The sequence below is a fragment of the Cupriavidus sp. SHE genome (assembly GCF_000812445.1).
Taxonomy (GTDB): Bacteria; Pseudomonadota; Gammaproteobacteria; order Burkholderiales; family Burkholderiaceae; genus Cupriavidus; species Cupriavidus metallidurans.
Genome location: NZ_JWMB01000008.1, coordinates 1 through 57671, shown reverse-complemented (window position 1 = coordinate 57671; position 57671 = coordinate 1). Strand labels below are relative to the sequence as shown.

At 65.0% G+C, this 57671-nt stretch carries 45 protein-coding genes and 1 tRNA gene (1 of these 46 running past the window's edge); 26 read left to right on the top strand and 20 right to left on the bottom strand.

The genetic code is table 11. The annotated features are described in order from the left end of the window. Positions 1–2248 carry the 5' portion of a heavy metal translocating P-type ATPase gene (locus tag RN01_RS03695; protein ID WP_024569225.1) on the bottom strand. The gene continues 194 nt to the left of window position 1, outside the view, so only the first 2248 of its 2442 coding nucleotides appear in the window; the start codon lies at positions 2246–2248; its stop codon lies beyond the left edge, outside the window. Between the two features lie 182 nt (positions 2249–2430). Between RN01_RS03695 and RN01_RS03690 the strand changes: the two genes are divergently transcribed. Continuing rightward, entirely contained in the window at positions 2431–2631 is a 201-nt protein-coding gene (locus RN01_RS03690) for a heavy-metal-associated domain-containing protein (protein WP_008640966.1), read from the top strand. A 64-nt stretch (positions 2632–2695) separates the two neighbouring features. On the opposite strand, the gene RN01_RS03685 is transcribed toward RN01_RS03690, so the two are convergent. The 7 genes from RN01_RS03685 to RN01_RS03655 form a co-directional block, all read right to left on the bottom strand. Next, positions 2696–3421, bottom strand: coding sequence for an OmpW family protein (locus tag RN01_RS03685; protein WP_008640969.1), 726 nt, complete (start codon positions 3419–3421; stop codon positions 2696–2698). 288 nt (positions 3422–3709) lie between these two features. Next, positions 3710–4678, bottom strand: coding sequence for a delta(1)-pyrroline-2-carboxylate reductase family protein (locus tag RN01_RS03680; RefSeq protein ID WP_017511489.1), 969 nt, complete (start codon positions 4676–4678; stop codon positions 3710–3712). Positions 4679–4762: 84 nt separating this feature from the next. After that, on the bottom strand, positions 4763–5761 hold the full coding sequence (locus RN01_RS03675; protein WP_017511490.1) for an aldo/keto reductase: 999 nt from the start codon (positions 5759–5761) through the stop codon (positions 4763–4765). 60 nt (positions 5762–5821) lie between these two features. After that, positions 5822–8029 carry a penicillin-binding protein 1C gene (pbpC, locus tag RN01_RS03670; protein ID WP_017511491.1) on the bottom strand — a complete coding sequence of 736 codons (2208 nt, stop codon included), beginning with the start codon at positions 8027–8029 and terminating at the stop codon, positions 5822–5824. Positions 8030–8045: 16 nt separating this feature from the next. Next, positions 8046–8747: a lysoplasmalogenase gene (locus RN01_RS03665; RefSeq protein ID WP_008640976.1), complete on the bottom strand. Its 702-nt coding sequence runs from the start codon at positions 8745–8747 to the stop codon at positions 8046–8048. Beyond that, positions 8744–14722 (bottom strand): alpha-2-macroglobulin, encoded by a 5979-nt coding sequence (locus tag RN01_RS03660; protein WP_017511492.1) that lies wholly within the window; start codon positions 14720–14722, stop codon positions 8744–8746. Before RN01_RS03660 ends, RN01_RS03665 begins: the two co-directional genes overlap by 4 nt. Positions 14723–14815: 93 nt before the next feature. Further along, positions 14816–15295, bottom strand: coding sequence for an Lrp/AsnC family transcriptional regulator (locus RN01_RS03655; RefSeq protein ID WP_011517951.1), 480 nt, complete (start codon positions 15293–15295; stop codon positions 14816–14818). A gap of 138 nt (positions 15296–15433) precedes the next feature. Here RN01_RS03655 and phhA point away from each other — a divergent pair, with 138 nt between their 5' ends. The 4 genes from phhA (at position 15434) to RN01_RS03635 (ending at position 19300) form a co-directional block, all read left to right on the top strand. After that, positions 15434–16366: a phenylalanine 4-monooxygenase gene (gene phhA, locus RN01_RS03650; protein ID WP_017511493.1), complete on the top strand. Its 933-nt coding sequence runs from the start codon at positions 15434–15436 to the stop codon at positions 16364–16366. 112 nt (positions 16367–16478) lie between these two features. After that, positions 16479–16778 (top strand): 4a-hydroxytetrahydrobiopterin dehydratase, encoded by a 300-nt coding sequence (locus RN01_RS03645; RefSeq protein ID WP_017514891.1) that lies wholly within the window; start codon positions 16479–16481, stop codon positions 16776–16778. A gap of 100 nt (positions 16779–16878) precedes the next feature. After that, positions 16879–17583, top strand: coding sequence for a response regulator transcription factor (locus RN01_RS03640; protein ID WP_008640981.1), 705 nt, complete (start codon positions 16879–16881; stop codon positions 17581–17583). Positions 17584–17617: 34 nt separating this feature from the next. After that, entirely contained in the window at positions 17618–19300 is a 1683-nt protein-coding gene (locus RN01_RS03635; protein ID WP_017514890.1) for a sensor histidine kinase, read from the top strand. Between the two features lie 33 nt (positions 19301–19333). Here the strand turns inward: RN01_RS03635 and RN01_RS03630 are convergent, their stop codons facing one another. Then, on the bottom strand, positions 19334–19846 hold the full coding sequence (locus RN01_RS03630) for an SET domain-containing protein (protein ID WP_008640983.1): 513 nt from the start codon (positions 19844–19846) through the stop codon (positions 19334–19336). A gap of 833 nt (positions 19847–20679) precedes the next feature. Here RN01_RS03630 and RN01_RS03625 point away from each other — a divergent pair. The 3 genes from RN01_RS03625 to RN01_RS03615 all read left to right on the top strand — a co-directional run bounded on the left by RN01_RS03625 (position 20680) and on the right by RN01_RS03615 (position 23237). Continuing rightward, positions 20680–20958: an HU family DNA-binding protein gene (locus RN01_RS03625; protein WP_008640984.1), complete on the top strand. Its 279-nt coding sequence runs from the start codon at positions 20680–20682 to the stop codon at positions 20956–20958. A gap of 238 nt (positions 20959–21196) precedes the next feature. After that, the gene (locus tag RN01_RS03620) at positions 21197–22177 is read left to right on the top strand and encodes a DUF2272 domain-containing protein (protein WP_024569227.1); all 981 of its coding nucleotides are present in this window, start codon (positions 21197–21199) and stop codon (positions 22175–22177) included. Positions 22178–22484: 307 nt separating this feature from the next. After that, positions 22485–23237 (top strand): MIP/aquaporin family protein, encoded by a 753-nt coding sequence (locus RN01_RS03615; RefSeq protein WP_017514116.1) that lies wholly within the window; start codon positions 22485–22487, stop codon positions 23235–23237. On the opposite strand, the gene RN01_RS03610 is transcribed toward RN01_RS03615, so the two are convergent. Further along, the gene (locus RN01_RS03610) at positions 23221–24951 is read right to left on the bottom strand and encodes a carbohydrate porin (RefSeq protein WP_024569229.1); all 1731 of its coding nucleotides are present in this window, start codon (positions 24949–24951) and stop codon (positions 23221–23223) included. The two genes, RN01_RS03615 and RN01_RS03610, sit on opposite strands and share 17 nt — an antisense overlap. Positions 24952–25287: 336 nt before the next feature. On the opposite strand from RN01_RS03610, the gene dctP reads away from it, so the two are divergent. From dctP to RN01_RS03585, 5 genes are all read left to right on the top strand, one after another. After that, on the top strand, positions 25288–26427 hold the full coding sequence (gene dctP, locus RN01_RS03605; protein WP_008640993.1) for a TRAP transporter substrate-binding protein DctP: 1140 nt from the start codon (positions 25288–25290) through the stop codon (positions 26425–26427). A gap of 150 nt (positions 26428–26577) precedes the next feature. Beyond that, complete coding sequence (rarD, locus tag RN01_RS03600) at positions 26578–27492, top strand: EamA family transporter RarD (RefSeq protein WP_017513102.1); 915 nt, start codon at positions 26578–26580, stop codon at positions 27490–27492. Positions 27493–27607: 115 nt separating this feature from the next. Further along, positions 27608–28789, top strand: coding sequence for a DNA polymerase IV (gene dinB / locus RN01_RS03595; RefSeq protein WP_024569230.1), 1182 nt, complete (start codon positions 27608–27610; stop codon positions 28787–28789). Positions 28790–28849: 60 nt separating this feature from the next. Continuing rightward, on the top strand, positions 28850–30046 hold the full coding sequence (locus RN01_RS03590; RefSeq protein ID WP_017513100.1) for an MFS transporter: 1197 nt from the start codon (positions 28850–28852) through the stop codon (positions 30044–30046). A 144-nt stretch (positions 30047–30190) separates the two neighbouring features. Beyond that, entirely contained in the window at positions 30191–31963 is a 1773-nt protein-coding gene (locus tag RN01_RS03585; RefSeq protein ID WP_017513099.1) for a cellulose biosynthesis regulator YedQ, read from the top strand. 61 nt (positions 31964–32024) lie between these two features. Here the strand turns inward: RN01_RS03585 and RN01_RS03580 are convergent, their stop codons facing one another. Continuing rightward, positions 32025–32519 carry a hypothetical protein gene (locus RN01_RS03580; protein WP_024569231.1) on the bottom strand — a complete coding sequence of 165 codons (495 nt, stop codon included), beginning with the start codon at positions 32517–32519 and terminating at the stop codon, positions 32025–32027. Between the two features lie 412 nt (positions 32520–32931). Here RN01_RS03580 and RN01_RS03575 point away from each other — a divergent pair, with 412 nt between their 5' ends. The 6 genes from RN01_RS03575 (at position 32932) to RN01_RS03550 (ending at position 39150) form a co-directional block, all read left to right on the top strand. After that, positions 32932–33900 (top strand): tripartite tricarboxylate transporter substrate binding protein, encoded by a 969-nt coding sequence (locus tag RN01_RS03575; RefSeq protein WP_008641004.1) that lies wholly within the window; start codon positions 32932–32934, stop codon positions 33898–33900. A 228-nt stretch (positions 33901–34128) separates the two neighbouring features. Further along, a complete protein-coding gene (locus RN01_RS03570; RefSeq protein ID WP_008641005.1) occupies positions 34129–34602 on the top strand; it encodes a tripartite tricarboxylate transporter TctB family protein in 474 nt (157 codons plus the stop codon). A gap of 28 nt (positions 34603–34630) precedes the next feature. Then, positions 34631–36145 (top strand): tripartite tricarboxylate transporter permease, encoded by a 1515-nt coding sequence (locus RN01_RS03565; protein WP_008641007.1) that lies wholly within the window; start codon positions 34631–34633, stop codon positions 36143–36145. Between the two features lie 105 nt (positions 36146–36250). Beyond that, positions 36251–36667 carry a PaaI family thioesterase gene (locus RN01_RS03560; protein WP_008641008.1) on the top strand — a complete coding sequence of 139 codons (417 nt, stop codon included), beginning with the start codon at positions 36251–36253 and terminating at the stop codon, positions 36665–36667. Between the two features lie 8 nt (positions 36668–36675). Next, positions 36676–37587, top strand: a complete 912-nt coding sequence (locus RN01_RS03555) for a patatin-like phospholipase family protein (protein WP_017512817.1) — start codon at positions 36676–36678, stop codon at positions 37585–37587. Between the two features lie 81 nt (positions 37588–37668). Further along, entirely contained in the window at positions 37669–39150 is a 1482-nt protein-coding gene (locus RN01_RS03550) for an NAD(P)/FAD-dependent oxidoreductase (protein ID WP_017512816.1), read from the top strand. 9 nt (positions 39151–39159) lie between these two features. Here the strand turns inward: RN01_RS03550 and RN01_RS03545 are convergent, their stop codons facing one another. Continuing rightward, the gene (locus tag RN01_RS03545; protein ID WP_017512815.1) at positions 39160–40068 is read right to left on the bottom strand and encodes a LysR substrate-binding domain-containing protein; all 909 of its coding nucleotides are present in this window, start codon (positions 40066–40068) and stop codon (positions 39160–39162) included. Between the two features lie 193 nt (positions 40069–40261). Between RN01_RS03545 and RN01_RS03540 the strand changes: the two genes are divergently transcribed. Genes RN01_RS03540 through RN01_RS03530 form a run of 3 tightly spaced genes read left to right on the top strand, consistent with a single transcriptional unit; the run spans position 40262 to position 43310 of the window. Further along, on the top strand, positions 40262–41683 hold the full coding sequence (locus RN01_RS03540) for an amidase family protein (RefSeq protein ID WP_024569232.1): 1422 nt from the start codon (positions 40262–40264) through the stop codon (positions 41681–41683). Between the two features lie 13 nt (positions 41684–41696). Beyond that, a complete protein-coding gene (locus RN01_RS03535; RefSeq protein WP_008641015.1) occupies positions 41697–41906 on the top strand; it encodes a DUF3311 domain-containing protein in 210 nt (69 codons plus the stop codon). Between the two features lie 18 nt (positions 41907–41924). Beyond that, complete coding sequence (locus RN01_RS03530) at positions 41925–43310, top strand: sodium:solute symporter (RefSeq protein WP_011517974.1); 1386 nt, start codon at positions 41925–41927, stop codon at positions 43308–43310. A gap of 117 nt (positions 43311–43427) precedes the next feature. Here RN01_RS03530 and RN01_RS03525 read toward each other — a convergent pair. From RN01_RS03525 to def, 8 genes are all read right to left on the bottom strand, one after another. Further along, positions 43428–43503, bottom strand: a tRNA-Phe gene (locus RN01_RS03525). Positions 43504–43560: 57 nt separating this feature from the next. Beyond that, entirely contained in the window at positions 43561–44277 is a 717-nt protein-coding gene (locus RN01_RS03520) for a response regulator (RefSeq protein WP_017512813.1), read from the bottom strand. 56 nt (positions 44278–44333) lie between these two features. Then, positions 44334–46817 (bottom strand): PAS domain-containing sensor histidine kinase, encoded by a 2484-nt coding sequence (locus tag RN01_RS03515; protein ID WP_024569233.1) that lies wholly within the window; start codon positions 46815–46817, stop codon positions 44334–44336. After that, the gene (locus tag RN01_RS03510; RefSeq protein ID WP_017511099.1) at positions 46814–47644 is read right to left on the bottom strand and encodes a DUF4390 domain-containing protein; all 831 of its coding nucleotides are present in this window, start codon (positions 47642–47644) and stop codon (positions 46814–46816) included. Before RN01_RS03510 ends, RN01_RS03515 begins: the two co-directional genes overlap by 4 nt. Before the next feature lie 9 nt (positions 47645–47653). Continuing rightward, the gene (gene rsmB / locus RN01_RS03505) at positions 47654–49027 is read right to left on the bottom strand and encodes a 16S rRNA (cytosine(967)-C(5))-methyltransferase RsmB (protein ID WP_017511100.1); all 1374 of its coding nucleotides are present in this window, start codon (positions 49025–49027) and stop codon (positions 47654–47656) included. A 145-nt stretch (positions 49028–49172) separates the two neighbouring features. Further along, positions 49173–50033: a zinc metalloprotease HtpX gene (gene htpX, locus RN01_RS03500; RefSeq protein WP_008641022.1), complete on the bottom strand. Its 861-nt coding sequence runs from the start codon at positions 50031–50033 to the stop codon at positions 49173–49175. A 164-nt stretch (positions 50034–50197) separates the two neighbouring features. After that, positions 50198–51196: a methionyl-tRNA formyltransferase gene (gene fmt, locus RN01_RS03495; RefSeq protein ID WP_017511101.1), complete on the bottom strand. Its 999-nt coding sequence runs from the start codon at positions 51194–51196 to the stop codon at positions 50198–50200. A gap of 115 nt (positions 51197–51311) precedes the next feature. Next, positions 51312–51818 carry a peptide deformylase gene (gene def, locus RN01_RS03490; RefSeq protein ID WP_011517980.1) on the bottom strand — a complete coding sequence of 169 codons (507 nt, stop codon included), beginning with the start codon at positions 51816–51818 and terminating at the stop codon, positions 51312–51314. Between the two features lie 164 nt (positions 51819–51982). On the opposite strand from def, the gene RN01_RS03485 reads away from it, so the two are divergent. The 4 genes from RN01_RS03485 (at position 51983) to RN01_RS03470 (ending at position 57586) form a co-directional block, all read left to right on the top strand. After that, entirely contained in the window at positions 51983–53158 is a 1176-nt protein-coding gene (locus RN01_RS03485) for a LysM peptidoglycan-binding domain-containing protein (RefSeq protein ID WP_024569234.1), read from the top strand. Between the two features lie 38 nt (positions 53159–53196). Further along, positions 53197–54312 carry a DNA-processing protein DprA gene (gene dprA / locus RN01_RS03480; RefSeq protein WP_024569235.1) on the top strand — a complete coding sequence of 372 codons (1116 nt, stop codon included), beginning with the start codon at positions 53197–53199 and terminating at the stop codon, positions 54310–54312. Between the two features lie 36 nt (positions 54313–54348). Beyond that, the gene (locus RN01_RS03475; protein ID WP_017511103.1) at positions 54349–54738 is read left to right on the top strand and encodes a thioredoxin family protein; all 390 of its coding nucleotides are present in this window, start codon (positions 54349–54351) and stop codon (positions 54736–54738) included. Between the two features lie 175 nt (positions 54739–54913). Then, the gene (locus RN01_RS03470) at positions 54914–57586 is read left to right on the top strand and encodes a DNA topoisomerase III (RefSeq protein ID WP_017511104.1); all 2673 of its coding nucleotides are present in this window, start codon (positions 54914–54916) and stop codon (positions 57584–57586) included. Positions 57587–57671 lie beyond the last annotated feature (85 nt).

Here is a 57671-nt window from a genome sequence, read left to right as displayed (position 1 = left end):
TGCGCACCGTGCGATGCGACACGGCCAGCGCATCGGCAACCAGCGCCGGGTCGCCCCGCATCAGCGTGATGCCGGCCGCGTGCATCGCCACGTCCGTGCCGGTGGACATGGCGATGCCAACATCGGCCGCCGCCAGCGCGGGGGCATCGTTGATGCCGTCGCCCACCATCGCCACCACGGCTTCGCCACCGCGCTTGAGCGCGACGACACGCGCGGCCTTGTCTTCCGGCATCACCTCGGCCTGCACTTCGTCGAGCCCCAGTTGCTTGCCCACACGCGCCGCGGCGCCTGCGTTGTCGCCCGTCAGCATCACCGTGTGGATGCCGGCCTCACGCAGGCGTGCGATCGCGGCAGCGGCGCCCGGCTTGATCGCGTCGCCGAATGCCACCAGCCCCAGCACGCGGCGCTGGTCTGTATCGATCAGCCAGGAGACGGTGCGGCCTTCGCCACGCAGCCGCTCGGCATCGTTCTGCAGCGACCCCGCATCGGCCTGCAACGAGGCACGCAGGCCATCGCTGCCGAGTTGCAGTGCCTGCCATGCAACGATGCCAGCGATACCGCGTCCTGGCAACGCGCGCACGTCAGTGGCCGCTGGCACGGTGATGCCACGTTCCGTGGCAAGCGTCGTCACCGCGCGCGCCAGCGGATGCTCGCTGCCGGCCTGGAGTGCAGCCAGCTTCGCCAGCAATGCGGGCTCGTCGCCATCGGCGGCGTGCAGCGCCACCACCTCGGGCTTGCCCACGGTCAGCGTCCCGGTCTTGTCGAAAGCTACTACCGATACGCGATGCGCCACCTCGAGCGCCTCCGCGTCCTTGATCAGGATGCCCGCGCGGGCGCCCGCGCCAGTGCCCGCCATGATCGCGGTCGGCGTGGCCAGACCCAGCGCGCACGGGCAGGCGATCACGAGCACCGCCACGGCGTTGAGCAATGCGGTGGTCCAATCGCCCATGACCAGGCCCCAGCCAAGCAGTGTCGCCAGCGCGATGACCAGCACGATTGGTACGAATACCGCGCTGACCTGGTCAACCATGCGCTGAATCGGCGCCTTCGCGGCCTGGGCATGTTCGACCATGCGGATGATCTTCGCCAGTACGGTCTCGGCGCCGACGGCCGCCGTGCGTGCCACGAGCAACCCGTCATAGTTGATCGAGCCACCGGTCAACCTGTCGCCGGGCTGCTTGGGCACGGGTACCGATTCCCCGGTCAACATCGATTCGTCGGCATGGCTGCTGCCTTCCACGACATCGGCGTCTACCGGAATCCGCTCGCCGGGACGCACCACGATCTCATCGCCAACACGCACGCTGGCCAGCGGCACGGTCTGCTCCACGCCGTTGCGGCGTACCTGTGCGGTATCGGGGCGCAAGGCAGCCAGCGCGCGGATCGCGTCGGCCGTCTGGCGCTTGGCCCGTGTCTCGAGCCATTTGCCCAGCCGCACCAGCGTGATCACCACGGCCGCGCTTTCGAAGTAGAGATGTGGCATGGCATCGCCAGCCTCGGCCATCTGCCAGATCGACAGAAAGTACGCCGCCGAGGTGCCGAGCGCGACCAGCAGGTCCATATTGCCGGCACCGGCGCGCACCGCCTTCCAGCCCGCCTTGTAGAAGCGCCAGCCGAACACGAACTGCACCGGCGTGGCCAGCGCCCATTGCACCCAGCCCGGCAGCATCGCGTGGATGCCGAACCATTCGAGCACCATCGGCATCACCAGCGGCAACGACAGCGCTGCCGAGATCACCACCGGCCACGGGCCGGCCCAGAAACCGGGACCGGCCTCGGCCGTACCCACCGCTGCGGCAGCGGCTTCGACCACCGGCGTGGCACCGTACCCGGCGCGCTCCACGGCGGCGGCCAGCGTCTCCACATCGGCCGCGCCGCGCAGCACGGTGACCGTGGCACGCTCAGTGGCCAGGTTCACCTGCGCGTCCACCACGCCCGGCACGGCGCGCAACGCACGCTCGACACGGCCCACGCATGACGCGCAGGTCATATCGGCGATATTGAGTTCGATCTCGGCACGCGGCACGTCATAGCCGGCATCGGCCACGGCCTTGGCAGCCGCGTTCAGCACTTCGGGGCTATCGGCCTGCAGCGTGGCCTGCTCGGTGGCCAGATTGACCGCGACGTCATGCACGCCAGGCACCTTGGCCAGCGCCGTTTCCACGCGGCGCACGCACGAAGCACACGTCATACCCTCAACAGGTAGACGCCATTCGGATGGTTGGAGAGATGCGGCAGGATGGGTCATCGGAGTCGTGGAATCTGAGCGACGGAGCGCGACAACTGCACTGTGAACCTTACCACCATTGGAAGGTCAAGGATTTGTTGAGCCGCACGCGACACTTGCGCTTCCCATGGTGGGAAGGTTCACACTTCAACCTGTCGTCGAGATTCATTGCTCACCGATCCAACCCAACAGGAGTCATCACCATGATCCAGTTCCAAGTCGAAGGCATGTCCTGCAACCACTGTGTCGGTTCCATCACCCGCGCCGTGCAGGCCGTGGACCCGGCTGCTCGCGTATCGGCCGATGTGCCAACCCAATCGGTCAAGGTCGAGTCGGCTGCGGACCGCCAGGCGCTGCAGCAGGCCATCGAAGGCGCCGGATACCCGGTCAAGTCGGCAAGCTGATCGTCGCCGCCAAACAAGAAAGGGCACCCGAGGGTGCCCTTTTTCACGTCCGCGCCGGAAAGGCTCAGAAGCGGTAGCCGACGTTCAGGTACGTCACAACCGGATCGATCTTGATCTTCGTGTGCGACTGGACCTGCGCGCCGTTGGCCAGCGTCGTCGTGAAATTGGCCGTGGTGGTGACCGGCACGTACGACACCGAGAAGCCGACGAACCAGTTGTCGGTCACGGCGTAGCTGGCGCCGACGTTGAACACCGGGTTCCACGACGACTTGGCGCTTGCGGTCATATGCGAACCCGGACCGAATTCACCTTGCACGAACGACTGGTTGGTCACGGATTCGCCCGTGAACCAGGTGTAGTTCACACCAAGACCGACGTACGGGCGGAACTTGGTCTTGGCGTCGAAGAAGTGCCACTTGGCCACGATGGCCGGGCTCCACTGGCGCACTTCGCCCAGCTTGCCGTACTTCTCGTAGCCGCGGTCGCCGCTCACGTTGTGCTTCGGCGGCACGCCGAGCACGAATTCCGCCGAGATATTGTCGGTAAAGAAGTGGGCGAAGGTCAGGCCGAGCGTATCGGCCGAATCGATCGTCGCGCCCGTGTTCGGCTTCTGCGCACCGACCGGGAAGCCACCAATCGAATCAATGGTCAGAAATTCCGAGTGGCCCGTCGGCATGATTCGCATCCAGCCAAAACTGACCATATTGCTGCCTGCCGATTGAGCCTGTGCAACACCAGCCAGTGCCATGGCGGCGCCTGCCACCAGCATCTTCTTATAGATCGTCTTCATTGTTCCTCTTACTCCGTCCTTTGGTTACAACGCACTGCTAGGGGCGCATTATCCTGCGCGCCGGGCCCCGACTGTTTCAAACCGGTTACCCAACGGTAGAAGATTTGCCCTAAAGACAGGGTTAACCCAAAGTCTGAGTAGGAATTTTCGGGTTTTTGCCTACGCACCGACGCTTCCGCGCAACGGTTCTGTTTCAAGCATGAAAGACCATTTCGGAAAAATGGCCCTTCTGGCGTCAGCTGACCGTGCTCAAACACCCGTTCGGGTATTGTGCGAAGGCATTTTGTGTCACTTTTTGCTGGCCAGCACGCATGCTGCGAGATCCCAGAGCGCGTAGCCCACGCTCTTGAACACGAGAGGACTCCCGGTCCGCGCACGCAATGCGTCAGCCTCCAGGATCGCTGTCTCGAACGGCTGCACGGTCTGCCAGTCGATACCGGCCTGCAGCAGGTCTCCCGCTTCATCCTCGATACCGAAAAGCGTGTCCGCCAGCAGACGTCCACTGGCCGCCGCCGCATGGCAAAGCCGCGGAGGCAGTTCGCACATTTCCGGTCGGAATGCGCCCACTGCTGCGATGAAATGGCGGTCGGTCCACAGGCCGCTGTCGAGATCGGGCAGGACCGGCGTGCGGCTCGATGTCACCGTCACCACCATCGACACACGCGGCAGCACCTCCGCCACATCCTCGATCACCGTGGCCGAGACGCCGAGGCGCCCGGCGTGCTCGGCCAGCGCCTCGGCCTTGTCTCGCGTGCGCGAATGCAGCCAGACCTTGCGAACGGGCAAGCCAGCCACGAACGCCTCGAGATGCGTCTGCGCCTGCACGCCTGCGCCGACGATCAGAAGCTCGCCATCCGACACCGGCGCGAACGACTGGGCCGCGAGCAGCGACACGGCAGCTGTGCGGCGGCCCGTGACGGTCGGGCCATCGAGCAATGCGATCCGTTCACCAGTGTGTGCGTTGGCGACGACCACCTCGCCGAGGATATTGGGCAGCCCGCGCTGCGGGTTGTCGGGATGCACCGTGATGTTCTTGGTCATCACGATGTCGCGGTTGCGTGCCGGCATGACCAGCAGCGTGCCATGCCCGCGCTCCGCGTCACCGACCGGCAGCGCGATACGCGGTGGCGCCATGGCGGTCCCGTCGCGTAGCTCGGCCAGCATGGCCGCGATGGCTTGGGCGAGTTCCGGATAAGGCAGGCGTGCCGCCGTGGCGGCGGCATCCAGGGGGACGAACGAAGCGGCGGGAGCGGTCATCGGCAACAAGGCGGTTTGGCAAACGAGACCGCCATTGTCGCCGAGAGTCGCCGGAAGTACGCCGCGCCGATGACTCGGTTCCGCTCAGCGCGACAGGAACTGCATCATCGCTGCCGCATAGCGCGTATCCGCCGCTGCGCCCAGCGGGAAGATCGCGTCGATGCGGGCCAGATCCTGCGCGCTCAACGTCACGCCGAGCGCGCCCAGGTTGTCGTCGAGATTGGCCACGCGCCGCGTGCCGGGAATCGGCACCACGTGTTCACCGCGCGTCAGCACCCAGGCCAGCGCCAGTTGCGCCGGCGAGCATCCCTTCTCGCTCGCCAACGCTCGCACGGCATCGACCAGTTGCAGGTTGCGCGCGAAGTTCTCGCCCATGAAGCGCGGATTGGTACGTCGATAGTCGTCCGCTTCGAAATCGTCGGGCGTGCGGATCGCGCCGGTCAGGAACCCACGGCCCAGCGGGCTATACGGCACGAAGCCGATGCCAAGCCGCTCGCAGGTAGCCATGATGCCGTTCTCGTCGACGTCACGCGTCCAGAGCGAATACTCGGTCTGCAGCGCCGTGACCGGATGCACCGCGTGCGCCCGCTCGATTGTCTCGACACCGGCTTCAGAAAGGCCGATCCACCGCACCTTGCCCGCCTTGACCAGTTCGGCCATTGCGCCAACGGTGTCCTCGATCGGCGTATCGGGATCGATGCGGTGCTGGTAGTACAGATCGATATGGTCGACACCGAGCCGCTTCAAACTCGCATCGCAGGCGGCGCGCACATATTCGGGACGACCATTGACGCCGCGCGCCGTCGGATTCGACGGATCGCGCACGATGCCGAACTTGGTCGCCAGCACCACCTTGTCGCGCCGGCCACCGGCAAGCGCGCGCCCCACGAGTTGCTCGTTCGTGTGTGGACCATAGATGTCGGCGGTGTCGAGCAGATTCACGCCGTGGTCGAGCGCATGGTGAATCGTGCGGATGGATTCGGCATCGTCATGCGCGCCATAGAACTCGCTCATGCCCATGCAGCCCAGACCGATGGGAAATACCTCGGGGCCGTTACGGCCCAGCTTGCGTGGTGTGGTCATCTGGAAGCTCCTCAGGATAGGTACTTCAGCGAACCCCGCGATGATACGCGCGTCGTGCGGCTATTGCCGGACCGGCCCCGCAGGCGTCTTCCGTGGCGCCGCCGTCTCACGAACGCCCGCGCCGCGCACCTCGATGCCGATCTCGTGCACGACCTTCCCCGCCGCATCGACCAGTTGCACGCGATGCCGGCCCGGCCATGGCAACCAGGCAACCTGCCCGCCCTTACCGAGCGGCTTGCCGTCCATGCGCCAGCTCACCGCGCGCGCGGTCTGACCCGTCAGCCCATCGGCATGAAACCAGATCCGCTGCGCGGCCGGAGGAATATCGGGATCGAGCGCGAAGATCGTGCCGTCGGCCGGGCTGGCGATAGCCGGCATCGTGTTGCCCTGCTCCGTCGTGCCCACACTGACGCGCCGCATCGCGGTGCCGCTCAGGAATACCTCCTGCCGTGCTGGCTCGAGTTCGTCATCGAACGTCAATGCCACACGCTCAACGCCTGATGGCATCGCCGGCGCGCGGCTCGGCGTGCGCTGATGCAGCGCTTCCATGACCTCATGCCATACGGGCGCTGCGCCAGACACTCCCGACACGTCGTGCATGCTCGCGCCGCTGGCATTGCCGACCCACACGCCCACTGTGTAGCGCTCCGACCAGCCGACGCACCAGTTGTCGCGCATGTCCTTGCTCGTGCCGGTTTTCACGGCCGTCCAGAAACGCGTGGTCAGCGGACTGTCGAGCCCGAACGTGCGCGCCCGCGCGTGGCGATCAGACAGCACATCCCCGATCACGAACGTCGCCGCCGGCATCATCACGTTCTGCTTCGACGGTACGGCCGCATTCTGCGTCATCCGCGATGGCGCATACGCGCCTTGGTTGGCGAAGCTGCGATAGGCATTGGTCAGCGACAGCAGCGACACATCCGCACTGCCCAGCGCAAGGCTATAGCCGTAGTAGTCGCCTGATTGCGTCAGCGGCAGGCCGAGCGCCACCAGCCGTTGATGAAAGCGGTGCGGCGTCACCATCACCAGCGTGCGCACGGCCGGCACGTTCAGCGACGAACCCAGCGCGGCGCGCAGACTGACCCAGCCTGCGTAGCGATGGTCATAGTTCTGCGGAATATAGAGGCCACCGCCGGTAGGCAGATTCACGGGACGATCGTCAAGCAGCGAAGCCGCGGTCAGCCTGCGTTCCTCGATAGCCTGTTCATAGAGGAATGGCTTCAACGTCGAACCGGCCTGCCGCAGCGCCGCCGCGTGATCGACCTGTGACGCCGCGGACAGGATGCCTGAAGAGCCGACATAGGCCAGCACGTCGCCGCTGGCATTGTCGATCACCACCACGGCGCCGTCCTCGACATTGCGCCCCGCCAGCTCGCGCAGATGGCGATCGAGGCTGGTCACCGCCACGCGTTGCAGCCCGGCATCGAGGGTGGAGGTGATGCGCGGCGGCACCGGCTTGCCGGACTCTCGTGCCTGCGCGATAACGGCACGCGCCAGATGCGGCGCGAGATTGGCGTTGCGGGCCTGCGGGCCGGTCTGCGCACTGGCTGACTTCACCAGCACCAGCGCGGTGAAACCGTCGAGCCCCTCGCATTCGCGCGGCTGGCCCATGTCGCGCAGAATGCCGCACGCACGCTTGGACACCTGCGCGGCCGAGGCATTGGGCGCGCGCACGAGCGCGACGGCCACTGCCGACTCACGCGCGTCGAGCCCGCTCGGCACCTTGCCGAACAGCGTCTGCGACATCGCGGAGAGCCCCACCAGTTCGCCACGGAACGGCACCAGATTCAGGTATGCCTCGAGGATCTGGTCCTTGCTCCAGCCACGCTCAAGTGACGCCGCGCTGACCGCCTGCTCGACTTTCTGTCCGATGCTGCGACCACGGCCCGCGCGCAGATCCTCGTCGAGCAACCCGGCGAGCTGCATCGTCAGCGTCGAAGCGCCACGTGTGCGCGTGTTCCACAGATTGGCCCATGCGGCAGCCGCCACGCCCTGCCAGTCGACGCCGCTATGCACGTAGAAGCGCTTGTCCTCGGATAGCACGATGGCGGTGCGCAAGGCCGGCGACGTATCGGTCAGCGTCACCCAGTCGCCACGCCGCGCGCGGAAGTCGTCACGCACGCGGGCCACGGTTTCGCCGTGGCGATCCACCACCACGATATCGGCGCTGCGCCAGTTGGCGCGAACCTCTCGAAACGTGGGCACGGCCTGCGCGGCGCCCGCGAATAACAGCAGCGCCACAGCAACATGAATCCCACCACGCTTCATCACGAACCCCAACCTCTCACGCGTCCCGCTCGGCCACCACGCCCGCCACCAGCAGCACCTGTGCGATGGCGTAGGTCCACCAGATGCCGAGTTGGTACGTGTCGAACAACGACAGGAATTTCGCGATGCCGATCATCGCGTCCGACGCCACGAAAAACAGGGCGCCGATTGCCGCCAGCGCCGTCGGCAGCGATGCCAGCATCGTCGTGCAGGCCATCGCCGCCAGCACGCAGATGTAGACCGTGACCGGCCACATCAGATCGCCGAGATTCGGCCAGAAGCGCCCAAGCAATGCGCCCGCCGCGCCGATGATCAGACCACAGCCGATCAGCCGATGCGGCCGCAGGTCTCCCATCATCGGCACGAACAGGCGCAGATAGGCCAGGTGCGCCATCAGGAACGCCCCGAGCCCGCCGATGAACGAGATCTTCAGACCAGGCAGCGCCAGCAACAAATCTCCCAGCGCGGAGAAGAGCAGCGCGGTCACGAGCCAGCGCCGCTCTCCTAGCGGGCGATGGAACCACGCCGCGCGCGCGAGCATGACCGCCATCGCGGTTTTCCAGATCGGCTGATAGGCGATCTGGCCCGTCAACGGCGTGCCGGGAGGCAAGTACGCGGACACCTGGATCAGCATCACGCCGTATGTCACGCCGGCCAGCACGCCGGCAATCCACCATTCGCGCACGCGTGGGGGCATCCGCATGGCGATCCAGCTCACGGTTTGGCCCCCACCGTCATCTTGGCGTTCGGCGTCTCACCGAACACATCGGGCGCATACAGCGCTTCAACGCGCGTGGGTGGCAGCGTGAACTCACCGGCGTTGTTCAGGCGCACCGTGTACTCGACCGACAACGCCCCCTTCGGCACATAGCCGAAGTACTCGCGATAGACCGCAGGTGTGCGTTCCGTGAAGGCAGACCACGACTTCTTCTCGTCACGCGTTGCGATTTCCGAATCGCGGCCCAGGCCGCTGCCGAGAATCGTCGCGCCGGTTGGTACCGGATCGCTGACCACCACCCACGTCATGTCGGCCTGCGCGTCGATGTCGAGCTTCACCCGATACGTATCGCCACGCGACCACTTGCCTGCCACCGCCTGATCCACCGGCGTCACGGTACGGCGCACGCGATAGCCCGCCGACACCGGCTCGGTCAGCGGTACGGCCGCCAGCGCGCGCACAGTGGCCCACGGACGCCCCGAGCCCTGCTGTTCGACCTGCAGCGTGGCCGGTGCCGTCGATGTCTTGGCCGGCCACGGCAATTCGACCATGCCGCTGGCCACGCCATCCTTCTGCGTGGCCTTCGACCATTCGAACGTGCGTGAGGCATCGCCCAGCGCGACGCGCGCTGCGCCTGCCACCGGCGTCTTCTCGTACACCTGCGCATAGCGCTGGATCGCCAGCACGCCCCAGGCGTTGGCCGTGGTCGTCATCCACGCGCCGCGCGTCTGCCGGCCGAGCAGCCCCGTCACCAGTTCGGGCACATCGCCCTTCCAGTCCGGCAACTGTGTCGCCAGCGCAAGCAGCTTCGCGGCGTTCACATCGCCACCAGACATCAGCCACCACCAGTTGTCGGTGCGCTCGGTGGAGAACACCAGTCGCGTGCCCTGCACCGTCAGCCGGCTGCGCAGCAACTGCGTGGCTTCGGCCATGCGCTTGTCACGCTGCGGGATATCCTGCACGCGCGACAGGATGCCGAGCCAGTCGATCAGCGCCGACGTCGGCCACTGCTCGGGCAGGATCTGGATCGACCCGAGCATCCGCGCCTGCGCATGGCCGGTGCGCGACAACGCATCCAGCGCGGCAAGCTTGCGCACGTCGAGATCCATCGTCGCCGAAGACGGCGCCCAGCGCGGCGGCGTGATGCGGCCTTCGACAAAGGCAGTCAGTCCGCGCTCCATCTGATCGCGCAGCGCGTCCGGCACGCGCATCGGCAGGCCAGCACGCGCAGCCTCGTCGGAGATCGAGAGCAGATAGGCCGTCAGCACTTCGCTGCCGTAGCTTCCATCGCTACGCAGCGGGAAGTACGCGGCCAACCCGTTACTGTCCAGGTAAGACGGCAACTGCACCATCAATGCATCCCACGCGGTGGCATCGCCAAGGCCGAGCGCCTTCGACGAGCGTTGCTCGAGGCACGTGAACGGATAGTTGCGGAACCATTCGCGCACCCCGGGCATGCCGCCAGCCAGCGACGACTGCAACGACACCTGCATCCCGCCGCGCACCTGGCCCTTTGGATCCGCCAGCGCGCCAGCCGGCGCCTGCACTGGCATCGACGCGTTCGGCGTCAATTGCGCCAGCACTGCCTGCTGCACCGTCACCGGGATGGCAGGAACGATCTGTTGCGAGACCTTGAGCTTGTCGCTGGCGGTGCCGGTGCCCTTCTCGGTCGCGCCCACTTCCCAAAGGATCGACCCGCCGCGGCTGAACGCCAGCAGTGCCGGCGCGGTGATGTCCCAGCCGATTTCGCGCGCTTCACCGGCAGGAATCTGCACGGTCTGCGTGGGCAGCGTCTGCGCGTCGACCAGCGTCGCGCGCGCGGTCGCTTCCACGGTCATCGCACGCTGCGTGGTATTGCGCAGCGTGAACATCGCGCGGTACTTGTCATCCTCGCGCACCAGCAGCGGCAGGCCGGCGATCATCTGCAGGTCTTGCGTCGCTGCGATCGACGCGCTGCCGCTGCCAAAGCGGCCCGCGCCAAGATCGGCCACGGCGACGATGCGGAAGCTGGTCAGCGAATCGTTGAGCGGCACGTCGAGCGCGGCCTTGCCTTCCGCATCGAGCTGCACGCGCGGATTCCACAGCAACAGCGTGTCGAAAAGCTCGCGCGTCGGGCTCTTGCCGCCACCACCGCCCGCGGCCACGGCCTTGCGGCCATAGTGGCGGCGACCAATGATCTCCATCTGCGCCGTCGAGGTCTCCACCCCATAGCTGCGCCGCTGCAGCATCGCATCGAGCAGGTTCCAGCTTGTGTTCGGCATCAGTTCGAGCAGCGACTGATCGACCGCCGCCAGCGCGACCTCGCCATTCGCCGCCGGCTTGCCGTCGGGCAGCTTCACCTGCACCACCACATGCGCCTTGCCGCGCACCGGATACGTGGCCTTGTCAGGCGTGACGGTCACGTCGAGCCGGTGCGCTTCGTTGCCGACGCGGATCTCCGCCAGACCGAGCCGGAACGCCGGCTTCGACAGATCGACCAGCGGAGACGGCGCCACGTATTCCTTGCCCTCGCTGCGGAACGCGTGCCACCAGTCCAGCGGCTGACGCCATCCCCATGTGAAGAACGAGTACCAGGGCACTTCGCGCAGACGCCCGCGAATGCTGAGCACCGAGACATACACGTTCGGGCCCCACTCCGGCTTGACCTTGAGCTTGATGGTCGGATCGGTGCCGTTCAGCTCGACCACTTCGGTGTCCAGGATGCCTTCGCGCTCGATGGCGACCAGCGCCGTCGCGCGGCGGAACGGCATCCGTACCTGGAACACCGCGGTGTCGCCCGGCGCGTAGGCTTTCTTCTCCGGCAGCACGTCCATGCGGTCGTGGTTCTCGCCGCCGAACCAGAGTTCGCCCTGGCGCGTGACCCAGACGGTCGTCGCGGCCTGTGTCACGCGTCCATCGCCATCGCGCGCGTTGGCTACCAGTTCCACTTCACCCGCCTGCGACAACGCTACCTCGCAACGCGCGCGGCCCTGTGCGTCGGTACGCGTCTCGCACACCACGCCGAGGTCTTTCGTTTCGCTGCGGTTGTCGTAGCGATAGAAGCCACCCACCACGCGCTTGCGCGCCGACGTGGTGATCCGCGCGCTCGCCTTGACCTGTACCGGCGTATCGGCAACCGGCTTGCCCTGCGTGTCGAGCACCACGCCGTACACGGCCAGCTTCTGTGACACCGATACCCAGTTCGCGGCGCGAATGCCTGCCACCACCGCCGACGGCCACACCGGCACGGTCTGCCGCAGCGTCTGGATCTCTCCATTCGGATCGGCAAAACCCGCTTCGAGCACGAGGTCGCCCGGCACGTTCACCTTCGGCAGCTTCTTGATCGTGACCTTGCCATTGCCGTCCTTGTCGAGCGTCAACGGCAGCTTGTCGGCAACGAGCTTCTCCGCTTCGTCGCGCGAGCTCTCGCCTTCCTGGTCTTCCTCCTCGTCACCGCTGGCGCTCTGCTGCTGCGGTCGTGGCGGGTTGAACGAGAAATCGTCGTAGTCGGCAAAGTTCACGTACTTGTTGCGCATCAGCGCCGACACGCTCACCGGCAGCCCGGCTGCGCCACCACCGTTCGTGTAGTGGATCTCCACGCCAACCGGTACCTCGGCGGGCGCCACAAGGGCATTGCCCTTCGCCTTCGGATCCTTGGTCACCGACAGCGTGCCAGCCAGCACCGGCAGTCGGAACGCTTCCACGCGGAAGCTGCCGCTGCTCAGCGTGCGCCCATCGCCATAGACCAGCGCCACATCGTAGACGCCAAGCTTGGCCGCCTGAGGCACCTGGAAGGTGTTCTCGGCGCTGCGGCCACCCGTAGCCGTGTTGCGCCACGCCAGCGGCAGTTCATAGGTCTGGCCACTACCTTCGTGCGTGATGACCACCTTGTCCGGCATCGCGGCAGGCAGCGCGAATCCCTGCGCGGTCTCCGTGCGGATCAGGTGCTTCATCGACACCGTTTCGCCCACGCGCAGCAGTGTGCGATCGAAGATCGTATGCGCGCGCACGGTCTGGTTCGGGCTCAGGTCGGTCGGCACATTGAAGCGCCACGTTTCGATGCCACGATTCCAGTCGGACATCACGAACGCCATATCGGCCTTGCCGCGCGCTTGTGGATGGTCCGCCGCAATGCGCGCCGAGACGAAGTAGCCGTCCATGCCGTTCGCGCAATCCTTGTAGCGGCGATCGGGCAGCTTTGCGAAGCGGGCGACGCCGCTGGCATCGGTCGCGCCTTCGCCCAGCAACTCGCCATCGCAGCTACGCACGGCCACCTTCGCATTGGCCACGGGCTTGCCGTCATCCAGCGACGTGACCCACGCCAGACCGCTCATGTCGCCATCGGCCAGGCCACGCGCCAACTTGAAATGCACACCGAGGTTGGTCACCAGTACCGCCGTGCGCACATACATCGGCGCCTTCCGGCCAAGCAGTGCTTCGCCCAGCATCGGCGAAGCGATCTCAACCACATGGAAGCCAGGTTCCGGCAGCGGAATACCGACCACTTCGAACGGCCGAGGCGAGGTGTCGTTCGATTTCGGAATCGCCAGCGTCTTCGCGCCGGATACGCCTTCGAGCAACGATACCGAGCGGGTCTCGATAGATGGCGCGTTGCGCGGGCTGCGTGCTTCCGACGGCGATTTGCCCGCGCGGATCGCATCCAGCTCCTGACGCGTCCACGAGTTCTCGTGCATACGCTTGACCATGCCGAACCAGCGCAGGATCGCGCCATCGTCATCGACCTTGAGTCGTGCAACCGTGCCGGCTTCGGCCCGCGCCGACAGCGCCGGCAGATCAGCCTCGACGTTGCGCAGCGTGACTGGCAGCAGCGGCGGATAGTCAGCCGGCGACTTGCCGCGCGGCACATCGGCAAAACGTTCGACCACGCCAAACGGCGCGGCGGCGAACTTGGCCAGCGGCGGCAGCGCGGCGGTGGTCAGCTTGATGGGAAACAGGTCGGCATTGGACAGCGAGCGACCGCTCTCGTCCTTCAGATCCTTCGGCGCCTCGATAGTGAGGCTGGCCTTCTCCGGGAAGGGGCCGGGGAACGTGACCGACGACACCGGAGCGTCCCTGGCATCGTCGCTATCGAACTTCGGCGCACGCGGGCCGGACGGCGTCTTGAGCACGATGTGCTCGGCCAGCTTGCGCGGTACCGGTGCGGTGAAGGTGACGACCAGCGGCCGCAGCGGTGTGCATGGGGCTTCGGCACGCTCGCGCTCGCAGGTGAAGCCCGCGGCAAACGGTTCGCGTACCTGATAGTCGAAGCGGCGCGGCGCGGTAGTGGCCAGCCCGGACGGGGTGGAGATGCCGGCATCGAGCACGAGCTGCATGCGCGCGCCGGCGGGCAGGCGTTGCTGGCAGGCCAGCAGGTGCACGGCTTCGGGGTTTTGCTTGACGATGTCGTTCCAGCGCACCGCTTCGATGACGCCATCCCGCTCCTTGCCCGTCAGCAGCCTGACCGGGATCCGCTCGCCGAGGCCTTCAGCCTGGCACCACGCATGTTCACGGATCGATCCCGCCGTGGCCGCGCCGTTGAAGCGCAGCACGAACACCTGGTCTTCCTCGATCTGTCCACCCGACGGGCGCGCCGAGATCACGAATGGGCCGCCGGTCTCGAACCTGTATTCCGGTTTGCCGGCGTAGGTCTTGCCAGCCACGCTCTTGAGGCCTGCCGACATCCGCACCGAGCATCGCACGCCCGGGGGCAAGTCACGCTCGAAGTCGTAGACCCAGTTGGTAGCGTTGACCCATCGCCCGCTGCCGCCAACGCTGCCACCGGTACAGGACACAGCCGCTGGCGGTGCAGCCTTGAGATCGCCCATCGGCACCATCGCCTCGTCGAAGCGGATCGCCACCTGCCGTACCTGCGGGACCACCCCTTCGGGTGAAAAGCGCGTGATCTGCGCGGCCGACGCCATCGGCGCCCACAGCACTGCCCCCAGCACAAGACCTGCGGCGGCGGTTCCAACCGCCGTGACGATCTTCGACATCATCTTGCCCTTTCCGGATTTGCCACCGGGCGAGGGTGACATGCGCGGATGGCAAGCGCAAGCCTCTGCACATTTTGTTCAGATCGCGTGACCGTTTCAGCGCAAATGTGAAAGTGGCAGCGGTCCTTCGCGCTTGAGCGCGGTCAGCACAATGTTCGACCGGATACTCTCCACACCGGGTACGCGCATCAGGCGTTTCATCGTGAATTCGGCCAGCGTGGGCAGATCCGCCACCACCACGCGGATCAGGTAATCGGCTTCGCCCGCCACCGAGTAGCACTCCTGCACTTCCTCCAGCAGCAGGATTTCCTCGGCGAAGCGCTCGATGATCGTGTCGCCATGGTGCGCCAGCTTGACGCTGATGAAGACCAGCACCCCCAGGCCCAGGGCTTGTGGCGACAGGTTTACGCGATAGCCGGTAATCACGCCGTCGGCCTCGAGCCGCGCCAGACGCCGGCCGACCTGGCTCGGCGACAGGTGCACGCGCTCCGCCAGTTGCTGATGGGTGGATCTGCCATCGGCTTGCAGCGCCGCCAGCAAGGCCAGGTCGAAGGGGTCCAGGTCGGCGTGGTTCATGGCTCGCACTAATCCCGCATTGAATGTTAGATATGCGCAGATTATATGCATTCACAACCCGAATCTGGCCGATTTTGCGGCCTGAATGCAGCGTCCGATCGCTAGACTATGCAGAAATTCCGCATACAGGAGACATAGATGATCGCCACGGCCGCCCCGCAGGAAAGCGCCACCGCCTTTGCTGGCACGATGACCGCCAAGCTCAAGGAACAGTTCGACGAGGGTCTGCTATCGGGCCAGGAACTGCGCCCGGACTTCACCATCGCCCAGCCGGTGCACCGCTATACGGATACCGACCATGCGATCTGGCGCAAGCTGTACGACCGCCAGGCTTCGATGCTCCAGGGCCGCGTGTGCGACGAATTTCTCCAGGGACTGGCCACGTTGGGCATGGAACGCGACCGCGTGCCCGAATTCGACCAGCTCAACGAAACGCTGATGCGCGCCACCGGCTGGCAGGTCGTGGCCGTGCCGGGCCTGGTGCCGGACGAGGTGTTCTTCGACCACCTGGCCAACCGCCGCTTCCCGGCAAGCTGGTGGATGCGCAAGCCCGAGCAGCTTGATTACCTGCAGGAACCGGACTGCTTCCACGACGTGTTCGGCCACGTGCCGCTGCTGATCAACCCGATCTTCGCCGACTACATGGAGGCGTACGGCAAGGGCGGCCTCAAGGCGGCCAAGCTCGGCGCGCTCGACATGCTGGCGCGCCTGTACTGGTACACCGTGGAATTTGGGCTGATCCGCACGCCCGCGGGCCTGCGCATCTTCGGCGCCGGCATCCTGTCCAGCCAGGGCGAGTCGATCTACAGCCTGGATTCGGCCAGCCCGAACCGCATCGGCTTCGACCTGCACCGGATCATGCGCACGCGCTACCGCATCGACACGTTCCAGAAGACCTACTTCGTGATCGACAGCTTTGAACAGCTGTTCGACGCCACCCGCCCCGATTTCACCGCGCTGTACCCGGAACTGCGCACCCTGCCGACGCTGGGCGCCGGCGATATTGTCGAGGGCGATCGCGTGATCAACGTTGGCACCCGCGAAGGCTGGGCCGACAGCGACGACATCTGAGCGGCGCGCATCCCGCCAGCCGCTTTGTGAAACAATGCCGGCAAGCCCGGCCGCTCGCGGCCCGGGCGGGCCGGCCTTCGTCTTACCCTACTATTCAGATCGAGCCCCCATCATGACTCCTCTCTCCCAAGAGGCCCGCGCGAGCCTGCTCGCCGGCCTGCCTGGCTGGACCCCGGTCCAGGACCGTGACGCCATCCAGAAATCGTTCCGCTTCGCCGATTTCAACGCGGCGTTCGGTTTCATGACACGCGTCGCGCTGCAAGCCGACAAGGTCGACCACCACCCCGAGTGGTTCAACGTGTACAACCGCGTGGACATCACCCTGTCTACCCACGATGCCAACGGACTGACCCAGCGCGACATCGACCTGGCTACGTTCATCGAGAAAGCCGCCGCCGGTCTGGCGCGCTAACACGCCAGGGAAGGCGCTGTAGGGCAACTGAAAGGCAGACAACGGGGCGTCCCTGTACAATCAGCGGCATCCCTCCTACGAGTCTCGTTGTCTTGCTCCCATGCGTATCCTGCTGATCGAGGACGACCGTCAAATCGCCAGCGGCGTGGAGGCCGGTTTGTCCCGCGCCGGCCATCAGGTGCGCGTGGTGCACGACGGTGTCTACGCCACCGACCATCTGCTGCGCGAGCAGCACGATCTCGTCATCCTCGACCTGGGCCTCCCCGGCATCGACGGCATGACGCTGCTGGCCCGCTACCGCGCCCGTAACCGCACCACCCCCGTCATCATCCTGACCGCCCGGGATGAACTCGAGGACAAGCTTTCCGGCCTGAACGCCGGCGCCGACGACTATCTGGTCAAGCCCTTCGCGCTGCCCGAGCTGGAGGCACGCGTGCGTGTGCTGCTGCGCCGCAGCCAGCACGGCGAAGCCGCGCCGGAGCGCGATGTGCGCCTGGGCAGGCTCCGCCTGTCCGGCAACGACCGCCGCATGTTCGTCGATGGCCGCCCGCTGGAACTGTCACCCCGCGAATTCGCCGTGCTCGAACTGCTGCTGCAGCGGCAGGGCCGCGTGGTCAGCAAGGCACAATTGCAGGACCATCTGGCCACGTTCGCGCACCCGGCCGGTGAAGGCGGCGACACCGTGGGCGACACCGCCATCGAGGTCTACGTGCACCGCGTCCGCAAGAAGCTCGAAGATGGCGACGTCGAGATCGTCACCGTGCGCGGCTTCGGATACCTGCTCCAGATTCGTGCCGGCCACTGAGGGAAGCAGATTCCCCGGGATGCCCTGAATCGCCATGTGGCCGCGCTCGTCTTCCTCCTCGGCGCAAGCCGGTGACACGCCCGCAACGACCGCGACCGGCAAGCGCCTGCGCGGCGGCGGCAATCCCAAACCGACGTCGAACCCGAGCCTGCGCGTCCACCTGCTGCGCGCGCTGGCCACGCCGCTGTTCGCCCTCGTTCTGACCAGCGGTTCGCTGTCGTACTGGCTGGCGGCGCACTACACCACCCAGGTATTCGACCGCGCGCTGTATGGCGTGGCGAACAACATCGCCCAGCAGATCCGCATCGCCGGCCCACGCCTGGAGCAGGACATCCCGATGATCGCCCAGACCCTGGTGGAAGCCGAAGGCTCCGACCGGATCTACTGGCGCATCCACGGGCCCGACGGTCTGATCGGTGGGATGGATACCTGGCTCGGCTACGGCACGGGCCAGACCACGCTGCATGACGCCCGGCTGTTCTATGCCTGGTTCAGCGGTCGGCAGGTGCGCGCGGTACGGCTGCCGGTCAACCTGCCACCGCCCAGCCCCGATGAAGCGGGTACGGGCGGTGAGACCAGCACGATGCGCGGGCCGATCGTCATCGAAGTGGCCGAACTCCTCGACCGGCGGGAAACTGCTGCCAACGAGATCCTGCTGTCGGTGTCGGTGCCGCTGATCCTGCTGCTGTTGGTAGGTAGCCTGATCCTGTCGCACGTGCTCAAGGAAGAGCTCGTGCCGCTGCAGATCCTGACCGACAGGCTCAACCGCCAGACCGCGCGCTCGCTGGCGGCGCTGGACGAATCCCAGATGCCCGCCGAAGTCGAGCCGCTGATTCGCGCCCTGAACGCGTTGCTCTCCCGGCTGCGCGACGCGCTCGACGCCCAGCGCAAGTTCATCGCCGATGCCGCCCACCAGCTCCGTACCCCGCTGACCGCCGTCAAGCTCCATGCCGACCGCGCGGTTGATGCTGATTCGCTCGAAGTGGCCCGTCAGGCCCTGCGGGAGGTACAGACCGCCGCGGATCGCGCCGTGCGCCTGTCTAACCAGTTGCTGTCGCTGGCCCGAGCCGAACCGGGGTTGTCGCTCGAACGGCTAGGACCGGTCGAGCATTTCGATCTGGCCGAGATGGCCTTCGAGATCGGTGCCGAATGGGTGCCGCAGGCGCTGGCAAGGCGTGTGGATCTTGGATTCGAGGTGCTGCCTGGCCCCACCTTCACCGGTGGCGCGCCGGCCGTGGTGCGTGGCAACCGTCTGCTGATGCGCGAGGCGCTGTCTAACCTGATCGACAACGCGGTGAAGTATGTGCCTGCCGGCGGGCGGATCACGGTGCGCGCCGGCGGCGAGACCTTGGGTCATCGCGGCATGGCCGTGGTGATGATCGAAGACAACGGGCCCGGCATTCCTGCGACACGCCGCGAGGAAGTGTTCAAGCGCTTCTTCCGTGGCGATCACACGCCGGGCGCGCAGCCGGCCCAGGCCGCGCCGAGCGGCGCTGGCCTTGGGCTGGCCATCGTGCATGAAATCGTGACCCTGCACCAGGGCACGATCCGCATCGAGGATGTGCCGGCGCCTGCTGGCTCACGGGCGGCACTGTCAGTCGGATCCGAAAAGATCGACGAGGAGAGCGACGAGGCGACCGGCGAGCAACCGGGGCGCCCGCCGACCATGCGTTTCGTGATCCGGATTCCGTGCGAAGCCCCCGGCACCGCAGCCTGATGTGTCGCGCGGGGCCCTTGCGCCCCGATCGCCTTACTTCTTGTCCTTCGGCGCCAGCATCGTGCCACGGCACTTGGGGCTGCCGCAGCGGCACTCGTATTCCTGCTTGAGCTTCTTTGTGTAGCGCGCGTCGATCACCAGACCGTAGTCGTAGAACAGTTCCTCGCCCGGCTCGATATCGCGCAGCGCGTGGATGAACACGCGCCCCTTCTTCTCGCGCGCCTCGCAGTTCGGATCGCAGGCGTGATTGATCCAGCGCGCGCGGTTTCCGCCGAACTTGGCGTCGATCACGTCGCCGTCGTCAAGACTGAAATAGAAGGTGTGATTCGGGTCGTTCGGATCGTGCGGATGGCGCTTGAGCGCTTCCTTCCAGGAGATGTGCTCGCCCTTGTACTCGATCACGCGCTCACCCTCGGCGATCTGGCCGATCGCGTAAACGCCCTTGCCATGCACGCCCGACTGGCGCACCTCGATGCGATCACTGGCGGTCTTCTTCTTTCCCGCCTTCTTCTCTTTATCTTTGGTGTCCGTGCCCTTGTCCGACATGTGCTGATTCCCGTGGCGATGGCGGCCGGCCCAGTCCGGCGCGAACCGGATGATACCCGTGCTGCCCACTCAGGTATACGCACGACGGACGTATACCTCGCCGCCACCAATGTGGATAACCAAGGCTATTTCTGTGGATAAGCGCGCGCGTTTGGTGTGGGTTTACTGGGGCTGACATGGGGACGGCGCAGGAACAAGTCGACACGTATACGCGCACTGCCTCATGCGAATGGCTGAGTCATCCACGCCGCCCAGCCGTTCATCCCTGTGGTTTTGGTATACGTAAACGCTTGATTCACTTGACGTATACGCGGTTATCCACAGAAACGGGCGCCGTTTACCTACTACTACTATCTGTATACATGAAAAGAAGATGTAAACCATACGCATGAGAGGCGCCGTCGAGGCGTATACCTCCGGGCATCGCAACCCATCGACTCGAATCCGGAATTCAGAAGGCCGATCAAAAAACAGGCAGGGGTGCCCAGCAAGCGCCTGAGCCTCTACCCGCTCCGCTACGCCTCCCAGGCAACGTATACGCCCCAGGACGCGCTCACAGGGCCGTATACGTCCCTGACAGCCTCCAGGAGGGGCCAGGAGCCTCTGTGGCCGTATTCGCCGTATACGCGCTCACAGGGCTTCCAGAACGTCTCCAATCCCCGCCATCCCTTTGCTGACGCGGCCGTGCAAACGTAACCGGTAACAATCTTGTTTCCGGTGCACTTTGCCCGACACGGTATGATGTGGCCCGCGGCGTCTTTGCCAGAGCAGCTTCCAGGGTGAAGTCTCCGGGCTGGACGCTGGTGTTTTTTCAACTCGATACGGAGTGAAGCATGACGAAAACTGAACTGATCGACGCAATTGCAGCAGGCGTGGACGGTCTGACCAAGGCGAAGGCCGAGCAAGCCCTTAACGTGACCCTGGGCGCCATCATGGACGCCGTGGCCAAGGGTGAGACCCTGAGCCTGATCGGCTTCGGCACCTTCAGCAAGGGCGAACGTGGCGAGCGCATGGCGCGTAACCCGCGTACCGGTGAAGAGATCAAGGTGGAAGCTGCAAAGACCGTGAAGTTCAAGGCCGGTCAGAAGTTCAAGGACGCAGTCAACCAGTAATGCCTGCGGGCGTCTCCAGCCCGTATCGCATGACCCCGCCGTGCCGCCGCCAGACGCCAGAACTGGCGCAGGTGCGCGCCAGGCGGGGGACGTTATCCACAAAGGATTTCCCGCGACGCCGCGGGTAGAATCTCACAGTCGGCATCGCCACTTTCGTGATGGCCGAAAATCCCTGAAAAATGCCATCCAGCCTTGTCTGATCAAGGCATTGCGGGATGTCGCGACGCATGGACCCGACATGCTGCCCCGCTTGCTGCCGCGCAGATTTCCACAGCGTTATTCACAGCGCTTTCCACATAAGGCTCCACAGTCTTCTCCACAGGCGCTGGCGCAGAGACTGACGGCGGCAATTGCCCTCGCCGTGCTTTGCGGCTGTACCACGACGCCCCCGAAAACGGCTCGCCCGCAGGCCGTGCCGCTCCCCGACTATCAGCAGGTGACCACGCCGCCTGGCGCAACGCCGCGCGAGCGCATTGTCGATATCGCCATGCAGGAATGGCGCAAATGGGGGCAACAGGTGGTGCATATCGGGCGTGACGACAGCGCCTGCGTCACACAGAGTCCGCTGCCTGCTCCGGTGATTGCCGGACCTGAAAAGGCATCGGACGGCGGTGACGTCAGCAGCCAGGCGTCGGCGGATACCGAAAATGACGAGAACGGCCGGGAAGCGGACTGCGTGCGCTTTCCGGATGGCACCGGCATGGAAGCCACGCCCCGGGGCTGCCAGATGGCACAGGGGTACTGGGGCATCGTCGGTGAGGCGCCGAATTGCCGTCAGATCACCCAGGGCGCCTGGGCGTGGTCGGCCGTGTTCATTTCGTGGGTGATGCGCAAGGCGGGACTCGACAATGACCAGTTCCTGACCGGCCAGTCACATTCGATGTATGTAGTGGACGCACGCGACGGCATCCTGCCCCGTCCGGCCTTCCATATCGAGCCGATGCCGGCGGTACCGAGGCCGGGCGACGTCATTTGCGCCGCCCGCGGACGCGACAAGTACATCTCCAGCGCGGCGGAGATCGGTTTTGGCACCACGCCGATGCATTGCGACATCGTGGTCGAAGTGGATCCCGCCGCGCGCGTGGTCAAGGCGATTGGCGGCAACGTCCAGCAGTCGGTGTCGATGGACGTGATCGACATGAACGATGCTGGCCAGCTCGATGGCTTCACGAACTCACACATGCCGTGGCTGCTCCTGATGCGCAACAACCTGCAGTAGTGGTCTTCAATAATTCAGATGGATGGATGCCGATGAATTTAATCATCGATCATTCTTACCGAAGATAGTTATACGGCTAACACTTGCGATCCATTAGCCCGTATGGCTTTTGTTTATAAATGTGATGGATGTGTTTTGCTGTTGATTGCGTGATCTCATTTCTTATGGGAATAGTTTGAGGCCTGCGATTCAGGTCTGCCATTCGATACCGGCAGTTCGTTCACTACATCCCGGCGCGGCATTGACGGGGTTTGCTCCCGCGCGGAACACTGCGCGGTCGCAGTTCCCCCACGATTCAGCCCGCGCCATGCCAGACACCACCCCCACGATGCGTACCCCAACGACCGCGCGCCGGCTCGTTGCCGAAGGGCTGGGTACGGCCTTGCTGATTGCGATCGTAGTGGGCTCCGGCATTCGTGCCGAGCGGCTCGCCGCTGGAGATACCGCGCTCGCCCTGCTCTGCAACGCCCTGGCCACTGGTGCCGGGCTCGTAGCGCTGCTGGTGTCGCTTGGCCCCGTGTCAGGCGGTCATTTCAATCCGGTCGTCACGCTGTCGAACCTGATCCAGGGCAATCTGTCGCCGCGCGAAGCGCTTGGTTATGTGCTGGCACAGTTGTCCGGCGCGGTGTTCGGCGTGATGGCCGCGCACGCCATGTTCGGTCTGCCGCTGCTGGCCGCGGCCACGCAGGCGCGCACCGGTCCGCCCATGTGGTGGAGCGAATTCCTGGCGACGTTCGGGCTGATTGGTCTGGGTCTGGCCACCAGCCGCCATCGGCCGGGACTCGTGCCATTTGTCGTGGCGGGCTATATCACAGCGGGATACTGGTTCACATCGTCCACGTCATTCGCCAATCCTGCGCTGACCATTGCCTGCGCGCTGACCGATACCTTCACGGGTATTCGTGCGATTGATGCTCCGATGTTTATTCTGGCGCAGATATGTGGTGCCACGAATGCAGCGTTGCTGTTCCAGTGGCTCTGCCCTGCCCCCATGGCAGCGGCCTCAAACCCGCCAGCCCAACGCTGGCAAGGCCGCACGGAGCTTACCAGCGCCGATTGAGCTGAACGCCGAAGATCGAGCCGGATGTCTGGGATGCCCAGGCATCGGCTGGCGAGGCGAAGGTGATGCCATCCACATCATTGGCACGGCTGTAGGTATAGAACGCACGCAGGTTGGCGTTGCCGGCCGATTTGCCGAGCGTCAGTGTCGGCGCCACGGTGAACGCCGTGCGCTGACCGCCAACGCCAAACCCAGACGAGATCTGGTCGTGCGCGACCTCGAACGTCAGCCGGAACTGGTCGTTGGCAACGAACGCCGGCCGGACGCGCGTGGCGGCCCATTGCAGCGTGCCAATGCCGGAATGATCGAGCTGCAGGCTGGATTCCACCGAACCCGCCAGGCCCGAGCGGCTCTTCCATTCCACCGAATCGGACACGCGAACACGTGACAGATCGTTGCCCATGCCCGAATAGCCGGTCATGGCCACGCGCGACCCCTGTCCATACTGCACGCCAAGCCGGTTGGTGCCATAGAGCACGCCCTTCTGCTCGTGCATGGCCGATGCCCACCATGCGCCGCCCGAATTCTCGATTTCCTGCATGGCTTCCACGCGGGTGAAGCCTACCTGGACCGAACCCTTGTCATTGGTGCCGATCGGCGCCGATCGGACTGTGTGATAGCTGGGCAGCTTGGCGCCATTTAGTTCGTTACGTGCGGTGTATTGATAACTCAGTCCGAAATCGCCGACTTTGGCGTTGTCGACGCCGAAACGCATCGATGGCGAACTCGGCGGCAGCAGGCCCGACGACATCAGGAATGGATTGCTGTCGCGGCGGCCAGCCCAGACGCTGGCTTCCTGCAGCATGGGTGTTCCCGAGAGGCCGCTGACGGAGGTATAGAAGTTCTGCACCAGCGCGTAAGGGTCCACCGCCGCGGCATTGCCGTTGACCGATGTCGTATCGGTGCCCTTGGCCTGCGCGACGAGCTGGACCTGCGTGCCGCCTCCCATATCCATCAGAGACTCGCGAATCTTGACCTCACCCGAGCTGGTGCAGGCAAGCCCCCTGCCAAAGCCGGCCGAAGGCGTGCCACCGCCAGCGCAGGCGTGTTGCAGGCCTGACCGGTCTTCTACAGCCGCACGGCCGCTGTAGCCGAGTTGCCAGACGGAATCCCCGGCCAGATTGTCTGCCGGCAATTGCGAGCGCAGGACCGGCGGCACGTCGGAAGGGGTTTGCGCGGATGCGGGGTCGCCGGTCCCTTCGCCTTGTGGCGCGGCGGCCTGCGCGGGGAATTCTCCCAGGCGGCGCGGGAACAGCACGAGCGGCGGAGGTGGCGGCGGCGGCGGCGCCAGCGAGTCGGGCGGGCCGACGAAATCCGGATCGACGGCATTCGTCGCTTCGACGGGCTTCGCGCTATCAGGGGGCGTTGCTGCTTCCGGGGAAGTTGCCCCGTTAGCGGGCGGCGAGGCCTCGGGCGGACTGGCCGCCTCGGCGGGCTTGGTAGCCGCATCTGTCGGTGCAGACGACAGAATCAGGTCGCCAAGCGGATCGGCTGAGCCTGCTGGTGCGGCAACGGGTTCAGGAACCGCCGCCGCAGGCTCCAGGGACGCCATCACCGAGGCAGCGGGCGGCACCGGGCTCTCCGCGATGAACGGTGGCGGGCTGACGGAATTGCCGGTATGCGCGCACGCTCCCAGTCCCCACGCGGCCAGTACGGCGAACGTGAGGCGACGACGGGCAAGTAGACGATGGGGGCGCAAAGCAGATAGCAGCATGACAACGGCGAAACCGGCTTGGCACGAACACCGGAACAAGGGCTCAGGTTTTATCAGGTGAACTGTTGGACTACAAGGTGGGTTACAAAATCCGCCGAAATGCTCGACTTCCCACATTGCGAAAGGCAGCGGGCCGGTCCGGCCATGCCCTGAGCACCGTTTCCGAACATGCCTGTTATCCGTTGCAGAAGTGCGAATTCCTAGCGAAAACCCCCATTCTGATGGGGCTCCGTGCCCAAAACGCCACCGCTATAATCGACCGGCCTGTCTTTCCGACAACACATCCGGATTCCCGACAGTTCTGCATACATACATATCAATAACGAGGAGATGTCCATGGAACGTCGTTCCTTCCTGTTGAAAGCGTCCGCCGTGGCCGCCACCGGAGCGCTCGCCGCCTGCGGCAAGGAAGAAAAGCCCGCCGCGCCGGCAGCATCGGCCAGCGCCCCAGCCGCCCCTGCTGTCATCGGCAGCAACCCGGCAGTGGAATGGCGGATGGCTTCGAGCTTTCCGAAGTCGCTGGACACCATCTATGGCGGTGGCGAACTGCTGGCGCAACGTGTGAAGGAACTGACGGACGGCAAGTTCAACATCAAGGTATTTGCCGCAGGTGAAATCGTGCCGGGCCTGCAGGTGCTGGACGCCGTGCAGAACCAGACCGTGCAGATCGGCCATACCGCCGGCTACTACTACTTCGGCAAGAACCCGACGCTGTGCTTCGACACGACGATTCCGTTCGGCCTGACCGCGCGCCAGCAGAACGCCTGGATGCTGCAGGGTAACGGCATGAAGCTGATGCGCGAGTTCTTCAAGGAATACAACGTCGTCAACTTCCTGGGCGGCAACACCAATGCGCAGATGGGCGGCTGGTTCCGCAAGGAAATCAAGAGCGTGTCGGATCTGCAGGGTCTGAAGTACCGCATCGCCGGGTTTGCTGGCGTGGTGCTGTCGCGCCTGGGCGTGGTGCCGCAGCAGATCGCCGGTGGCGACATCTACCCGGCGCTGGAAAAGGGCACGATCGACGCAGCCGAATGGGTGGGCCCGTACGACGACGAGAAGCTCGGCTTCTACAAGGTGGCGCCGTACTACTACTACCCGGGCTGGTGGGAAGGCAGCGCTCAGCTCTCGTTCTATGCGTCGGCACCCGAGTTCGAGAAGCTGCCCGCGCTGTACAAGCGCGCGCTGGAAACGGCCACCATCGAGGCCCATACGAACATGATGGCGAAGTACGACACCGTGAACCCGCAGGCGCTGGCCCGTCTGCTGGAAAACGGCGTGAAGCTGCGTCCGTTCTCGAAGGAAATCATGGAAGCCTGCTTCAAGGCCACCCAGGAAGCCTACGCGGACGAAAGCGCCAAGAACCCGTCGTTCAAGAAGATCTTCGACGACTGGCGCGTGTTCCGTAACAACGAAGCCGCGTGGTTCAACGTGGCCGAGCAGGCATTCTCGCAGTTCAGCTTCGCCCGCAAGCTGTAAGCAACAAACGCCCCTCTCCCGCGCGGAGAGGGGCGAGTGGAGAGGGCCGGCACTTTATCCGCTTGCCACGCCCGAAAGGCGCTCACACGCGCTTTCTCCCGCCCCGGTAGAATCCGCCCACAACCGGACATCTACCCGGGACATTTCCCCATGCAACTCGGCATCTTCTACGCGCTGCTCGCGTACATCATCTGGGGCCTGCTGCCCCTCTACATCAAATCCCTGCACGGCGTTGCGCCGCTGGAAATCCTGCTGCATCGCATGGTGTGGTCGCTCGTGTTTCTCGGGGCGATCCTGCTGTGGCGCCGGCATTTCGGCTGGCTTCGCGAGGTGGCGGCCAATCCACGCCTGGTGCTCAATTTCGGAGCCAGCGCGGCCCTGCTCTGCTGCAACTGGTTCCTCTATATCTGGGCCGTTTCCGCCGATCGGGTGGTCGACGCCAGCCTGGGCTACTTCATCAATCCCCTGTTCAGCGTGCTGCTTGGCGTGTTGCTGCTGCACGAGCGGCTGCGCCCCGTGCAATGGCTATCGATCGCAATTGCCGCGGCCGGGGTGATCTGGCTCACGGTGACGGCTGGGCAGTTGCCGTGGATCGCGCTCGGTCTGGCGGCATCGTTCGGCGGCTATGGACTGTTGCGCAAGACCGGTGCCCTGGGGGCGCTGGAAGGGTTGTCACTGGAAACACTATTGCTGTTTCCGTTTGCCGCCGCCGCGCTCGCCTTTCTGTTTCTGACGGGTCAGGACACCACGCGCGCCGCAGCACCGGGTACGCAGGTGCTGCTGGTGATGGCGGGTCCGATTACCGCCGTGCCGCTGCTGTTCTTCGCGGCAGGCGCACGGCGCATTCCGCTGTCGCTGCTCGGGCTGCTGCAGTACGCCGGCCCGACACTGCAACTGGCGCTCGGCATCTGGCTGTACCACGAGCCGTTTCCGCCGCAAAAGCAGATTGGCTATGCGCTGATCTGGGTATCTCTGGCTATCTACGCTGCTGAAGGCCTGCTTGTCAGCAAACTGCTGCAGCAGAAAACTATTAGCGTTAAGAATGAAGTAAGCGAAAGCACATAAAGATCAATCTATTAAGTAAATAATTTGCGGGAGAGCCAGCTGACAGGCCCTCCGCAGAATCCGGGCGCGGCACTATACTGTACGTTTATACAGTACACGATTTTCCCCTTCGTCCATGTCCTCATCCGCACGGCGCATCGCCCATCTCGACATGGATGCCTTCTATGCGTCCGTCGAACTGTTGCGCTACCCGGATCTGCGCGGCCAGGCCGTCGTGATCGGGGGCGGTCGCAACGCCGTGCCCGAGGTCCTGCCCGATGGCACGCGCCGTTATGCGCGTCTGCGCGATTACGCCGGACGCGGCGTCGTGACCACATCCACCTACGAGGCCCGCGCGCTTGGCGTGTTTTCCGCCATGGGGATGATGAAGGCTGCCAAGCTGGCACCCGACGCGATCCTGTTGCCGACGGACTTCGACGCCTACCGGCGTTACTCCGGGTTGTTCAAGGCTGCAGTCAGATCATTCACGGAACAAATAGAAGATCGCGGAATCGATGAGATATATATCGATCTGACTGATATTGATGGTGAGGCGCGCGATGTGGCGGCCCGTATCAAGGCAGCCGTGAACGCCGCCACCGGTCTGACCTGTTCGATCTGCGTGGCGCCAAACAAGCTGCTGGCCAAGATCGGTTCCGAACTCGACAAGCCCGATGGCCTGACGATCCTGACACCGGCCGATATCCCGACACGAATCTGGCCGCTGGCAGCCCGCAAGGTCAATGGTATCGGCCCCAAGGCGGCGGAGAAGCTGGCGGCTATCGGCATCGAGACCGTGGGGCAACTGGCGGAGGCCGACACCGCGCTGCTGCAGGCCCATTTCGGCCGCAATTACGCAAGCTGGCTGGCCGAAGTGGCGAACGGGCGTGACGAGCGGCAGGTCGTGGTCAGCTCCGAACCCAAGTCGATGAGCCGCGAAACCACGTTCGAGCGTGATCTGCATCCGCGCGGCGATCGTCCCGTACTGTCCGAGCAATTCACCCGGCTTTGCATGCGCGTGGCCGAAGATCTGCGGCGCAAGGGCTACGTGGGGCGCACCGTCGGCATCAAGCTCCGTTTCGACGACTTCCACACCGTTACGCGCGACCTGACGCTGACCGCCCACACCGCGGACGGCGCGACGATCCGGCATGGCGCCACCGAGTGCCTCAAACGTATCCCGCTGGAACGACGCATCCGGCTGCTCGGCGTACGCGTCAGCGCGCTGATCCCGGCCGCCGATCAGGGCGATGACCCCGCGCCGGTCCAGGAGGAGTTGCGCTTCGATGCCGAGCCGGATTCCCCGGTTTTCCGTTGAAGCGGGCTTGAATCCCCTGTGTCATACGGGCCTATCTATGTCCCGGTAGAATCGGCGGCCATGACATCCGCCACCGCCCAACGCGCCGACGCCCCTGCCGCCTGGATTACTCCCCTCCTGGCCACCGCGTGCGGCATGATCGTCGCCAACCTCTACTACGCCCAGCCACTGGTCGGTCCGATCGCGCGGGCGCTCCAGCTTTCTCCCGAGATCGCCGGCCTGATCGTCACGCTGATCCAGATTGGCTATTGCGTGGGCCTGCTGCTGCTGGTGCCCTTGGGCGATATCGTCGAGAACCGCAAGCTTGTACTGACGCTGATCGCCGGCTGCGCGGTGGCATTGGTCGCGGCAGCGCTGGCTACCCATGCGAGCGTGTTCCTGATCGCTGGCTGCGCGATAGGCCTGTGCTCGGTGGCTGTGCAGGTACTGGTGCCGTTCGCGGCACACCTCGCGCCCGAACATGCGCGCGGCCGGGCCGTCGGCAACGTGACCAGCGGCCTGCTGATGGGCATCATGCTGGCGCGCCCGGTATCGAGCCTGGTGGCGGACCTGTTCGGCTGGCACACGATCTTCGCCGCGTCGGCCGTGGCCATGGTGCTGCTTGGCGTGGTGCTGTCGCGCAAGCTGCCGCAGCGCCAGCCGGCGCCCGGCGTGAACTATGTCGAGATGCTTGGTTCGATGGGGCACCTGTTGCGCACGCAGCCGGTGCTGCGGCGGCGCGCGATGTACCAGGCGAGCATGTTCGGCGTATTCAGCCTGTTCTGGACCACCACGCCGCTGTACCTGGCCGGGCCTGCCTTCCACATGTCACAGACCGGCATCGCCGTGTTCGCGCTCGTGGGCGTGGCCGGCGCGATTGCCGCGCCGATGGCCGGCCGCTATGCCGATCGTGGCCACAGTCGCCAGATGACCGCCATCGCACTGGCGCTGGGCGCCGGCTCCTTCTTGCTGAGCCGCATCGGCGTCGAAGGCTCGCTCATGTCATTGGCGGCCTTGACCGTCGCGGCCATCGTGCTCGACTTTGCTGTGTCGGCCAACCTGGTGATCGGGCAGCGCGCGATCTTCTCTTTGTCCGCGGAACATCGCAGCCGCCTGAATGGGCTCTACATGGCCATCTTCTTCGTCGGCGGTGCGATCGGCTCGTCGGTTGGCGCATGGGCCTATGCGCGTGCCGGCTGGCCGCTGGCGAGCTGGATCGGCTTCGCCTTGCCGGCCATCGCCCTGCTCTATTTCCGAACCGAGCCTGCAAGCACCTGACAGCGGTTGAATCAGGCGGAAGACGCTCGTCTTCCGTGTACCAGACGTCGTCGTGTGCTCTACACTGTGCCAGCATATCGGTACCATCATTCCTGAATCCGTCGTCGCAGTACCCGCAAGAAGCGGGCTTGCCGGAGACGTCCAATGGCATGGCACAAACTGCTTCCGCGGCCGCGCTGGCTGCCGCGTGCGGCACTGATATATCCGCAGCGCGTGGTGGTGGTGGGATTTGGCCTGGCGATGCTGCTGATGCTTGTCGTGGCAGTGCGCGACCTGTACCTGCTGCGCGAGCGCGTCCTGATCCTGCATCAACACGATCTGGCGCTGCGCGCACTTGGCGCGGAAGCGGTTATCAATGCGGAACGGTTCAAGCTATCGTTCGTGCGCGATTACGCGCAGCAGCTTCTCGAACTCCAGCAGGGTACGAAAGCGTCTACTGACGGCGATGTCGAACGTGCCTATGCGGCACGCAATGAACCTGTCTGGGAATTGCAGGTGCCGCTTGGCGACGCGCCGATCGTGGGGGTGTCGCCCCAGATCCTGAAAGGACTGCAAGGTTTCGAACGCCGCGACGAGGACCTGCGGGCGGATCTGCAGGCCGCGCGTCAGCTCAGCCATGTGCTGGGCGTCAGCCAGCGCAGCGACCGTCCCGATGGCACGGTGACGTTCATCTCGAGCAACGGCTTTTACGTGACATATCCCGCGTTGCCACCGGACAGGGCTCCTGCCCTGATCAAACGCTTCAGCGGGATCGACTATTACCGCAGCCTGCTTCCCGACCGCGACCCCAGCCACGAGATGCGCTGGGCGCAGGTCTACACGCAATTCGAAAGCACGCAACTGCGCACGACACTGAGCGTGCCGGTCTACGTCGCGCAACGCTTCCGTGGCGTGGTGGCCGTGGACCTGGAGATTCGCCGTCTGCGTGACCTGATTGGCTTGCCGGAGATCCTGGGCTCTCATCGCTACCTGCTGGACCGTAATGGCAATGTCATCGTCTCGAGTCAGACCGGAGGCAAGACCAATCTGCGCTGGCCTGACGATTTCGCCGGGGACCTGCGCAATACGGCGGTGTCGGACCTCATCTCGCAAGGCACGGGCATGCGGCACGTCAACGGCCAGTATGTGTATTTCCAGCGCGTGGGCAATGCCGGCAACTGGCTAATGGTGGACACGCTCGACGAATACGATGTCTATGCGACAGTGGCCCGGCGCCTCAGCTTGCCATTGCTGACGATCTGGTTCCTGCTGCCTGTGCTGATGTATGTCACGCTGCGTGTGGTGACGCTGCTGTTTGATCACTATCTGGCCGCCGGCAGGAAACTCCAGCAGATGGCCGAAACCGATCCCTTGACGCAACTGGCCAACCGACGCCGCTTTAGCGAACAGTTCAAAAAGGAGACGGCCCGCCGGCAGCGCGATGGCACGCCGCTGGCCATGCTGATGCTCGACATTGACTTCTTCAAGCGCGTGAACGACAAATGGGGCCACGCCAGCGGCGATTGCGTGCTCATGGCGATGGCGGACCTGATGCGCAAGCACTTGCGCGAGATCGATTTTCCAGCCCGCCTTGGCGGCGAGGAATTCGCGGTACTGCTCCCGGGTGCCTCGTCGGATGAAGCCGTGGCGGCGGCCGAGCGCCTGCGCCTGGCCGTGGAAGCCGCGTCCGTCGAGGCGGCACCCGACGCGCCGCACCCCGATGCGGGCGACGGACGCATCCGCTTCACTGTGTCTATTGGTGTTGCAGAAGCCGGGACCGACGGATGCCAGACACTCGACGCCATGCTGGCAGTGGCCGACCGCCGGCTCTATGTCGCCAAGGAAGCGGGGCGTAATCGGGTATGCGCGACGGATGCGACGGATGCGCCGGTCGGAAGTGCAGCGGTGCCGTCGATGCAGCGACAAGGCAATTCATGACCAGCTCCTTGCGCGGGGATACGGCAAGTGCCCCCCGCGCAAATCCATTGCGCATTTCAACTCAGCGCACGAGAAACGCGATGTCGTCGGCAGTGATGACCGACACCGGAATACCCTTGCGACGCTGAAACAGGATGTGTTGCTGAACGCGGCTGCGTTGCTCGGCGAAGACTGCAGGTTCAATCGCCAGGCCGCTGCGCGCGTAGTGCTGCACCAGCAGCTTGTAGGCGCGATGGCGGATCTGGAGCGTCTCGTTTTCCGCGCGCAGGCGCTGCCATTCGTCGGGGCTCAGGTCGAGCGTGTGATTGAGTTCGTCGACCGTGCGGGAATGCAGGTCGCGATAGAGATCGCGTTCGGCTTCCATGCGGTGCAGTTCGTCACGCAGCGCGGTGATCTTGCGCTGGAGCTTGAGCGATTGGCTGACGGCCGCCTGCATGCCCTTGGCCGCTTCCAGTGCCTGGTTGGCCGCCGCCATGGTGCTTTTCCACAGGCCGCGATCGCTTGCCGCGCCGAGTTCCGGCACCCAGCCGTCCGACGCCTTGATTATCGTATCCATCTTGACCCCAGTGACACCCATTGAAACTTCTGTTTTGTTGGCCGATTCGCATCGTTGTGCGTCGGTCCGGATCGTTCTTGTCATTGCTCCGTCCGTGCGGCAGGCAACTGAAATCCATCGTAGTGAGATGTATGTCGGCCGCCAAGTCAAAGATGTTTAGATCAGATTTCCCCCCCAGCCGGCGATGCCGAAATGCGACAGCGGCAACGACCTGCGACGGCAGACAAAGCAAACAACACCACGTAAACCCCAACACATTTGCTGACGTTTTGACAGGCATTTGACAGTTTCGGCCATCTAGAATTCGGGCCATGATCGCCGATGTCCATGCCGTCGGCAGTCTGGCCAAATACATCGTGGCCGTTCTCTCAGTACAACCACAACATTCCAATAAAGACAGGAGACAGCATTGATGAATCGCTCGTTCGCCCGTTTCACGCACGCCTTCGTCGCCTCTGCGACGCTGGCCGCCGCCGTGGTGGCCGCTCCGGCCTACGCTGTGGACTCCCTCAAGGTCATGATCGGCGCCAACCCCGGTGGCGGTTTCGACCAGACTGGCCGCACCATCGGCGCGGCAATGGTGGCAGCTGGCGCGGCCAAGAGCGCCTCCTATGACAACAAGGGCGGCGCGGGCGGCACCATCGGCCTGACCCAGTTCGTCAACACCGACAAGGGCAACCCGAACGCGCTGATCGTGACCGGCGCTGTGATGGTCGGCGCGATCGAGACGAACCACCCGCCGGTGACCCTGAAGAACGCCACGCCGATCGCGCGCCTGTTCGCGGACACGATGGTGCTGACGGTGCCGGCCAGCTCGCCGATCAAGTCGATCAAGGACCTGACCACGCAGCTGAAGGCCAATCCGGGCAGCGTGAGCTGGGGCGGCGGTTCGAAGGGTTCGATCGACCACATCCTGGCTGGCCTGATCGCCAAGGAAGCTGGCGTGGACCCGAAGAAGATCAACTATGTGCCGTTCCAGGGCGGTGGTGAAGCCTCGGCATCGATCCTGGGCGGTCACGTGACCGTCGGTATCGCTGGCGTGTCCGAGTTCCTGCCGTTCATCAAGACCGGCAAGATGCGCGCGCTGGCCGTGACGTCGAAGGATCGCACCGCCGATATCCCGACGCTCAAGGAGCAAGGCATCAACGTCGAGATCTACAACTGGCGCGGTGTTTATGGCGCGCCTGGCATCTCGGCCGAACAGCGCAAGGCGATGATCGACGCCGTGGTCAAGGGCACCGAGAACCCGGTCTGGAAGGACGCGCTGCAGAAGAACGACTGGACGCCGTTCCTGCTGACCGGCGACGAGTTCGGCAAGTTCGTCGACGCGGAATCCGCCCGCCTGGGTGGCACGCTGCGCGAACTCGGCGTCGCCAAGTAAGACCGCTCCACAGGGGCCCGGCGCGCAAGCCGCGGTCCCCGACGACTAGCAAGCACGCGGAAGTTCGTTTCACCCTGTCGTTCCCGCCCGGCCGCCGACCGTCATGTCCGGCGGTGCGGAGAGCGGCACGGGGCCCGGTGCCGCCACCTGCGATGCACCAAAAACCAAACTATATCGTCACTGGGCCCCGTGACCGTGCGGGTGGCAGGACCATCCGAGAGCCCCATCATGAAACCATCCCACGTCTCCATCGGCGTCGCCATCCTGGCGGTGTCCGCCTTCTTCTTTGCCGGATTGCCGGGTATTTCCGGCGATGAAGGCTATGCCGGCCTGTCGCCGCGCTTCGTCCCCACGCTGGTGGCCATCGGCCTGGCGGTGTGCGGCGCGCTGCTGACGTGGCAAGGCGTGCGCGGCGGCTTCCGCAACATGCCCGAAGAGGATGCCGAACTGCCGTCGGCGCCGCACAACTTCAAGGGCTTCCTGTGGGTGGCGTTGGGGCTGGTGGCCAACATGGCGCTGATCGGCACGCTGGGCTTCGTGTTCTCGTCGACGCTGATGATGGTGTGCGTGGCGCGTGGCTATGGCAGCCGCCGCATCGTGCGTGACGCGCTGATCGGCCTGCTCATCACGGTGCCGATGTGGGCGCTGTTCGAATTCTTGCTCGGCATCAACCTGCCGCTGCTGCCGGTAGCGGGCTTCTGAGCCCGCACCCCAACGGGAGGAACGAAACATGGATACCTTGAACCAGTTGATGCACGGCTTTGCCGTGGCCATCACGCCGCTTAACCTGATGTGGGCCCTGGTGGGCTGCTTCCTGGGCACCGCGATCGGCGTGCTGCCGGGCATCGGCCCGGCGCTAACCGTGGCGATGCTGCTGCCGCTGACCGCGAAGGTGGAACCGACCGCCGCGCTGATCATGTTCGCCGGCATCTACTACGGCGCGATGTACGGCGGCTCGACGACCTCGATCCTGATGAACACGCCGGGCGAGTCGTCGACAATGGTCACCGCGATGGAAGGCAACCTGATGGCCAAGAACGGCCGTGCGGGCCCCGCGCTGGCCACGGCCGCGATCGGTTCCTTCGTGGCGGGCACGATCGCCACGGTGCTGCTGTCGATGTTCGCGCCGGTGGCTGCCGACGTGGCGCTGCAGTTTGGCCCGGGCGAGTACTTCATGATCATGCTGCTGGCCTTCACGACCGTTTCGGCCGTGCTCGGTTCGTCGCTGCTGCGCGGCATGACCAGCCTGTTCCTGGGTCTTGGCATCGGCCTGATCGGCATGGATTCGCTGTCCGGCCAGACACGCTATTCGATGGACGTGCAGGAACTCTACGATGGTATCGACATCGTCGTGGTGGCCGTGGGCCTGTTCGCAGTGGGCGAGGCGCTGTTCAACGCCTTCTTCCCGCAGCCCGAAGGCTCGTTCAACAAACTGAGTTCGGTCCACATGAACAAGTCGGACTGGAAGCGCTCGGTGCCGGCCTGGATTCGCGGTACGGTTATCGGCTTCCCGTTCGGCCTGATTCCGGCCGGCGGCGCGGAGATTCCGACGTTCCTGTCGTATGCCGCCGAGAAGAAGCTGTCCGACCACAAGGACGAGTTCGGCCGCGTTGGCGCGATCGAAGGCGTGGCTGGCCCCGAGGCCGCCAACAACGCCGCGGTGACCGCCACGCTGGCCCCGCTGCTGACGCTGGGCATCCCGACTTCGAACACCACGGCAATCCTGCTGGCGGCGTTCCAGAACTACAACCTGCAACCGGGTCCGATGCTGTTCCAGACCTCGGGTGATCTGGTGTGGGGCCTGCTCGCTTCGCTGTATATCGGCAACGTGATGCTGCTGGTGCTGAACCTGCCGGCAATCGGCCTGTGGGTGCGCATGCTGCGCGTGCCGACGCCGCTGCTGTACGGTGGCATTCTGATCTTCGCCGGCCTGGGTGCGTATGGCATCCGCCAGTCGTGGTTCGATCTGCTGCTGCTGTTCGTGATCGGCCTGCTCGGCATGGCGATGCGCCGCTTCGATTTCCCGACCGCGCCAGTCATCGTCGGCCTGATTCTGGGGCCGATGGCCGAGAAGCAGCTTCGCAATGCGCTGTCGATCGGTCAGGGCGACTGGAGCCTGTTCATCAAGCAGCCGATCTCGGCAACCATCCTGGCCATGACCGTGGCGGTGGTGGTGCTCCCGCGTCTGCTGCGCTGGCACGCCAGCCGCACGACCGCGCGCGCGGAAGCGGACAACGCGGCATAAATCCCAGGTTCCGCCCTTCGGGGCGGCCTGGCGGGTTTGGGCAGGGGGCTTCGGCCCCCTGTATCATTGGCGCAAACAACATCGTGCGCCGAGGAGACACGGACCGTGCCCGAATCCACTTTCACGCTAGCCGACATCGACGCCACGCTCGAACGCGTGCTGGCCCCCTGGGTGCGTGAGCTTGGCCTGCGTGCCGAAGCCGTCGATGCCGATGGCGTGACACTGCGTCTGCCTTTCAGCGAAAGCCTTCGCCACGCCGGCGGCGTGGTGTGCGGGCAGGTGCTGATGTCCGCGGCGGACACGGCGATGATCGTCGCCATCGCGAACGCCCTGGGCAATTTCCGCCCGATGACGACCGTCAGCCTCACCACCAACTTCATGCGTCCCGTGATCGACGGCGATGTGCTTGTGCGCGCCAACGTGTTGCGGCTCGGCAAGACCGTGGTGTTCGGCGAGATCGAACTCACTGGCAAGGACGGCAAGCTCGCCGTGCAGGCCACTACCACCTACGCGCTGCTTTGAACGCCGGCATGTCGACCTCCACTTCCCTCCCTTCGACAGGTGCGCAGCCGTTCGACCAGATCGTTTTCGCTGGTGGTGGCAACCGCTGCTGGTGGCAGGCCGGATGGTGGGACACCGTGGAGCCAGAGCTGAAACTGAGGCCGCGCGTGATCGCCGGCATCTCGGCGGGCGCGGCGACGGCGTGCATGGTCTACGCGAATGATTCGAAGCAGACCATGGCCTACTACCGCGAGGTGCTGGCCAACAATTCGCGCAATGCGTACTGGGGCAACCTGCTGCGGCGCGAACGCGTATTTCCGCACTACGGCATCTATCGCAACGCATTGCTTTCGCTGTTTGGCGACAGCCGTCTGGAGCGATTGCAGGAAGCGCCGGAGATTCGAATCGGCGTCGCGCATATCCCGCGCTGGAGCGGCCCGCGTCTGGCCGTAGCGGCCGGACTGCTCGCGTACAACATCGACAAGCACCTGCTCAAGACACTGCATCCGAGGCTGGGCCGCAAGCTTGGCTTTCATCCGGAGTTCGTGCGCGCGCAGGATTGCCGGTCGCCCGAGGATCTGGCCGATCTGCTGCTGCAATCGGCATCGACGCCACCGTTCACGCCAGTACTTCGCCGGGGTGGCCGCGCGGTGCTCGACGGCGGACTGGTCGACAACGTCCCCGTCGATGCGCTCGATGCCACGCCGGGCAATGTGCTGGTGCTGGTGACCAGGCTGTATCCACGCCCGCGCCGCTTCGTGCTCGAGGTGGACGGCCAGCGTCGCCTGTATCTGCAACCGTCGATGCGTGTGCCGATTTCGAGCTGGGATTACACCCGGCCCGAGGCGATGACGCATGCGTACGACCTGGGCTGCCGCGATGCGGAAACGTTCCTGCGCGAGTGGCCCGAGATCAGAGAGGAGTTGTTGCCGGCGTCTTGAGTGGTATGCGCCAGACTGGCGCCGGTCGATCGTGTGTGCAATGTGCAATGCGGCCAAGGGCTGCCAGGCAAGGAGGCATGAATGACTAAGCGTCAGGCATCAACGGCGACCACCACGAAGACAACGGCAAAAGCCCGGCGCCGCGCCAGTGAGGTTAGCGCGGAGCCGGTTGTCGAGCGTGTGCCGCGCCGCAAGCGTTCCGTGCGGCCCACCACGCGTGAAGCGGATTTCGTCGTGATCGGTGCAGGCTCCGGTGGCGTGGCCGCGGCGCGCCGCGCGGCATCGCATGGCGCACGCGTGATACTGGTCGAGCGCGACGCCATTGGCGGCACCTGCGTGAATCGCGGGTGCGTGCCAAAGAAGATGCTTTCCTATGGCGCGAACTGGGCGTCGATCCTCTCGACGTGCCTGTCGCATACCGGCGGCAAGGAAGACTGGCGTGATGCCAGCGTGCGCGTGAATGCCGAAGTGGCGCGGCTCAATGCGTCGTACACGCAACGGCTCAATGAGGCCGGCGTGGAGATCCTGCATGGCGATGCGCGGCTCAGTGGAGCGGACGAGGTGGTGGTCGGCAACGAGATCATCCGCACGCGCAAGACGCTGATCGCCACTGGCGCGCATCCCCTCGCCCTGCCCGTTCCGGGCGGCGAGCTGGCGAGTTCGTCCGATGACGTGTTCACCTGGCAGACCGTGCCTGCATCCATCGCAGTGATCGGCGGCGGCTACATTGCCGTGGAGATGGCATCGATTCTCTCGCGCTATGGCGTGAAAGTGGACCTGCTGGTGCGCGGGGATCGCCTGCTGCCGAAGTTCGATCACGATATCGCCGAGGCGCTGGCCGAGGCACTCGCGGCAAAGGGCGTGCGACTCCATTTCCGGGCCGACGTGACGATGCTGTCGCAAGCCAACGGCGCGACGGAAGTCTGCTACACGCAGCAGAACAATCCTGGCCGCACGCAGACCGTGCGCGCGCAGGCGGTACTCGCGGCGATCGGGCGTCGGCCCAGCATCGCCGAACTCGGGCTCGATGCGCTTGGCGTGCAGCTTGGCGAACGCGGCGGCATTTGCGTCGATCGGCAGTTCCGCACCACGGTGCGCTCGATCCATGCGATCGGCGACTGCATGGATCGGAATCTGCATCTGACGCCGGTAGCCATCGCGCAGGGGCGCTGGCTTGCCGATCGGTTATTCGGCAAACGTGGTGATATTGCCGATTTCGATTTCGTGCCGACCGCCGTGTTCAGCGAACCCGCGATCGGAGCGGTGGGATTGACTGAGGCACAGGCGATCGAAGCCGCCGGCGGCAGAGCCGATCGCGTGCGCACCGAGATCAAGCGGTTCGTGTCGCTGGAGAACCGCTTCGGCGGTGTGGCGCAGCCCTCGGTATTCAAGCTGGTGTTCAACGCGCGCAGCGGGCGGGTGCTGGGCGCGCACCTGATGGACAACGCCGCGCCGGAGATCATCCAAACCTTTGCCGTTGCACTGCGCCTCGGCGTGAAGGATGCGCATCTGAAGACGACGATGCCACTGCATCCCACGGTGGCGGAGGAACTGTTCGGCTAGGGATGCGAACTAGTCCAGCGCCGGATTCACGCGCGACAGTGCCTCGCGAAACAGGTTCGAGAATCGCGTGGCGGCCAGCGAGAGCGGGTTGTCGCGCAGCGTCACGATGCCGAGCGTCAGGGGCCGCAGTGGTACGTCCACGGGGATGCGCATGAGCTGCCCGGACACGGGACCCACCTTCAGGATGCTGCTCGGGATCGTCGATACCGCATCGGTGCTGACCAGCAGACTCGACGTCACGCCGAACGTATTGGTCTTGATGATGCGCCGGGGAAGCGGCAGGCCGAGTTGCTGCAACTGATCGAGCAGGAAGGTGTGCTGGCTGCCTGGCGATAGCTGCATCAGCCAGTCGCACTCCACCAGTTCTTCCCAGCGCGTGGCGTTGGCCAGCGGGTGTCCACGGCGGCCCGCGATCATGACGTCGAGCGTCTTCAGGGGCTCGAAATCAAACTCGCTACCCAGCGTTTCCGGAATCAGCGCTGCAATCGCGAAGTCGACCGTGCCGGCGCGCAGCGCGGGCAATACCGCGGGCATCAGGCCCTCTTCGAGCGTCAGGTCGGCCAGCGGCATGCTGCGCCGGAAATCTCGCAGGACATCGGGGAGCACACTCAGGAAGACCATCGGCGTCACCGCGACCGACACGCGGGCTTTTTCGCCGCCCATCAACTGACGGATGTCCTGGCGCGCGAGCGTGAGCTGGTTCTGCGACTGCCGCGCGCGGACGGTCAGCTGGCGGCCGCATTCGGTGAGCGTGATACCGCGCGAGCTTCTGACGATCAGCGGCGCATCGAGGTCTTCTTCCAATTCCCGAATGGCCTTCGTAATCGCTGCCTGACTCAGGTGCAGACTGCGCGCGGCGCCACGAATGCTGCCGGTTTCGACCAGCCGTAGCCACGCCTTCAATTGATGGTCCCGCATGTGTGTTGTCTCCCCAGGGCAGGTGTCCTGCCGCGCCGCAAACGATGACAACTTCTAGTGGTCACCATCGGAAAAGTATTGTCTTTTGGTATGCATCATAGCGGACTAGTCTTTCTCCGACGTGCCGTCAGCCCCACAGGCGGCCGAACACAAAACTCAAAACACGGAAACAGGAGACAGACGCATGAGCAACGTGAGCAACGAGCTGTGGCGTTGGAGCGCGGCCGAGGCGGCCAGCCAGATCGCAAAGCGCGAGGTATCGTCGGTGGAGGTGGTTGCCAGTAGCCTGGCCCGACTGGACGCGGTCAATCCGTCGATCAATGCCGTCGTCGACGTGCTGGCGTACGAGGCGATGCAGGCAGCGGCCGACGCCGATGCGGCGTTGGCCCGGGGCGAGTTGCTTGGGCCGCTGCATGGCGTTCCCGTGACGGTGAAGGTCAACGTCGACATGGCGGGCCGTGCCACGACCAATGGCGTGGTGGCGTTCCAGGACACGGTGGCCAGCGTGGACAGCCCGGTGGTTGCCAATCTCCGCAAGGCCGGCGCCGTGATCATCGGCCGCACCAACACGCCGGCATTCTCGCTGCGCTGGTTCACTGACAACGACCTGCATGGCCGTACCCTCAATCCGTGGAACGCCAGCCATACACCGGGCGGGTCCAGCGGCGGTGCCTCGGCCGCGGTGGCGGCTGGTATCGGCGCCATCGCGCACGGCAATGACCAGGGCGGCTCGATCCGCTATCCGGCCTATGCCTGCGGTGTTGCCGGGCTGCGCCCGACACAGGGTCTGGTGCCGGCCTTCAATCCCTCGCAGTTGCGTGAGCGCACGATGGGTGCGCAGCTATCGTCCGTGCAGGGGCCGCTGGCGCGCACGGTACGCGACCTGCGTCTGGCGCTGACCGCGATGGCCGCGCCGGACAGCCGTGACCCCTGGCAGGCTTCGGCCTCGGTTGGTAGCGATCACAAGACCTTTCCGACACGCGTTGCCGTCTGCGCGACCCTGCCGGGGTTCACGGCTGACGAAGCGGTCGCGGCCGCCGTAAGGCAGGCGGCTCGCTGGCTCGAGGATGCCGGCTGCGTGATAGAGGAAGTCGTGCCACCTCGATTGCAGGAGGCGACCGACCTGTGGCTGGCACTGACGATGAACGAACTGGCCGCTGGCCTGGGCGACATCATCGAGCGTGACGGCGACGATGCCGTGCGCGCTGCCATCGGCACCCAACGACGTCAGACAGCATCGCTGGATCTCGCCGGATACATGAACGCCCTGGCGCGACGCACCACGCTGCTGCGCGAGTGGCAGCAGTTCTTCGAACGCTACCCGCTGCTGCTGATGCCCGTGTCCTGGCAACGCCCGTTCCTGATCGACGCGGACCGTCAGGGTTCTGATGCCGCGCGCCACATCCTCGACGCGCAGAGTCCGATGCTCGCAACGGCAATTCTCGGCCTGCCCGGGCTGTCCGTGCCCACTGGATTGGCGGGAGGCTTGCCAATGGGTGTGCAACTGGTAGCCGGACGCTTTCAGGAAAGCCTGATCCTGTCCGCCGGCGAGGCCATCGAGGCGCGCTGTGGCGTGATGACGCCGATCGACCCCCAGACGTCGGCCGCGCGCTGAAAGGAGTCCGGTCATGCTCAAGCTACTGATCGGCATCGGCATTCCCTACGTTGGCGTGCTGGGGCTGCTGCCCTGGGTTGCGTCGGTGGACACCTTCGTGCTCGGCGTGCCATTCATCTATGCGTGGATGTTCGCCTGGTTCGTGCTGACGTCGGTGTGCCTCTACGTCTGCTGGCGCTTCTTCGATCGTCCTGTCGACGCCGAGCGTCGGCTGGACGCCTGACTACCGGGAGCCACTCTTATGTCCACAGCGGTTTTCCTCGGCTTCATCGTCCTGTCGCTGTACCTGGCCCTGCGTTCGCGCAAGGGAACGGGGTCGCAAAGCGCTCATGACTTCTTCGTCGCGTCCCGGCAGTTCGGCGCATTCCTCGTGTTCTTCCTGGCGGCTGGCGAGATCTACAGCGTGGCCACGATGGTGGGCTTCGCCGGCGGCATCTACGCGAAGGGGCCGACCTACGGCATCTGGTTCCTGGGCTACATCCTGCTGGCCTATCCGCTTGGATACTTCCTGGCGCCGAAGATCTGGGAGGCCGGCCAGCGCTTCAATGCCATCACACTGGCGGACCTGTTCAAGGGCCACTTCGACAACCGCGCCGTGGAGTTCGTGGTCGCGCTGTCGTCGATCCTGTTCCTGTTGCCGATGGCGCAGCTCCAGTTCACGGGCCTGATCGCCGCGTTCCGGGGGCTGGGCTGGAGCTTCCAGCCGCTCCATCTGGTCCTGATCGCGGCGGTGCTCGCCTTCACGTACATCGCCATTTCCGGCGTGCGTTCGTCGGCCTACGTGGCGGTGCTCAAGGACGTGCTGATGGTGGTGGCGATCGTGGTGACGGGCCTGGCGGTTGCGGGCGAAGTTGGCGTGGCGAAGGTCTTCCACGTGGCGAGCGAGCACGTCAGCAACCGGATGAACGACGAGCAGCTACGTTTTTCGATGAGCACGATCCTGTTCCAGTCGCTCGGCTTCTACATGATGCCGATCTCGGTGCAGTTCATCTACACGGCGAAAAGCGCAGATACGATTCGCCGCACGCAGGTGGCCATGCCGCTGTACATGCTGATGTATCCGTTCCTGGTACTGGCGTCGTACTACGCGCTGACGCGCAGCGACACACTTGCAACGGCGAACGAGGCCTTCTTCGTGGCGGCCACCCACTTGCTGCCCTCCTGGCTACTGGGCCTTGTGGCGGCGGCCGCGGCGCTGTCGGGCCTGCTGGTGCTGACGGGCATGTGTCTGGCGATCGGTCCCATCGTCACGCGCAACCTGCTGCCGCACCTGCCAGAGTCCAGGCAGAAGGCAGGTGCAAAGGGGGTGATCGTCGTGTACCTGATCGTGTCAATCCTGATGACGCTGATGGCGCCGAACCTGATGCTCACGCTGATCAACACCACGTACTACGGCGTGACGCAGTTCCTGCCAGGGATGATCGTCATCCTGTTCTCGCTACGTGTCAGGCCAAGCGCGGTGGTGCTGGGCATCCTGACCGGCCAGTTGATGGCGGTCGTGCTGTATCTCGAGAAGGTGGATCTGGGTGGCATCAACCTGGGACTGCCCTGCCTCGCGGCGAACGTCGTGGTGATGGTGGTGCTGAACCTGCTCCGTACCCCGAAGGGGCTTCAGGCGACGGCGTAGTCGCACAGCAGGCCAGATGCTTGATGGTCGCGGGGTCGGGCATCGCCCGATTCCAACCGGCCAAATGCAGAACGCAAAAAGCAAAACGGACGCCGAAGCGTCCGTTTTGCTTGAATCTGGTGGCCTGGGACGGAATCGAACCGCCGACACAAGGATTTTCAATCCTCTGCTCTACCGACTGAGCTACCGGGCCAAAGAAGCGAAACTATAACTGTGCAAAATTGGTTCGTCAAGCGTTTTGTCGAGCCACTTATTGTTCGGTCGGCTCGGGCTTGTTGCGGCCCAGTTCCACGCCCAGCTGCTTGAGCTTCCGGTACAGGTGGGTACGCTCCAGACCGGTCTTCTCCGCCACACGGGTCATGCTGCCGTGTTCGCGCACCAGGTGGTACTCGAAGTACGCACGCTCGAACAGGTCGCGCGCTTCACGCAGCGGCATGTCGAACGAGAACTGCATTTCACCTTCGGGTACACCGCGTGTGGCCGTGCCGTTCGCGATGGCCTCGGCCGGTACTTCGGCGGTTGCCATCGCGGAGACCGCGGCTTCGCCCGTGCTGACGGCGGCAGGTGCGGCCACCACGGAAGGCGCGGTGCGTGGGCGCTCGACGCCACGGGCCAGCCCTGCCTCGACGGCGGACAGCAGCTTCTGCAGCGCGATCGGCTTCTCAAGGAAGTTGAGCGCGCCGATCTTGGTGGCTTCGACGGCCGTGTCGATCGTCGCATGGCCGGACATCATGATGACCGGCATGGTCAGGAAGCCCTGTGCCGACCACTCCTTGAGCAGCGTCACGCCGTCTGTATCTGGCATCCAGATATCGAGCAGCACCAGGTCCGGCGTCGCGCCTGCACGGAACTCGCGTGCCTGCTGGGCGTTCTCCGCCACTTCGACCACGTGGCCTTCGTCGCTCAGGATTTCCGAGAGCAGCTCCCGGATACCCATTTCGTCATCGACTACGAGGATGGTTGCCATACGTTCCTCTTAACCCCACCGCAGCGTCACCGGACGCTGCCGGTGCGCAAGATTGACTATGCCAGCTTAACGAACAGGATCGAGATCTGAGCGCCAATGATCTCGGTGCCGTTCATGCGATTGCGCACCTCGATGCGTGCGCCATGTTCGTCAATGATCTTTTTCACCATCGCCAGCCCGAGACCCGTGCCCTTGGCCTTCGTGGTCACATAGGGTTCGAACGCGCGGCTCAGAATCCGTGGTGCGAAGCCGGGGCCATTGTCCGCTATGGACAGCTTGACGGCTTGCCGGTCTTCGCCGGCAGAATCTTTGTATTCTACAGTCTCGGTGTGCAGAGTGATATGGGGCGCCGCCCTACCGGCCGCAACGTTCTCCGCCACCGCATCCTGGGCATTTTGCAACAGGTTGTGAATCACTTGCCTGAGTTGGGTCGGATCGCCTTTGATTTCAGGCATATCCGTGTCCAGCGTCGGATGGATCACGGGGTGCTCGTGCACGGCAGGGTCATCGATGCCGTAGAGATGCAGGACTTCCGACACCAGGCCGTTGAGCGGCAGCGACTGCATCACAGCCGGCGGCGTGCGCGCGTAGTCGCGGAAATCATCGACCATGCGCTTCATCGCTGCCACCTGGTTGACGATTGTCGCCGCCCCACGTTTCAGTACTTCGGCATCCGACGTCTCAAGTTTAGGGGACAGCTTCATCTGCAGCCGTTCCGCCGATAGCTGGATCGGTGTCAGCGGATTCTTGATCTCGTGGGCAAGACGGCGCGCCACTTCTCCCCAGGCCACCGAACGCTGTGCCGAGATCACGTCGGAGATATCGTCGAACACCACTACGTAGCCCGGTTCGTCATGGCTGCCGCCAGGAAGATGCGCGCCGCGAACCAGCAGTGTGAGCGGCTGCTCCTCGTCGCCCTGCGGCAACTCGATCTGCTTCTGCCAGTGCTGCGCGCCACCCAGGACCTCGCTGGTGGTCTGCTCGGAAAATGCCTGACGCACTATCTCCGCGAAGTCGTTCATGCCGGGGATCTGTTCCACCGGGTGGCCCAGCACACCGTTGAGCGGCTGGCGGAAGATGCGCTCGGCGCCGGGGTTGGTGGTGATCAGCACAAAGCGCCGGTCGAACACGAGCACACCTGCGGTCAGATTCCGCAGCACGCTTTCCAGATACGCCTTCGACTGCTCAAGCGCACTGCGATTCTCTTCCACGGCGATGCGCGCTTCAGCAAGCTGGCGCGTCATCTGGTTGAACTGCTGGGTCAGCATCCCGAGTTCGTCACGGCTTTTGAGTTCACGCTTGGGAGAGAGGTCGCCCTCCGCCACTTCCTTCGTGCCCTGCAGCAGCATCAGCAGCGGGCGGGCTAGCTGGCCGCCCAGCAGCAGCGCCAGCATCACGGCGATGAACACGGCGAGGAACAGCGTCAGCGTCAGCGTGCCAATGTACATCTTGCGCAGGCCGGTGCGGCCCAGCGCCTTTTCCTGATATTCCTGATAGGCCCGCTGGACCTCGTCGGCATTGCGCGCGAGCACGCCAGGTACCGGGTGCAGGACCTGCAGGTATCGCTCCTCGCGCACAGTGTCGCCCACCAGGCCGAAGCCCGTGGCGGGCGCATCCTCGGGGCGGCGCTCCACGGACAGGCCCGAACCTGCCCAACGACTACTCGGCACGGGCAGGCCGAGTTTTGGCGGGGGATGCTGGGTACGCGCCGCCGCGGCTACGGCAGCGCTTGCAGTGGCCTGTGCCTGATCGTCGGAGGCTGCCGCGCTCGGCGCGGGCCCCAGCGGAATGATCACGCGCAGCCGGTAGAGATGGCTGCTATCGACATTGGGCTGCGGTTTGTCGCCAGTCGACGGATCGGTGCCACCCTCCACCGCCGCATAGCCTCCGGCCATGCGCGCCTGCTCTGCCAGCACGCCGGATGGCAGGTCCGGCACCAGCGACGCATAGCTGCTTGACGCCGTTGCCAGCACGCGTCCGCTGCCGGTGAAGATCGCGGCTTCCTGTACGCCGTACTGCTCGCGCAGGCGGTTCAGTTGCAGTGACGTTGCCATGCCGCTCGAGCCGGTCAGCTGGTCGGCCATCAAGCGTGCCTTGCCCTGCAGGTCGGCCAACTGGCTGTCGATGGTGGAGCGGCCGAGATTGAGGCCGGCCTCGAGCGCGGTTTCCACGCGCACGTCGAACCACGACTCGATACTGCGGGAAACGAACTGCAGCGAGACCAGATAGATCAGAACGCCCGGCAATACGCCCACCACGCCGAAGAACACGGCCAGCTTCGACATCAGCCGCGTGCCGAACTTGCCGCGGCGATAGCGCAGCCAGAGCGTCAGCGCGAGCGCGCCCACGGTCAGCACCAGCAAGGCGCCGACGACGAGATTGATCTTGAAGAGCAGCGTGAAATAGCGGTCGAAGAACTCGGTATTGGCCGAGGCTCCGGCTAGCAGTCCCACCAGCACCAACGCCAGGAAGACGATGATGCCCACCACGACGCGATAGAGCAGGCGTCGGAATCTGCTGTCCCACGGATTGCCGTTCATGGCTGGCTGACCGGCTGGACCAGTTGGTTCGTGGACAACGCGTTCGACAGCGTCTGCGAGAACTGCGTGCGTGGTTCTCCGCTGACGGCCGAAGCGGGCGTTGGTGACGAGCCGGGCATGGCCGGCGGTGCGGGTGGCGCAACGGGCGGCGGTGCTACCGGGGCCGGCGGCGGCGGCGCGTCGAGGTTGGTCGGCACCGTGTAGTTGAAGCGCTTCCACTCCGACGACAGGTTCCACTCACGCGTATTTACGGCGTTGATCTGGAACGGCTTCGGTAGCTGGGAAAGGTCCAGGCGCATCCGTGTCTCGGCGTGATAGGTCTCGCCGAGCCTGACCTGGTTGCGTTCGAACACCCGCCAGCCGCGTACCTGCTGGATGAACTGCAGCGCGCTCTTGAGACGGCTGAACGGCAATTGCAGGCCACCGGTCGATACGCGGTACTGGCGCGTCAACGGCTGATAGGAAATGCGCACCGTGCGCATGGTGTTGACCGGCTTCTCGTCGAACCAGTACCAGCGTGGGCGCGTGAGCTGGAAGTCGACGACGAAATAGAGCGAGATGCCCTTGTGCAGGGCGTCTTCCAGCGCGGGCGGCAGGTCGAAGTCGAACGACGCGGCGAGATCGAACCCGCCGTCCTGGTACTCGATGCGAGCCTCGGTGGTCTCGATGAGCTGCGCCGATGCATGCGGGGCAAGCACCATCAGCATCAGCATCATCACCGTGGCCGCGCACCATGCGCGGAGTGTGTTCACCAGCGAGTCAGCCGGGCACTCGCGCAACGCGTGACCGGGGGCACGTAGGTCGAACAGGCGCGGCGTGCTCAGCATCGGTGGAATTCAGGCGCGTTTCTGGAAGCGGGCGTAGTAGAAGCCATCGTGATCCGATGGCAGGCTTGGCTGGCCGGCCATGTCGGTGCCGGCCGTCTCCTGCGCCTTCGTGCCGGGCAGGAGCTGCCCGGGCGCCTGCAATCGTATCGCATCTGGGAGCTGGGCACCAAACCAGAGCGCCTGCTCCTCGCCCTCCGTTGGGAAAATAGAACAGGTCACATAGACCAGAATGCCGCCTGGCTTAAGAAGCGACCACAATTGCGACACGATGCGACGTTGCTCATTGACAAGCTTCGTGATGTCCGATTCGCGGCGCAGCCAGCGGATATCGGGATGGCGTCGGACGATGCCCGACGCCGAGCACGGCACATCGGCCAGAATGCGGTCGAACTGCTGGCCATCCCACCAGTCCTTCGGGCGGCTGGCATCGCCAACGATGACCTCGGCACGCTGGTCCAGGCGGGCCAGATTCTCGTGAATGCGCGCGGCTCGCTCCGCATCGCTCTCCACGGCGGTCACATGGATATCGGCCAGTTCGAGCAGATGGCCGGTCTTGCCTCCGGGGGCCGCGCAGGCGTCCAGCACGCGCATCCCGTCGGCAACCTCGCAGAGCGGCGCGGCAAGCTGGGCGCCGGCATCCTGTACTGAGACATCGCCGGTGGCGAAACCTGGCACTTGCGAAACCGGAAATGCCCGAACCAGCCGCACGGCCTGAGGGCCGATGGCGGTGCCCGCCATGCCCGCGTTGGCCAGTTCCTTCAGGTATTCGTCGACCGACAGGCGCTTGGTGTTGACGCGCAACGTCATTGGCGGGCGGGCATTGACGCTCTCCGCCAATGCCATCCATCGATCCGGGTATGCGGCGCGGAGTTGCTCAAGCCACCACGTGGGCAGGTTCCAGCGTGCTTCCTCGTCCTTGGCGATCGCGTCCATCAGGGCCTTGCGCTCACGCAGGAACCGGCGCAGTACTGCGTTGACGAGCCCGCGCGCGTGGGCGGTCTTCGGCTCCGAGGCTGCCGCGCTGACGGCCTGATCGACGACGGTGAAGTCGGAGTAGCCGCCGCGTCCGACCTTGCTCCGATCGCCTTCCTCGCCTTCGAGCAGCAGCGCGAGCGCCACGGCCAGCAGGGAATCGACCAGCGCGCCGGGAGGGCGGGTGACCAGTTGCGTCACCAGGGCGCGCGTGGCGCCGAACTGCCGAACCGTGCGATAGGCCAGGTCCTGGATGGCGCCACGCGTCGCGGCATCGCGCACGCGGTCCAGGCGCAGAAGGTTGGTGGCGTCCTCGATGGCCTGCGGCAGGGCCGTGCCTTCGTGGACGCCGCGTACTGCAGCGGCGGCGCCGAGCATCTGGAAGGCAAGGGAATCTGGTGGCAGGCGCATGGGAAATACCGGAAATCTGCAAAAAACGGGTGGTACGGGCCGTCGGGCGCGTGCGGATACGAAAAAGCCCGCCGGCTCCTGACGGAACACAGCGGGCAGTTTACCCGTTACCGGGCATGAGCCCCCGGAAACGTGGCAATGCGCGTCAGGCCGGGTAGGTGCCGGTCTGCGCCATCTGCATCAGGCGCGCGATCCGTTCTTCCGTGGCGGGGTGGGTCGAGAACAGGTTCGCGATCCCGCCGCCCGAGAGCGGGTTCATGATCATCATCTGCGCCGTGGCCGGATGCTCCTCGGCGGCCTGGAACGGAATGCCCTGTGCGTAGCGATGGATCTTGTCGAGCGCGCTGGCCAGGGCCTGCGGGTCTCCGCTGATCTCCGCGCCGCCGCGGTCAGCCTCGAATTCGCGTGCCCGCGAGATCGCCATCTGGATCAGCGATGCCGCCAGCGGCGCCAGGATCGCCACGGCGATGGCGGCAATCGGATTCGAGCGGTTGCCGTTCTCGTCGCGCCCGCCGAAGAACATCGCCATATTGGCCAGCGCGGAAATGGCACCAGCCATCGTCGCGGCGATGGTCGAGGTCAGGATGTCGCGATGCTTCACGTGCGCGAGTTCGTGGGCCATCACGCCGCGCAGTTCGCGGTCCGAGAGCACCCGCAGGATGCCCGTGGTGGCGGCCACCGCGGCGTGTTCGGGATTGCGGCCCGTGGCAAACGCGTTTGGCGCGTCCTCGTTGATCAGGTACACGCGCGGCATCGGCAGGCCGGCACGCTGCGAAAGCTCGTGCACCATGTTGTAGAACTGCGGCGCGGTGCTGGCATCCACTTCCTGCGCGTTGTACATGCGCAGAACCATCTTGTCCGAGAACCAGTAGGAGAAGAAGTTCATGCCGAGCGCGATCAGCAGGGCGAATGTCATGCCGTTGCGTCCGCCGATCATGCCGCCGATCACAACGAACAGCGCCGTGATCGCGGCCATCAGCATGAAGGTCTTGACCCAGTTGAACATGGCTTGATCTCCAGATCGTCTGTCAGTCGCGTGCCACGCCCCTGCGTGGACACGATAACGGTTAGATAGGGTGCGAACCGTGGAAATTCAATGCCGGAGGCGACGTTTTACGCATTGTGATAACCCGGCGTCACATTGCTGCGACGCTCGCCACGCAGTGCCCGCTAGGCGCCGGCAATCAGGCAGCGCGTTCCCGGTGGCAGCGGCATGGCCTGCAGGAACTGTTGCGCCGGCTGGCGCCGGCCGCCGGGCTTCTGCAGCTCGGTGACCTGCAGGGCGCTGCCATTGCCGCAGGCGATGATCACGCCGGCTGTGTCGGCGGCCAGGATCGTACCCGGGGGATGCGGCAGGCTCGTGGCGGCAGCCAGCGGCAGCGCCTGCCAGCACTTGATGACGGTGTCGCCCACTTGTACCGTGGCGCCCGGGAACGGATTGAAGGCGCGGATCTGGTTCGCCAGTTCGGTGGCCGGGCGCGTCAGGTCGAGCGGTGCCTCATCCTTGGCGATCTTTTCCGCGTAGGTGACGCCGGCTTCGGGCTGCGGCGTGGCGGTGAGCGGCTGGCCCGCGGCGAGCTGGCGCAGCGCGTCCACGATCATGCGTCCGCCGAGCGCGGCCAGTGTGTCATGCAGCGTGCCGGTACTGTCCTGGGGGCCGATCGGCGTGGACTCGCGCGACAGCATCGCGCCGGTGTCGAGCCCCTCGTCCATCTGCATCAGCGTGATGCCGGTCTCCGGGTCCCCCGCCTCGATCGCGCGGTGGATCGGCGCGGCGCCGCGCCACCGCGGCAGCAGCGAGGCATGGATATTCAGGCAGCCATGACGCGGCAACTCAAGGACTTCGGCCGGCAGAATCAGCCCGTAGGCGGCCACCACCATCACATCGGGCGCGATTTCCGCGAGCGTGTCGACGGCCGCGCCGGCTTCCTCCGGATACTTGCCCTGGCGGCGCAACGAGCGTGGCTGCAGCACTGGGCCCAGGCCGGCCTCGACGGCAAACTGTTTGACCGGGCTGGCCTGCAATTGCATGCCGCGGCCGGCGGGCCGGTCTGGCTGGGTCAGCACGGCGACCACCGGAAATCCGGCAGCGTGAATGGCCTCAAGGGCGACGCGCGCGAATTCCGGCGTTCCCGCAAAAGCGACGCGCAGTGGCTGGGCTTGGGTCATGACGATATTCCGCAATGAAAACGACACCGGCCGCATAGCGGCCGGGTACGTATGTGTTCTTCGGAAGCTGTAACCTTAGCAGAGGCGTTTCCGCTTCCGCGCGATTGTTACATCCTTACATGCGCGAGCGCACGCGCTTCTGGAGCTTGCTCTTGATGCGTTGGAGCTTGAGTGGCGACAGATATTCCACGAATACCTTGCCATCGAGGTGATCGATCTCGTGCTGTATACATACAGCGAGCAGATCGTCGGCGTCGAGCTCGAACGCTTCGCCCTTCTCGTCGAGCGCGCGTACCTTGACGCGATCCGGGCGCTCCACGCGGTCATAGACTTCGGGCACCGACAGGCAGCCCTCTTCCCATACCTTGCGGTTCTCGCTGGCCCAAGTGACCTCGGGGTTGATGAACACCATCAACTCGTCGCGGCTCTCGGAAATGTCGATCACGATCACGCGCTCGTGCACGTCCACTTGCGTCGCGGCCAGGCCAATGCCGGGCGCTTCGTACATGGTTTCGGCCATGTCTTTCACGAGCTGGCGGATGCGGTCGTCCACCACCTCCACGGGCTTGGCCACTTTGTGCAGGCGAGGATCGGGGTAGGTGAGGATGTCGAGTTTTGCCATGATGCTCGGGCGCAACGCCGGGTGCTGTCCACGGTCCGGCCGCCGTTGCGGCGACCGGGGTTTCCATGCAGAATCGGGGCGCTAGTACAAAAATTCAAGGCGCGCCGCAGCAGGCACGCTCTACCTAGGGTCAATCCGGTCGTTCTCCCGACCGGTTCAGGAAAATGCGCGATCTTACCAAAGAACAGGCGGCGTCGGGCCGCAGGCTGCACGCGTTCACCCTCGCCATCTTGAGTGTCGCAGGGATCACAACTGGGATGACCATGGCGGTTCAGGCCGCTGACCTGAGCGTCTCGCCGGTCCAGCTTGCGGAGGCCGATCGCACGGCACAGCAGGGCATCCCCGTTGCCGACCTCTCGCCCAATGCGCCCAGTCAGTATACGGTGCGTTCGGGCGACACGCTTTGGGGCATTTCCGGACAGTACCTGCGCCAGCCCTGGCGCTGGCCCCAGCTGTGGGGCATGAATCGGCAGCAGGTCCACAATCCTCACCTGATCTATCCGGGCCAGATTCTTTATCTGGTCCAGCGCGATGGCCGCGCCTACCTGTCCACCAACCCTCCGGGCGGTGCCAGCGGCGACGTCCGCCTGTCCCCGCGCATTCGCGGGAATGGCGGCGACGGCGAGGCCATCCAGAGCATTGCCTCCAGCGATATCGAGCCGTTCCTGATCCGTCCGCTCGTCGTTGACCAGGGCACGGTGGATACCTCGGCGCGCATCGTCGCTCTGCCCGACGCCCGTGTCTATATGGGGCGCGGTGACATGGCCTACGCGCGTGGCATTGCGCCGGCCGACGCCTCGCTCGGCAGCGACTGGCAGGCATTCCGGCCGGCCAGCCCCGTGCTTGATCCGGTCACCGGCCGGGTAATCGGCTTCGAGGCGGCTTACGAAGGCAGCGTGCGCGTGACGCGCGGACCCGAGGGCCCCAACGCGGTGACCACGGTCCAGGCCACCCAGTCCCTGCAGGAAATCGGTCCGGGATCGCTGCTGCTGCCGCAGCCGCAGCGCGAACTGATCCGCTATGTGCCGCATGCTCCCGATGGTGAAGTCGAGGGACGTGTCGCCGCCGTGTATGGCGGCGTGCGCTATGGCGGCGCCAAGCAGATCGTGGTGCTCAACATTGGCGCCAACGCCGGTCTGGAGCCGGGCCACGTGCTGGCGCTCTCGAGCGATGGCGGCCACGTCGCCGATCCGACCGATGGCAATCGCGCTATCGAGTTGCCCGATGATCGCTACGGTCTCGCGTATGTCTATCGCGTGTTCCCGGGCGTTGCGTACGCGCTGGTGACCGACGCGTCCAACGTGATGAAGGTTGGCGATATCGCCTCGACGCCGCGCTGACCAGGGCGCGTGCCCTGCCACGCGCCGCATCGTTGCCGATGACCGATTCGACTCGCGATCCCGCCGAGGTCGCAGCCTGGCTGCGGCTGACGGCGACGCCGGGCGTCAGCGCACTGGCCGGACGACGCCTGCTGGCGAAGTTCGGCCTGCCGCAGACTGTGCTCGCCCAGAACCTGGCAAGCCTGCGTGAAGTGGTGGATGCCAAGGTGGCGTGTGTATTGAACGCGCCGCCGGATGCCGCCATGTCGGCGTTGATCGACCGCACGGTTGCGTGGTTGGCCGATGCCCGCCATGCCATGGTCACGATGGCCGATGCCGGTTACCCGGCGGGGCTGCTCGATCTGGCCGACCCTCCCCTGCTGCTCTATATCAATGGAGACACTGCCCGTCTGGCCGGCCCAGCGCTTGGCATGGTCGGCGCGCGCAAGGCGACAACGCAAGGCGCGCGCGATGCCCAGGCGTTTGCATCGGCGTTTTCCAATGCCGGATGGACAGTGGTGTCCGGCCTTGCGCTTGGCATCGACGCCGCAGCCCACGCCGGGGCACTTGAGGGGCGGGGCGGCACCGTGGCAGTGATCGGGACGGGCGCCGACATCGTCTACCCGGGCAGGCATCATGCTCTGGCACATCGGATCGTCGACGCGGGCGGTGCCATCGTCAGCGAGTTTGCATTGGGCACGCCCGGGTTGCCGAACCACTTTCCGCGCCGCAACCGTATCATCGCGGCCCTGTCTCGCGGCGTGCTGGTGGTGGAAGCGGCGGAGCGGTCGGGTTCGCTGATCACGGCGCGGCTGGCGTCCGAGATCGGCAGGGAGGTATTCGCGATGCCGGGATCGATCCATGCCGAGCTGGCCCGAGGCTGCCACAAGCTGATCCGTCAGGGGGCCAAGCTGGTCGAGACACCGGCCGACGTGTTCGAGGAGTTCGGCGATCCGGGCGGGGCGGCTTCAGTCGCTCCGGTACCCGTACCCGATTCGGCGCCAGCGCCAGGTGATCCGTTCGGCGCCGCCCTCGCCTATGATCCTGTCACGTTCGATGCGTTGTGCGAGCGGTCTGGTCTCGCGCCGCATGTGGCGGCGACAATGCTTCTGGAGCTTGAGCTTGGGGGGACGGTCGAACGCATGGCCGGCAATCGTTACCGACGTCTGGCATGATCCGCGGTATCGCAACCGTCTCATTTTTTGCGCGCAATGACCGTTTACTTCCCCGAGCGAGATCTCGCAGGCATCCGTCAGGCTTTGGCGGCGCGCCCAGGCGGCCGTCTGGTTGCGTGCCTGTGCGCAGACTGGTGTGGGACCTGCAAGGAATATGTGAGCGGGTTTGCGGCGTTGGCGGCACGCTATCCGGACGACTGTTTTGTTTGGGTCGATATCGAAACCCATGCCGATCGGCTGGGTGAGGACATCGATATCGAAAACTTTCCTACTGTATTGATTCAGCCCATTGCCGGAGGGGCACCGCACTTTTACGGAACGGTGTTGCCCCACCTGGAAGTTCTGGACCGGATGCTGGCGCGTGGCAGCGCAATGCCGGCAACGGCGTCGGAGATTCCTCAAGTGCTCGACTGGTTGCTTGGGTAGGAAGTCGGCCGGCGTTGCGTGGTGCCGCGTTTGGGCGCGGCATCAGCTTGCACCGTCGTCCGAACCGCGCTTATTATTGGCGCCTCAAAGCCCAGCCGTGCTGTTTACATAGTTTGTCGTGAATTTCAAGAGGCGCGCACTGCCCTTGCGCAGTGGTGCCACAAGGACCCGTTGAATGTCTAAAGCCCTCATCATCGCGGAAAAGCCATCGGTCGCCGCCGATATCGCGCGCGCCCTCGGGGGCTTTACCAAGCACGACGAGTATTTCGAGAGCGACGACTACGTGCTGTCCTCGGCCGTCGGTCACTTGGTAGAGATCGCGGCGCCCGACGATTACGAGGTGAAGCGTGGCAAGTGGAGCTTCGCCAATCTGCCGGTGATCCCGCCGCACTTCGATCTGCGCCCGATCGCCAAGACCGAGTCGCGCCTCAAGGTGCTGAACCGCCTGATCAAGCGCAAGGACGTGACCGCACTGATCAATGCCTGTGACGCGGGGCGCGAAGGGGAACTGATCTTCCGACTGATCGCCCAGCAGGCCAAGGCCAAGCAGCCGGTGCGCCGCCTGTGGCTGCAGTCGATGACGCCGCAGGCCATCCGCGACGGGTTTGCCGCGCTGCGCGAGGACGAGGAAATGCTCCCGCTGGCCGACGCGGCCCGCTGCCGTTCCGAAGCCGACTGGCTGGTCGGCATCAACGGCACGCGCGCCATGACGGCCTTCAACAGCAAGGGCGGCGGCTTCTTCCTGACCACCGTGGGCCGGGTACAGACGCCGACGCTGTCGATCGTGGTCGAGCGCGAGGAGAAGATCAAACACTTCGTCCCCCGCGACTACTGGGAGGTGCGGGCCGAGTTCATCGCCGCCGCGGGCCTCTACGAAGGCCGCTGGTTCGACCCGAAGTTCAAGAAGAACGAGTTCGATCCCGAGGCGCGCGACTCGCGCTTGTGGAGCGAGGCGGAAGCCAAGAGCATCGTGGCGGCCTGCCGTGACAAGCAAGGCACGGTCACCGAGGAATCCAAGCCGTCGACGCAGCAGTCGCCTGCCCTGTTCGACCTGACCACGCTGCAGCGCGAAGCCAACTCGCGCTTCGGATTCTCGGCCAAGAACACGCTGGGCCTGGCCCAGGCGCTGTACGAAAAGCACAAGGTGCTGACGTACCCGCGTACCGACGCGCGCGCGCTGCCGGAGGACTACCTGGACACGGTCAAGCAGACCATGGACATGCTGGCCGACAGCTCGCCGAACTATCTGCCGCACGCGAAGAAAATTCTGTCGAGCGGCTGGGTGAAGCCGAACAAGCGGATCTTCGACAACAGCAAGATCAGCGATCACTTCGCTATCATCCCGACCCTGCAGGCGCCCAAGAACCTGTCCGAGCCCGAGCAGAAGCTGTACGACCTGGTCGTGCGACGCTTCCTGGCCGTGTTCTTCCCGACCGCCGAGTTCCAGGTGACCACGCGGATCACCGAGGTTGCCGGCCACCACTTCAAGACCGAGGGCAAGATCCTGGTCAATCCGGGCTGGCTGGTGATCTACGGCCGCGAGGCGCAGGGCAAGGACGACAAGGACGCCAACCTGGTGCCGGTGCAGAAGGACGAGAAGGTCAAGACCGACAAGGTCGAGTCCGTCGGCCTGACCACGCGCCCGCCGGCCCGCTATAACGAAGCGACGCTGCTGTCGGCCATGGAAGGTGCCGGCAAGCTCGTGGACGACGATGCGCTACGCGAGGCGATGGCAGGCAAGGGCCTGGGCACGCCGGCCACGCGCGCGGCCATCATCGAAGGCCTGCTGGCTGAGAAGTATCTGGTCCGCGAAGGCCGCGAGCTGATTCCCACGGCCAAGGCGTTCCAGCTGATGACGCTGTTGCGCGGGCTGGGTGTGGAGGAACTGACCCAGGCCGAGCTGACGGGTGAGTGGGAACACAAGCTGTCGCAGATCGAGCGCGGACGTCTCAAGCGTGACGAGTTCATGCGCGAGATCGCGCAGATGACGCAGCAGATCGTCAAGCGTGCCAAGGAATACGACAACGACACGATTCCAGGCGATTACGCGACGCTCGACACGCCGTGCCCGCAGTGCGGTGGCCAGGTCAAGGAGAACTACCGCCGCTTCGCCTGCACGGCCTGCGAATTCTCGATCAGCAAGATCCCTGGCGGCCGCCAGTTCGAGATCGAGGAAGTCGAGGAACTGCTGCTGAAGAAGGAAATCGGCCCGTTGCAGGGATTCCGCAGCAAGATGGGTCGGCCGTTCGCGGCCATCCTGAAGTTGGCCAAGGATGACGACGGCAACTGGAAGATGGAGTTCGACTTCGGCCAGAACGACGACGAAGGCGATGGCGAACCGGTGGACTTCAGCGAGCAGACTCCGGTCGGCAAGTGTCCGAAGTGCGGCGGCTCGGTCTACGAGCACGGGATGAAGTACGTCTGCGAGAACGCCGTGGGCAGTGCGAAATCGTGCGACTTCACCAGCGGCAAGATCATCCTGCAGCAGGAAATCTCGCGTGAGCAGATCGGCAAGCTGCTGACGGATGGCAAGACCGACCTGCTGACTGGCTTCAAGTCGTCGCGTACGGGCCGCAACTTCAAGGCTTTCCTGGTCAAGCAGCCGGACGGCAAGATCGGTTTCGAGTTCGAGGCGCGTGAACCCAAGGCGGGCGCGGCGGCCAAGACTGCGAAGCCTGCGGCGAAGTCGGCGGCCAAGGCTGAGTCGGCGCCTGCAAAGGTGGCCGCCAAGAAGGCGCCGGCTAAGAAGGCCGCCACGAAGACGGCGACAAAGACGGCTGCTACGAAGACGGCTGCTGCCAAGAAGACGCGCGCAACCACAAAGCAGACAGCCGACGCCGAAGAGTAATCACTCACCTTCTGGCATCACGGGAAGGTAAAACGGCGGGGCGTGAGCCCCGCCGTTTTCATTTTGCCGCGGTCATCTGCGGCTT

Excerpts from the sequence above, each read along its gene's own strand:
- RN01_RS03690 (WP_008640966.1), top strand. The coding sequence starts at position 2,431 with ATGATCCAGTTCCAAGTCGAAGGCATGTCCTGCAACCACTGTGTCGGT.
- RN01_RS03685 (WP_008640969.1), bottom strand. The coding sequence starts at position 3,421 with ATGAAGACGATCTATAAGAAGATGCTGGTGGCAGGCGCCGCCATGGCA.
- RN01_RS03680 (WP_017511489.1), bottom strand. The coding sequence starts at position 4,678 with ATGACCGCTCCCGCCGCTTCGTTCGTCCCCCTGGATGCCGCCGCCACG.
- RN01_RS03675 (WP_017511490.1), bottom strand. The coding sequence starts at position 5,761 with ATGACCACACCACGCAAGCTGGGCCGTAACGGCCCCGAGGTATTTCCC.
- pbpC (WP_017511491.1), bottom strand. The coding sequence starts at position 8,029 with ATGAAGCGTGGTGGGATTCATGTTGCTGTGGCGCTGCTGTTATTCGCG.
- RN01_RS03660 (WP_017511492.1), bottom strand. The coding sequence starts at position 14,722 with ATGATGTCGAAGATCGTCACGGCGGTTGGAACCGCCGCCGCAGGTCTT.
- RN01_RS03655 (WP_011517951.1), bottom strand. The coding sequence starts at position 15,295 with ATGAACCACGCCGACCTGGACCCCTTCGACCTGGCCTTGCTGGCGGCG.
- phhA (WP_017511493.1), top strand. The coding sequence starts at position 15,434 with ATGATCGCCACGGCCGCCCCGCAGGAAAGCGCCACCGCCTTTGCTGGC.
- RN01_RS03645 (WP_017514891.1), top strand. The coding sequence starts at position 16,479 with ATGACTCCTCTCTCCCAAGAGGCCCGCGCGAGCCTGCTCGCCGGCCTG.
- RN01_RS03640 (WP_008640981.1), top strand. The coding sequence starts at position 16,879 with ATGCGTATCCTGCTGATCGAGGACGACCGTCAAATCGCCAGCGGCGTG.
- RN01_RS03635 (WP_017514890.1), top strand. The coding sequence starts at position 17,618 with ATGTGGCCGCGCTCGTCTTCCTCCTCGGCGCAAGCCGGTGACACGCCC.
- RN01_RS03630 (WP_008640983.1), bottom strand. The coding sequence starts at position 19,846 with ATGTCGGACAAGGGCACGGACACCAAAGATAAAGAGAAGAAGGCGGGA.
- RN01_RS03625 (WP_008640984.1), top strand. The coding sequence starts at position 20,680 with ATGACGAAAACTGAACTGATCGACGCAATTGCAGCAGGCGTGGACGGT.
- RN01_RS03620 (WP_024569227.1), top strand. The coding sequence starts at position 21,197 with ATGCTGCCCCGCTTGCTGCCGCGCAGATTTCCACAGCGTTATTCACAG.
- RN01_RS03615 (WP_017514116.1), top strand. The coding sequence starts at position 22,485 with ATGCCAGACACCACCCCCACGATGCGTACCCCAACGACCGCGCGCCGG.
- RN01_RS03610 (WP_024569229.1), bottom strand. The coding sequence starts at position 24,951 with ATGCTGCTATCTGCTTTGCGCCCCCATCGTCTACTTGCCCGTCGTCGC.
- dctP (WP_008640993.1), top strand. The coding sequence starts at position 25,288 with ATGGAACGTCGTTCCTTCCTGTTGAAAGCGTCCGCCGTGGCCGCCACC.
- rarD (WP_017513102.1), top strand. The coding sequence starts at position 26,578 with ATGCAACTCGGCATCTTCTACGCGCTGCTCGCGTACATCATCTGGGGC.
- dinB (WP_024569230.1), top strand. The coding sequence starts at position 27,608 with ATGTCCTCATCCGCACGGCGCATCGCCCATCTCGACATGGATGCCTTC.
- RN01_RS03590 (WP_017513100.1), top strand. The coding sequence starts at position 28,850 with ATGACATCCGCCACCGCCCAACGCGCCGACGCCCCTGCCGCCTGGATT.
- RN01_RS03585 (WP_017513099.1), top strand. The coding sequence starts at position 30,191 with ATGGCATGGCACAAACTGCTTCCGCGGCCGCGCTGGCTGCCGCGTGCG.
- RN01_RS03580 (WP_024569231.1), bottom strand. The coding sequence starts at position 32,519 with ATGGATACGATAATCAAGGCGTCGGACGGCTGGGTGCCGGAACTCGGC.
- RN01_RS03575 (WP_008641004.1), top strand. The coding sequence starts at position 32,932 with ATGAATCGCTCGTTCGCCCGTTTCACGCACGCCTTCGTCGCCTCTGCG.
- RN01_RS03570 (WP_008641005.1), top strand. The coding sequence starts at position 34,129 with ATGAAACCATCCCACGTCTCCATCGGCGTCGCCATCCTGGCGGTGTCC.
- RN01_RS03565 (WP_008641007.1), top strand. The coding sequence starts at position 34,631 with ATGGATACCTTGAACCAGTTGATGCACGGCTTTGCCGTGGCCATCACG.
- RN01_RS03555 (WP_017512817.1), top strand. The coding sequence starts at position 36,676 with ATGTCGACCTCCACTTCCCTCCCTTCGACAGGTGCGCAGCCGTTCGAC.
- RN01_RS03550 (WP_017512816.1), top strand. The coding sequence starts at position 37,669 with ATGACTAAGCGTCAGGCATCAACGGCGACCACCACGAAGACAACGGCA.
- RN01_RS03545 (WP_017512815.1), bottom strand. The coding sequence starts at position 40,068 with ATGCGGGACCATCAATTGAAGGCGTGGCTACGGCTGGTCGAAACCGGC.
- RN01_RS03535 (WP_008641015.1), top strand. The coding sequence starts at position 41,697 with ATGCTCAAGCTACTGATCGGCATCGGCATTCCCTACGTTGGCGTGCTG.
- RN01_RS03530 (WP_011517974.1), top strand. The coding sequence starts at position 41,925 with ATGTCCACAGCGGTTTTCCTCGGCTTCATCGTCCTGTCGCTGTACCTG.
- RN01_RS03520 (WP_017512813.1), bottom strand. The coding sequence starts at position 44,277 with ATGGCAACCATCCTCGTAGTCGATGACGAAATGGGTATCCGGGAGCTG.
- RN01_RS03515 (WP_024569233.1), bottom strand. The coding sequence starts at position 46,817 with ATGAACGGCAATCCGTGGGACAGCAGATTCCGACGCCTGCTCTATCGC.
- RN01_RS03510 (WP_017511099.1), bottom strand. The coding sequence starts at position 47,644 with ATGCTGAGCACGCCGCGCCTGTTCGACCTACGTGCCCCCGGTCACGCG.
- rsmB (WP_017511100.1), bottom strand. The coding sequence starts at position 49,027 with ATGCGCCTGCCACCAGATTCCCTTGCCTTCCAGATGCTCGGCGCCGCC.
- htpX (WP_008641022.1), bottom strand. The coding sequence starts at position 50,033 with ATGTTCAACTGGGTCAAGACCTTCATGCTGATGGCCGCGATCACGGCG.
- fmt (WP_017511101.1), bottom strand. The coding sequence starts at position 51,196 with ATGACCCAAGCCCAGCCACTGCGCGTCGCTTTTGCGGGAACGCCGGAA.
- def (WP_011517980.1), bottom strand. The coding sequence starts at position 51,818 with ATGGCAAAACTCGACATCCTCACCTACCCCGATCCTCGCCTGCACAAA.
- RN01_RS03485 (WP_024569234.1), top strand. The coding sequence starts at position 51,983 with ATGCGCGATCTTACCAAAGAACAGGCGGCGTCGGGCCGCAGGCTGCAC.
- dprA (WP_024569235.1), top strand. The coding sequence starts at position 53,197 with ATGACCGATTCGACTCGCGATCCCGCCGAGGTCGCAGCCTGGCTGCGG.
- RN01_RS03475 (WP_017511103.1), top strand. The coding sequence starts at position 54,349 with ATGACCGTTTACTTCCCCGAGCGAGATCTCGCAGGCATCCGTCAGGCT.
- RN01_RS03470 (WP_017511104.1), top strand. The coding sequence starts at position 54,914 with ATGTCTAAAGCCCTCATCATCGCGGAAAAGCCATCGGTCGCCGCCGAT.